Here is a 57671-nt window from a genome sequence, read left to right on the forward strand (position 1 = left end):
CGAACACAGAAGTTAAGCTTCTCTACGCCGAGAGTAGTTGGTGGGTAACTGCCTGCGAGGGTAGGAAGCCGCCGCGCAAATGGAAGACCGAGTGATCGGTCTTTTTTTATGCCGTTGAACTGAATTTTCAGCAGAATCCTCGGTTCAAAGTTAGGCTGGTCAGCGGTCGGGCAAGTCGAGTCGATCTCCGTGAGGCTATATGAGACGCCGGCGTGTCGCGGACACATGGGTGACGTGCCGATGGGTCAATGAGAAGCTACCGAAAATTGGTGGCGAGATGATGAAAATGTCGCGCTAGGCCGCGCCAAATGGGCCGCAATCTGCTAAAATCATGGCAATGGTCACAACAAATTCTGGCGCTTAATAGTGAACGGACCATCTAGGAGGAACGCATCATGCCGCAAACGGTGAACACAAGAACATGGCAGTTGACCGCGACTCAGCACAAGCGAGTCGTCTTAGATCTGTGGGCGCCTTGGTGTGGCCCATGCCGGATGATCGCCCCGATGCTTGAGACGCTGGAAGACGAATTGCCAGTCACGGTGCTGCGGCTCAATATCGATGAGGACAAGACGGCCACAGATGCCTTTCATGTGCAGAGCATTCCGACCCTGATCCTGTTCAAGGACGGCAAGGCATTTGAAAAAATCACTGGCGCCTACCCGAAGGCACAACTCGAGGCCCATTTGCGGCAGTCTTTTCAGCTGGAGGAAACGCGCGATGACGACTGAGGACCTGTTACTGGACACCTGCTTGTTGGCGGGACGAATCATGATCGAGGGCGGCTCCGAAATGTACCGGGTCGATGATACCATGTCCCGCATCGCGAAAAACGCAGGGGAACGCTCGGCGATGGTGTTCACCACGCCGACTGGGATCTTCGCAGCTGTGTCAAGCTCGCCGATGGTCCAGCTGTCGCCAGTCCTCAGACGCGGCATCGATATGGAAAAGGTGGCGCGAGTGAATAACCTGTCGCGCCAGTTTGCCGCACATGAGCTGACCCTCCCAGAGTTGCGGGAAGAATTGATCAAAGTCGATCAACACACCCCGTATTTTCCATTCTGGCTCCAGGTGCTGGCAGCGGCGCTGTGCTCGACCACATTGATGGTGATCTTCGCGCAGGCCTATGACTGGTTCGATATGCCACTGGCGGCGCTGGCCGGGGCGGTGGGCTACTGGGTCTATGCCAGCGTGAGCCGCCTGACCAATGTGCGCTTCATCGCAGAGGCAATCGGGGCGCTGTGTGTTGGCCTCGTGTCATGGGCCGGGGTGCGGCTCGGCATCGGGCATAACCTCGACAATGTGATCGTCGGGGCGGTCATGCCGCTGGTGCCTGGCGTGGCGATCACCAACTCGATTCGCGACATGTTGGCCGGCCATTTGATCTCCGGCATCGCGCGTGGGATGGAAGCCATTTTGTCCGCCTGCGCGATCGGTGTCGGCATTGCCGTGATCTTTAGATTCTTATGATGGAGGAAGCGCCATGCCATATTGGGTGCAGCTACTCGTTCAGCTCAGCTTCAGTTACCTATCCACGGTGGCGTTTGCCATCATCATCAATGTGCCGCACCGTGCGCTGAACTTAGCCGGGTGGGCTGGCGCAACCGGCTGGATGGTCTATTGGCTCTTAATGGAGGTCCATGCGGGCCGCATGATGTCCAACCTGCTGGGTGCTTTTGCGATCGGGTTGGCCGGGATGATCTTTGCGCGGGTGAAAAAACTGCCTGTGATTCTTTTCAACATTCCGGGCCTGGTCCCACTGGTGCCTGGCGCAACAGCGTATCAGGCGGTGCGGGCGCTGGTGCTAGGAAAATTCGATGACGCGATGCTGTTGACAGTGCGCGTGGCGATGGTCGCCGGTGCGATCGCGGTTGGTTATATGATGGCGCAGCTGCTGGCCGAACAGACTTACAAGGCACAGGCCAGACGCGCGTCGAAAAATGAGTGACAGTTGGCAAAAATTCGCAGCGGTTGGCGGACCGGCTGGCTCGTGGTATACTGAAGCCATGCGATGAGTCGAGTAACCGGCAATGCCGGTGAAAGCACAGCTGGCTGTTTTACCGCCGGAATGCGGGGGTCAGTGGTCTGAGGTTGTGGAGCCAAGATGGCCTTATCTTGAAAAAGGTACTGTGAGCGAGCGCCGTGTCCTTCGGGATGCGGTGCTTTTTTTCTTACGCGCAGACGCCGCGCACATGTTAATATTTGCTTAATGTCACCGCTTGCACCCAACTTTCTGATATGATACAGATGCGTGTGTAATACAATTGGACTAATACAAGCCGGTTAGGGGAGACGAGCATGGCTGACAAGCGACGAGGGGAAAAACACGATCATCAGCGCCATCTGATTGGCAAGCTGATTTTCACGGCTGTGCTGGCAGCCGCTTTTTTGGCGGCCGGCTATGCGGCGCGTTTGTGGACCCAGACAAAAACGGCGGTGGCCAAGACTTATGAAGTGGCCAAGACCAAGGAAGGCAAAACGGTCACCTATCATTCGGATATTGATGGCACGAAGCCGCTGAGTATTTTATTGCTGGGCACGGACACCGGCGCGTTCGGGCGGACGGAAACAAACGGGCGTACGGATGCGATGATCTTGGTGACGATCGATCCGAAAGCTCAGCACACCACGATGACCTCGCTGCCGCGGGACATGCTCAGCGTGATGGCCGACTCGGGCGACATGACCGGCCAGTTCGCCAAGCTCAACGCGGCTTACGCGTATGGCGGCGCCAGTGCGTCCATTCAGACGGTCCATGATTATCTGAATGTCCCAATCAACAAATACGTGGTCGTCAACATGTCCGGCCTCGCGAAGATCGTGGATGCTGTGGGCGGTATCGACATCGACGTCAAGTTCGGCTGGACAGACAAAGACGTGGGCAATCAGACCTTCGTCAAGGGCAAGCAGCACGTCAACGGCAAACGTGCCTTGGCCTATGCTCGGATGCGCCACGAGGATCCGGAAGGCGACAATGGCCGCGCCAAGCGCCAGCAGGAAGTCATCGAGGCGATCGTCAAAAAAGCCCTGTCCGCCAGCTCCCTCAGCAATTATGAAAATGTGATGGCCTCCTTGTCCGCCACAATGCGCACCGATTTATCGTTCGACGATCTGCTCGCGATCGCAGCCAAATACCGGGCGGCCGCCAGCAACATCACCAAGGATGCAATCAAGGCCACCGGGGCTTGGGTCACGGATGGCTCGGGCATGCAATCCGCCTACCAGGTCGCGACGAATGCGGAATTGCAGCGGGTGTCGGATGCAATTCGCAAGGAGTTGGGCCTGGCGAGCACGCCGCTCACCGGCAAAGTGATCGAGGAAAATAAGCTCAACGCGGCCAACGGGATGCCACTGGGGGACGGGGGTAATCCGATCTATACGTTGTACAACGTGCAGTAGTCGAGCGTGACAAAAACGGGAACCGAATTCGCACACACAGCTGGTGTGCGGATCTGGTTCCCGTTTTTGATTGGGCGAGTTGGGCGGACTGGCTCGTTAGCCGGGGCCGGCGAGCGGGTCGGTTGGCGAGCGCGCTGCCCCGCCAGGTCAGGCGCGGCGCCGCGGCCTGGCGCCGCGTCTCGTCTGCGTGTAGGGTCATTGCTGCCGGTCGCGGCCCGGGTTGCTGAGAATATTCTGTTTGATCATGTCGACGATCTGCTGGTTTTGCGGCAGTGCGCTGTGCTGGGCATCGGTGCCCGAAACGGTGAGCTGCGTGAAGCTGTGCACCGCCCCGAAAAAGATATTGCGGCCGGCTTCCACACTGGCCAGTGGCACGATGCCATCACCGCTCGCATTTTCAATGCCGGCCACCGAGATCACATCCAGCGACTTGGGCAACTTGGTGCGCGCCTTCATCATGTCCGTGTACATCTGGGTGGGATTGGCCAGGCTGCTTTCCTCGAGATTGAAGGGCGAGCCAAGCGTCATCAGTTTATTCATAGTCACGGTATCGTCATCTACATATTTTTCCAAAAATAAAGTGAGGACGAGGCCGCCGTTGCTGTGGCCGATCGCGGAAAACCGGTTGAAGTGGTAGCGGCCGGTCAGGTAGGTGAAGGCTGTCTTGAACCACTTCGCCTGGCGCTTGATGTTCGTGTAGCCATCGCTGTTGTTGGCAAAGGCGACGACGATATAGGGCTCGTTGTCCCCCGCGGCGACCTTGCCGGAAAGGGAGAGTTTGCCATTTTCGGCCACCGTTACCTTGAGCAGGCTGTGGCCGCGCGCCTGCTGGTTCAGCAGGGTGACCAGCGTGTTGAAGCGCTCCTGATTGGCGGAGCTGCCCGGCACCAGAATCACCGGATGCATGCGGGAATTATGCACCACTCGCGCCGACGAGACGTTTGTTTTCATCCACTGGACACTGCTGACGGTGAGTGCCCCGGCCACGAATAGGCCAAGCACCAGCAGCAGCCATACGCGTAAGTGTTTTCTCATGAGGCGGCACCTTCCTTCAAAGCGATGCGCACGAACGGCAGGAAGATCAGCGTCGCCACCGCCAGCATCACCACGGCAAAAATACCAGCGCGCCAATCGCCGTTCGTGCCCAGCAGCGCGATCAGCGGACCGGGCGTTGTCGGCGGGACCTCAAACACATTTGCGGCGAAAAGATGCAGCACCAGCGCACCAGCGGCTAGCAGCTGGACCACCAGTGGCGCGATGATTGCCGGAATCAGCAGGACCGGATCCAACAGCGCGGGTAGCGTCAGCAGCGCCGGCAGCGGCAGGTTGACCAGGCTGGGCAAAAAGGCGGCGGATGGCACCTTGCGCCGGGCGATCACCACCGCGCAAAGAAGTGCCAGGGTCATGCCGGCGCCGCCCATGTTGGCAAACGGCGCATATGTCGTCATCAGCGTCAGGAGGTGCGGCAGGTTCAACCCATGCGCGTGGCTCAGCGCGTAGTCCAGGTTCTCCGTGCTCCAGCCGCTACTGGAAAAACGGTTCAGCGTTGGCAACACACTCGGCAGGCCGCACCAGACCAGGAGGGTGTTCAACATAGGCAGCAAGAACAAAAAGACATGCGGGCCGGGCAGGTTGGCGACCGATGTGATCACACCGGAAGAGACGACCGCTAGCTGCCAATAATGGCGAGTCGCGCCGATCGTAATGGCAAGCACGGTGGCCCCCAACGCAAGGCAGGTGCGTGGCCGCACGCCGCGGGCCCAGTTGCGATCAAACAACCAGGCCACAAGCCCTGCAATCACCAATGAAACGAGCAGGCGGTCGCTGCCAAAATCGGAAAAGGTCGGCGGCCGCATGGTGGACAGATCCATGGAACCCAGGACCACCACGGCGATCGCGGTCACCGGGGCAAAAATGTCGCGCCGCCGCTGGACCTCATAGGTGAAAAGCCCCACGATGGCCAGCGTAAGCAGTCCCCAGACCACCGGGGTCGCGGCCGCAAACGCATGGCCGATCGGGGCCCAGCCCGGCATGCGATGCGGCAGATCATAGACTGCCGCAAAAAAGCCGTTATGGGAAAAGACGCTGGCTGTGATGGCACTGAGCACCCCGGCAAACAACAAAAAGGCGCGAAGACGGCGCAGCGTCACAACCAGCGCGGCTGGCCAAGAAAGCTGGCGCCACCACTGATGCAGGCGCGTGAGTGTGCGTTCGAGTCGCTGACCAATTTTCCCCAAGATGGACCACCTCCGTTCGTGCGTCGACTGGGCGCACTGAGTACTGTTATTATTGCGCGGCTGACCATTAATATCAATGCAGGCGCGGCGTGGCAATGGTAATATTAGGGCAGAGACGAACAAAGGAGTGCAAAAAATGACAAAGCCATTAGCAAAATACATCGACCACACCCTGCTCAAGCCGGAAGCCACGCAGGATCAGATCGACCGGGTCTTGGATGAAGCCAAGCAGTATGATTTCGCATCCGTGTGCATCAATCCGTACTGGGTCCCGCGCGCGGCGGCGGCTCTGGCTGGGACCGACGTGACGGTGTGCACCGTGATCGGCTTTCCGCTGGGGGCCAACACGACGACGATCAAGGTCGCCGAAGCCAAAGAGGCCATCGCAAATGGAGCCGGCGAGGTGGACATGGTCTTGAACATCGGCGAGCTCAAAGCCGGCCATGACGCGGCGGTGCAGGCGGATATCGCGGCTGTCGCGGATGCGGCCCATGCCGGTCACGCGCTGCTGAAAGTGATCATCGAAGCCGCCCTGCTCACGGACGACGAGAAAGTCACCGCCTGCAAGCTGGCAGAAGCGGCCAACGCCGATTTCGTCAAGACTTCGACCGGTTTTGCAAACGGCGGCGCGACGGTCCATGATGTGGCGCTGATGAAGCAGACGGTCGGCGATCGCCTGCAAGTCAAGGCGGCAGGTGGCATTCACACCTATGCCGACGCCAAGGCGCTGATCGAAGCCGGGGCGGATCGCTTGGGCGCAAGTGCCGGCGTGGCCATCATGAAGGAAGCAGGCGAAGCGTAATGGCAAAATTCAAACGCGTCATCGCGATCGTGACGGACTCCATCGGAATCGGTGAAGCGCCCGATGCGGCAAAATACAATGATGTTGGGGCCGACACGTTGGGCCACATCGGCGACTTTTTCAAGGGCGACTGGGCCTTGCCGAACTGGCAGCAGCTCGGACTTGGCAATATTCGCCGCGATGCCCCGATTCAAGGCGTTGAACCGATTGCTGACCCGCTCGGTTATTTTGGCAAAATGTATGAGATCTCGGCTGGCAAGGACAGCATGGATGGCCACTGGGAAATGATGGGCCTGCCGGTGACGGAACCGCTTGGCTTTTTCCCCAATGGCTTCCCGGCTGAGTTGATTCAAAAGATCGAGGCGTTCTCTGGGCGCAAGGTGATCGTGAACCTGCCGTATTCGGGCACCGAGGTCATCGCTAAATATGGGGAGCAGCAGCTCAAGACCGGCGACCTGATCGTCTACACATCGGGGGATTCGGTGCTGCAGATCGCGGCGAACACCGCCGTGATTCCGCTGGCGGAGTTGTATAAGATCTGCGAATATGCGCGCAGCATCACCACCGATCAGCCGTATCGCATCGGGCGGGTGATCGCGCGGCCGTATGTCGGCGACAGCGCAGACACGTTTACCCGCACGTCGGATCGCCATGACTATGCGCTGATGCCAAACGCGCCGACGGATCTCGACCGCCTGCAAGCGGCCGGCGTGCCAACGTATGGCGTGGGCAAGATCAACGACATCTTTTCTGGCCAGGGCCTGGATGATGGCGTGCACACCATTTCAAATGATGATGGTATGACACAGACCATCAAGGCGGTCACGGATGGCCGGACTGGCTTTATTTTCACCAACCTCGTGGACTTCGATGCGATGTATGGCCACCGCCGCAACGCGCAAGGGGATGGCGACGCGCTGATGGCGTTTGACGCGCGGCTTGGCGAATTGCTGGCTGAGATGGAAGACGACGACCTGCTGATGATCACGTCCGACCACGGCAACGATCCGACCTTCCGTGGCACGGACCACACGCGGGAATTTGTGCCGTTGGTTGTCTATTCGCCAGGCCTGCCGGGTAACGGTGACTTGGGCGTCCGCCCGCCTTTTGCTGACATGGGGGCCACCATCTTGGACAACTTCGGGGTGGCCAATGACGGCAGCGGCCAGTCATTTTTGAGCGAGTTAAATTAGCTTTATATAGGAAGAAATAAACTGTAAAGTGAGTTGACCAACTGCGGCATCCCATGCGGCAGTAAGGCTGAAAGGAGCTCGTGATGAGTACACATATCGAAGCCAAACAGGGCGAGATCGCGGATGTCGTCTTGCTGCCAGGCGATCCACTCCGCGCCAAATACATTGCGGAGACCTATCTGGATGATCCGGTGCGCTATAACACGGTGCGCAACGCGTTTGGCTATACCGGCACCTATCAGGGCCGACGTATTTCCGTCCAGGCGACGGGGATGGGGATTCCGTCCATTAGTATTTATATCACGGAGTTAATGGTCGATTATGGCGTGAAAACACTGATTCGCGTGGGTACGGCAGGTGGTCTCGGCCCCGATGTGCATGTGCGCGATGTCGTGCTGGCCCAGGGCGCGACCACCGATTCCTCGATCATCCTCAATACCTTTGGCGCGGGCTTGTATTTTGCCCCACTGGCCGATTTTGGCCTGCTTCACCGGGCGTACCAATGCGCCCAGCAAAAACAGATCCGCGTGCAGGTGGGTAATGTGCTCGGGGAGGATCGGTTCTACAACGACGAAATGGATCGGCAAAAGTTGATCGATTACGGCGTATTAGCCACCGAGATGGAAACGCCGGCACTTTATTTACTCGCTGCAAAATATCACCGGCGGGCGCTGGCAATCTTGACCGTGTCAAATCACCTGATCACAGGTGAGGAGACCACGGCAGAGGAGCGCCAGACGAGTTTTGATGACATGATCGTGCTTTCGTTAACCGTTGCACAAGGTCTGTAACACAATTGAAAAATTTCACCGGTCAGCGGGAGAAAATGCCCGCATGACCGGTTTTTTTTGTAACAAATGCGGCGCTTTCATCATGAACGAACAGGCATTCGGGTGCAAAGAATATTTGAACGTGTTAATGTGGTCACAGTTGCTTAAGAATCTTTAAAAATAAATGCGTTTATCTGACGCGATAAGTAGTTTGAATGGAGGATCGTTGCATGGTTAAGACAAAACAAGTCGTCGCTTTAACAGCAGGGCTCGTCGGTGCGGCTGGGGCCGCAGTGCTCTCTGCAAACACGAATACTGTCAGTGCCGCAACCGGGACTGTGACCTATAAAGACGGCGCGACTACCGTTTGGGGGACCCCTGCGTTCAACCAGGTCAAGCGTTACGTGACCTATAACGAAACGATCAACGTGATCGGCCAAAAGACAGTTAACGGGGCAACCTGGTATCAGATCGGCGCCGGCGAATGGATTCCGGATACTTATCTGCAGGTCGGTGGCACCACCAAAAAGGCGACCACCACAACCACAACGGCCGCTGCACCTAGCAGCAGCAGCAGTGCCTCCAGCCAGACCCTTTCCGTGACCTACACCACTGGTGCGGTGACGGTCTGGGCCGGCACCAGCTACACGCATCCGACTGGCCAGTACCTGACCGCCGGCAACAAGTACACCGCAGTTGCCAAAACGACTGCCGGTGGTGAGACCTGGTATCGCCTGAGCAATGGCGGTTATGTCCCGGCACGCTTTGTTGCAGCTGGGGCTGGCGCCACGGCTTCCACACCTGCCAAGACCACCACGACCACGAGTACCGCTTCGAAGACCACGACGCCGGCTCAGTCCACCGCGACCAGCACGACCAAGCTGACCATCAGCTATACCGGTGGAGCAGTGACGGTTTGGGCAAGCGCCGGCTACAGCACGCCAAATGGCTCATATTTGACAAATGGCTCGACTGTGACCGCGACGGGCAAAGTGACCGCTTCTGGTGAGACTTGGTACAAGTTGAGCAATGGCGGCTATGTCCCAGCGCGCTTTGTATCCACGGGCGCTGCGACCAGCACGTCAGCGACCTCGACGCCTGCCAAGACGACCGCCACGACGAACACCGCTTCTAAGACGACCACCACGCCTGCCAAGCCAGCGACCTCTGCGCCTGCAACGACCACGAACACGACCAACGTTTCTTCCAGTGCCAGCCGCACCGCGAAGATCAATGCCGTGATCGCGCTGGCCAAACAGCAGATCGGCAAGCCTTACCAATGGGGCGGCAAGGGCCCAACGAGCTTTGATTGCTCCGGCCTCATGCATTATGTTTTCCTGAATGCGATCGGCACCGAGATCGGTGGCTGGAGCGTCCCTCAGGAATCCGCCGGGGAGGTCATCTCCGTCAGCAACCTTCAAAAAGGTGACCTGGTCTTCTGGGGTGCCCGTGGTGCTTCCTATCACGTTGCGCTGTACCTTGGCGGCGGCCAGTATCTCAACGCCCCACAGCCTGGCGAAAACGTCCAGATCGACTCGTTCTCCGCGTACTTCGAACCTTCTTTTGGGGTTCACGTGGACCTTTAATTCAAAACTGTACTGGCGCTCGCTGCGGCGGGCGTTTTTTGTTTGTCCAGACGTGGTTGCGGCGCTGGAAAAATGGACAAAAAAAGGCCGATCCAGTTGCGTTGCAGACCGCAACTGGATCGGTCAATTTAGTTACTGTTCCCGATACAACGTCACCAGGCGGGCGTCACGCCGCTTGGGTCGATCTTTGGTGCGGGTCAGGGCGTCTGTTCAGCGGCCCTCGTTTGTCAGATTGGTCCTGGCCGTTTGACCGCACTTAATACGGCCTTGATGAAGGGATTTTTTTAGATCTCCCAAATCGTTGCTTTCCAACTCGTTAGGGGGACGTGATCGGCGTCCCAGCCCGCAGTGGTGCCGGGCTTTTCCGGAAGTACTTGTTCATTTGCCTGGTGTACCCAGGGTGACTAGGCAGGGTGGCCCTCCCAGTGACGGTCGCCGTCTCGACACGAGACCAACTAATCGTGCCGCGGTGTGTTCGCGAAAATCACCGCGCCGTTGGACTCGCTCTCGACATGGGGTGACTGCAACGAACTGCGACATTTGCCGGTCGCCTTGCAGACACCCAATCTTAAGATAGTGCCAGTATAATCTCGAAAGCGTTTTCTGGCAAGAGATCCGATTGCGGGCGACGCTTCGGTAAAAACGTTGATACAGCGCGGATGCGAGACTGTTTTAGACTAAAAAAAAGCCGAAGTACCGACTTCGACAAAATCTTTTACATAACATTTACGTGGCAAAAAAAGGGAGCCAAGACAAGATTGAGTCTTCACAAATAAAACGCCCTGAGACAGCAAGGGCGGGAGCCACAGTCGATGACATTTCATCCGAAACGCAAAAACTCAATAATCATGGCGACAGATGCCCAGTTAGGCCAGCCACCGGCCCATGATGGTCAAAAAGTGGCTCAGTTGCCACTTGCGCACGGCACCTAACCCGGGGAAGTGGCGCGCGGCTAGGGCTTCTGAAATGGCGGTCGTGCCCGGCGTGACCGCTTCCGGATGCGTTGTCAGCCATTCCTGCATGTTCGCGGCGGCCTCGAAGAATTTTTCCCCTGGAGCATCGAAGCCATCGTTGCTGTGCGAGACGAAATGATGCATCCACAGTGTGCCGTTTTTCCCCGGGTATAAGAGATGCAGCGCGATCGCCCGCTGCGGGTAGCCGTGCGGGTCGTAGGTCGCGCGGGACAGCGGGTAGTCCGCAAAGCCGATGCCGGGCAGGGCGGCGCGCTGGTATTGGTAAAATTCATCCGGCATGGACGCATAATCTTCGGTCCGCTGGCGGCCGGGAGTGTGATCTTCCAGATAGATCGCGCGGGGATGGGCCAGCGCCCGCACCCTTGCGGCATTCGGGACCACGGCGCGTTGGGTCGGGGCCAGCAGCGCGGCCTGGGTCTTGGTCTGCGCCAACACGAGCGGCGCGTCAAGGGGGTCAAACCAGCGAGCCGGTTGGACCCACTCGTTCCAGATCAGCGGGTAGCGCGGCTCTGCCAACAGGCCATAGTCCCCGACGCTGGCATTGGCGATGACAAAAAGCGGGTGCTCGGCGGCGGTCGCGGCGCGCAACACCTTGGCCAGGGCACTGCTGTCCTTGACCGGTTCGATGATCGGCACGATCCGCGGCGAGAGTTGGCCTTGTTGCAACAGGCCGCTCAGCGCAAGCAAGTCCCATTGGCGCCCGCGAATCAGGGGACAATACTGCAGTGGCGCGGTCATGACAGCGCCTCGGGGGTGGCGGGGCCGGCGCCGGTACCTGCTGTGCCTGCTGATCTCTCGTCCGCCCCGCGCTGCACTTGGTCCGCACCGGCCTGTCTCCCGCTTGCCAGTTTGGCCGCCGCAACTTCACTGGCCAGGGCGTCGACTTCTTCCTGCAGGGCGTCGATGGTGGTGTTTTGCAGCTCGGCGGCGAAGCGGTCGTACAGGTTGGCCTCTGGGTCATAGACATCGTAGTCACGGGTGCGCCGGCGCAGCTCCTTGGCCAGTTCGTCGACGGCAAAGCCAGAGAGGCCGCGCGCCTTTTGCTTGGCCTTGCGCACTTCACGGTCCAGGCTGGCGATGAAGCGGGTGGTCAGGGCCGCCTCGTCAACTGCCAGCGTCTGAAACCGGGCCGGCCGGACGATGGTCAGTTGGCCGGGCGCAAGCGGCACGTCGGCGGTCGCGGCAAGCTTGGCTGCATCAAAGGCGCGATAAGTCATGACGCCGATGCCCGCCGGAATCTCGGCAGCCAGTTTTGTGTACAATTTGGCCGGCAAAACGAAGTAATTATAATTGCCGATGAAACTGAGCTTCGCGTGGCTGTGAAAATCGCTAGCGGTGACTTTCAGCTCGAAGCATCGCCACACGCGCTGGCCGTTTTCATCTTGCATCACTAGGGTGTCGACGATGCCGAGGTCATCGGGCATGGTCACCTCGTCGACGGCGGTCCCACCGAGGTCTTCCCAGTAGGCGTAGAGCGTTTTTTCAAGGTCGAGTGTCAGTGCGGTTTTCGTCATCTGCCGTCGCCTCCCAATAGGTCTTCCGTGGCCTGCCAAAAGAGTGTGAGTTGGGTCGCCAGCTCGTCCGTGGACCGTGACACTGTGGCATGGTCCCAATGCGGTGGAAATAATTCCGCGTATCTATTTTCCGCGAAGCGGGCGTCCAAAAGGAGAATCACCCCGCGGTCATGCTTGCCGCGGATCACGCGCCCGCCGGCTTGCAGGACGTTGTTGAAGCCGGGCAGTTGGTAGGCGTAGGCGAACCCGTTGCCGTTCTTGCGGTCAAAATAATCGCGCAGGCGGTCGGTTTCGGAGTTGAGCCCGGGCAGGCCGACGGAGATGATGGCCGCGCCGATCAGCTGCTCGCCTTTGAGGTCGATGCCTTCTGAGAAGATCCCGCCGAGAATGGCAAAGCCGACGACCGGGTCGATGTTGTCCCGGAACTCGTCGAGAAACGCGCTGCGGTCTTCGGCGCTCATTTGCGCGGTCTGGCGGACGGTCTTCAAGTGCGGCGCGGCGGTCTCAAAGGCAGTCGCGACTTGATCGAGGTAGCCGTACGACGGCAAAAAAACGAGGTAGTGGCCGGCATGCGCGGTCACCATCACCAGCAGGCTCTCGATCACCTGAGGGAGGCTGGCCTGGCGCTGACGGTAGGTGGTGCGAATATTCGTCGCGACGATCACTGCCTGGCGCGCCGGCGGAAACGGCGACGGGAGGCGATAGGCGAGCGACGCGTCGACGCCCCCCAAGACGTCGCGGTAATAATCCAGTGGCGAAAGGGTCGCGGAAAATAGTACGGCACCGCGCCCAAGATTCAGCGAGCCATCGATGAAGGCGGAGGGATCCAGGCACAGCTGTTTGATGGTCACACTTTGGCTGGTCAGACTGACTTTGGTCTCAAAGGCGTCGTTGTAGAATTCGTTGATGCGCAGGTAGCCGAGCACGATGAAATAGGCCGGCAGAAGGAGGTCCACCAAGGCCTGTTGATGGGTGTCCATGTCGGTGCTGAGATAATCGTGAATCGCGCTACCGAGGCGGGTGAGCTGGCCGGCGAAACTGTCCAGGCTTTCGGGCTGAAACACTTCATCCTGGCCCTCCGGCACGCCGGCACGCACAACGTCAAAGGCGGTCAAGAGCTTGGTCAATTCGCCTTTGATAGCGGGGATGGCCTTACCTTTGAACGGGGCGATGGCGACTTTCAGCGCAGTGAAGTCGGTGTCGGTGATCTCGGCTGAATACATGTCGCGCGCTCGGGAAACGAGGTTGTGTGCCTCGTCGATCAGAAAGAAGTTGCCTTTGTCCGGGCCGCTGAAGAACCGCTGGAGAAAAACAGCGGGATCAAAGAGGTAATTGTAGTCACAAATGATGACATCGCAAAATAAGCTGGCGTCCAGGGAGAATTCGAAGGGCTCCAGCCTGTGTTTTTTCGCGTAGCGCTCGATGACCGGGCGGGTGAGTTGGTCCTCGTTGTCTAGCAGATCCTTCAACGCGGGCTTCAGCCGGTCGTAATAGCCAATCATGTACGGATTTTTCGTGGCGTCATCTGGCTCGTCGGGAAATCTGATCGTGTCTTTGGCGGTCAGGGTGATGCTTTTGGCGCGCAGCCCGCCGTTTGCCAGCAGGTTCATCGCGGTCTCGGCGACGTGGCGCGTGCTTTGCTTGGCGGTCAGGTAGAAGGCGCGATTGACGAGGCCTTCGCCCATGGCCTTGATAGTGGGAAAAAGGGTGGAGATCGTCTTGCCCGTACCGGTTGGGGCCTCCACAAACAGCCGCTGCTCGGTCATGATGGTCTTGTAAACGGCCACGGCGAGCTCGCGCTGGCCTTTGCGGTAGGCGGGGAAGGGAAAATCCAAGGTGGCAATGCTGGCATTGCGGCGAGCAACGATATCACTGCGCATTTTCAGCCAGTCGGCAAATTCGTCGATGAGGTCGTCAAAAACGGTGGCAAGTTCTTCTGCGCTGCGTTTTTCGGTGAAACGGGTCACCTTGTCGTTGCTGGTCTGATAGTAGACGAGGTCGATCTCAATGCTGTCCAGGTCGCGGTCTTCGCACAAAAAATGCGCGTACACGCGGGCCTGTGCCCAGTATCGGTCCTGCGTGTTTTTGGTGACTTGTTCCCAGGCGCGCGCGGAGGTCTTGATCTCTTCGATCACGACTTTATCGCCAGTCGTCTGCACGCCGTCTGCGCGGCCGTCGATGATGTAGTCGACGTCATTGACGGTCACGTGATGGGCGAGGTAGACTTCTTTTTCGTAGTCGTCGTCATAGGCGGACTGGAGGCGGCGGTGGATCTGGGCGCCGATCAGCGCGGTGTTGCTGGAGTTGGTAGTCACGGGGTCGAGGTCGCCGGTGCGCACGGTCAGCTCAACCAACTCGCGCACGCCGATTCGTTCACTTGTCATTGCCTCGCCCCCTTCTGTCTTTGATTAGTATAAAACACCTGTTCGCGCGTTGAAAGGGGACAGCCAGTCGTAAACGCCCGGGTGGGCTCCGGCCAGAAATTGGCTGGAACGCTCCCAAGTGACTTTATGCCCGCAGAGTGCGCGGTCATAAAGCTCACTTTCGGCGTAAGCGGCAGAGCCGCTAACGCCGACGAGGGGGCTGAGCCATTTCTGGCCGGTGCCCACCCTTATAGTCAGGTTCTATTTTACGAACGCGCATGTTTTTATGTTGGCAGACAGAAAAGGCGGGCGTAGTGGGGCGGTGCTATTTGCAAATCACAGTCGGCATGGTACGGAAGTTGGCACGCTATATCGCTCAATGTCGTCGCTGTCGACTTTTATAGGAAGAAATGACGACCCGACGCTTACGCCTCGATTATCCCCGCCATTCCGCGCGCCGCCCATTTTCCCCGCGCGCAAAACTTGCCCCCGTCGGTTAAGTTGGGCTATGATTGGCCATAGACTACAAGAAGAAGGTTGAGTATGGATATCAACGTCAAAGCTTTCCAAGACGCGATCGCAGAAGATAATTTTGAAAAGACGACGCACACGGTCACTCAGACGGCGCTGTTGGCTGACCCAGCGGCTGCGCTTGCGCCGCTTTTTGCCGATCTGGATCAGGCGCTGGCGGCGGGCAATTTGTTGCAGGCGTCCTTGGTCGCGGATGGTGAGGATGAGATCGGGGTGCGGCTTGAGACCGGTGTGATCAATCTACCGTTTGCCGACAGCAAGAAGGTCGCAAATTTCGTGGCGGCGGACAGTTTGGTGCCGCTCAAGGTGTATCTGATCATCACGTCGCCGTTTGTGAACGTGTCGCATTTGCGCATCGACGAGGTCACGACGGTCGACAACTATTTGGCTGGGAAAAATAGCCAGCAGGCGGCTGTCATTGCCGACGTCCAGGAAAAACTGGATGTGATCGAGACGAACCGCAAAACGCCAAAGCCAGCCGCCCCGGCCCCTGCCGCGCGGATCACGAGCCGGAGCACGACCACCCGCGGGAAGACGCCGCGCAAGCCGAGCGCCCGCACGACCAACACCGTCAAGGCCGGCTCGCGGAAAAAGACGACGGCCAAAACGGCGACCAAGGCAAAGGTTGCGCCAAAAACCACGGCAAAGTCGACCAGCAAAGCGCCAGCAAAGACGACCAGCAAGACCACGACTAAGGCAGCCGCAAAGAAGTCCCCGGCTACCAAGACCACCGCTGCGACAAAAAAGACCACATCTACCAAGCGGACCACCAAGACCACCTCAACTAAGGCGGCCACCAAGAAATAAACCTAAGTATCGGGGCAACCCGATCCGCTTCATCCAGGCGCACGCCTTTTTTCATTGAGGCGTGCGTTTTGCGTCTTTGTGAATCAAAAAGTCGACCCCACCACAGGGCCGACTGAAATTAATTGGAGGTCAGGCAGTCGATCACTGTTCCGACTGACTGTAATTGCGATGGATATCCGCTTCCGCATCCCAATCCTCGAAATGAGAACTGTTGGATGTCCATTTGTAAATGCGTGGATGTTTTTTCCGGTACCACATCTCGACCGACTCCTCAATGACCGCCATCAAGATCACGATGGGGCCGAAACGGATGAAGTTGATGATGACGCCGGCGAATGCGAAGACAGCGAAATAGTAATACCAGCAAAGGATATAGGCGATCCAGCGAATGATCAGATCCCGCCGCCGTCGCCGAATCCATTTGAGGTCGTCATAGGTCGGGAGAATCGTCCGCCGCGCCCGGGCAATCTCAGTCGTTTCTTCAATGGTTCTGCGTTCGATCATGGGATCAACTCCCCTCATGAAAGCATAGCGTTAATTTGAAGCGTTGCTTGAAACCGATAATCAGGAGCATGTGGTAAGGCGTCCAGTAGCGTCAGCTTCTGAAGTCGCCAATCGGTCAGCACCACCATCTCTTGTCCTTAATGAAAATGCTATCATAATTCTGCATAGTTGGACTCATTTAACGGCATCGAGTTTCAGATATGCAACTAGGAGGATAACATGAAAGAACAATCTTCTGGGGCGTTGTTTCGGGCGATTCGGCTCAGTCGGGGTTGGACGATCGACCAAGTGCGGGGCGATATCAGTCGTAGCACGGTCTCCCGGTTTGAAAATGATCAGGTAGCGCTGCTGATAGAGCGGTTTAATATGCTGTTGCAACAGAGTGGCATCTCATTCAGTGAGGTGATGTCAAACCGCGAGCAAGAAAACTATACGGAAAATTTCACCTCGTTTGATGCACCATTTCTCTGGCAACAGCTACAACTCGCGATGCGATCTGAATCCGTTGGGCCGCTCAAACCGGTGTTGGCCCAATTGGAACGGTTGAATGGACCGATGGCAGTGATTATGCTGAGTGCAGTCAAGATGGTCCGTGATTCTTTTGACCCAGCAAATGCCACAAGCAGTGAAAAAGATGGTCAGCCTGTGCAGACTTTTCTGACACATCCAGGAACCTGGTACGATTTGGAATATCGGCTATTTGCACTCTTGATCTATATTTATCCCAGGAACGCGGCAGGGCCGCTGCTTAAACGGGCACTTAGCGAGTATGCGAAATACTCGAATAGCCAATATGCCGGTAGTTTCATGCTCGGCCTGCATAATGCCACGCTAAAAGCCATCGTGGATCACGACGAAACGACCAGTCAGATGCTGTTGGCCGGACTGCGCGGATTTGATTCCGATTGGAACGGATTTTTCCTCCGCTACCGCATCACGGTGTTGGAATTCGTGCTGGATTACTCACTGACTAAGGAAATGAAAAATGTGGTCGCGCTGGATCAGATTCTGGCAACCTTGAAGTTATTGAAGGCGGACGCCATTTTGGCTGGAGAGGTCCAGTGGATCAAAGAATTGGACATTCCCATTCACGACCCGGCGTAGGCGAAATTGTTGCGCGCCTGAGCCGATTCCAAGAATGCTCCCGCAATCGCCGCTAGTCAGTTGCCCCGCCCGCCTCGGTTCCGGCGAGTTCGGCGATTGCCATCAGTGTTTCAGCGAGTTTGCCGATTGCCTCGGTGGAGACGCATTCAAATGGGCCGTGGAAATTGATGCCGCCGTTGAAGAGATTCGGTGTGGGGATACCCTGGAACGTGATCTTCGAGCCATCAGTGCCGCCGCGGAACGGGACGTATTTTGGCGTGAGCCCGACATGGCGAATGGCCGCCTCAGCTAGAGTCAGCGGCGTGCGGTCGCGGTCGATGATGGTGGCCATGTTGTAATACTGGTCGGCCATCGTGAAGGTGACGCGCGGCTCGGCGAACGGGGCGTTGAGGCCGGCCACCGCTTGGGCGAAGCTCGCTTTGCGCGCGGAAAAGTTGGCGGTGTCGAAGTCGCGAATGATGTAGGTGGCGATCGCCTCCTGAATCGTGCCGGTCAAACTGAGCTGCAGGTAAAACCCCTGCTTGCCGTCCGTCTCTTCCGGGCGCTCGAATTGGGGCAGGGCGGCGTCCAATTTTTCCGCTAGGGTGATCGCGTTGACCATCAAATTTTTCGCTTCTCCCGGATGAACACTGGTGCCGCGGAAAGTCACAACGGCTTGGGCTGCGTTGAACGTTTCGTATTCAATCTGGCCGAGGTCGCCGTTATCCAGGGTGTAGGCAAAATCGGTCGCAAACGTCGCGGCATCGAAGCGGTCCGCTCCGACGCCGATCTCCTCGTCGGGGCCAAACGCGAGCTTGATGGTCCCGTGCAGGATCGACGGGTCGGCCAGGAGCGCACGAACCGCGGCGATGGCCCCCGCGATACCGGCCTTATCATCGGCGCCAAGCAGGGTGGTGCCATCGGTCGTGATCAGTGTTTGGCCAAGGTATTGGGCGAGCGCCGGAAAATCTGTGGTGTTGAGGCTCAGGCCATTGGCAAAATTGATCGGCGCGCCATCATAATTTTCATGAAGCTGCGGGCGGGTATTAGTCGCGTTATAATCCGCGGTATCCAAATGGGCGATGAAGCCGATGCTGGGGCGGCCGTCCGTATTTGCCGGCAGGGTCGCGGTGACGAAGCTGTTGGCTGGATTCAGCTGCACGTCGCTGAGACCCATTGCCTCGAGCTGACCCACCAACAGCTTGGCCAGCTCAGTCTGGCCCGGGGTCGTGGGGATACGTGTCGGATGCGCCTCGTCCGAGCGGGTATTGATCTGAACATAGCGCAGAAAATCGGCCTGCAAAGCCGCCAAATCGATAGTTGTCATATGCGATTCCTCCGTGTGCCTCTATCGTCATGCAGCCCGGGCGGATTTGCAAGAAATTGCGCGCAAAAAACGCACGGATCAGCAGCGGCGCTTGCCGTTGAGAATCCGTGCGTTTTGCGTTGGCGATTGCCTTCAGATTTCAGTGGCTGGCCGCCTTGGCCGTTGCGTCCAGCGCTTCTGTGAGCGCGGCGCCCAAGGCCTGGGTGCCTGCTTCGATCTCGGTGAGGGTGCTGCTGGTGAAGTTCAACCTGGCCGCATTTTTCACCTGATGCGAGGCGTATAAAATTCGACTCGGCACGAAGGCGACATGCGCATCCGGCAAGCTGTGGTCGGCCATGAAGGCTTCCGCATCAAAGCCTTCCGGAAACGTCAGCCACAGGAAAAAGCCACCGGTGGGCCGGTCAAAATGCACGCAAGCTGGCAATGCACGCGCCAACCCCTCGGCCATCGCGGTCATTTTTTCCCGGTACAGGTCGCAGATCTGCGTGAGGTGCTGGTCAAAATCGTTCGTGGTCAAATAGCGGGCGACCGCATTCATGTTCAGGTGCGGGGATTCGACATCACTGGCCCCTTTGAGCGCGGTGAGGGCAGCCATCAGCGCCGGCGCCGCATGAAGCCACCCGAGGCGCAGACCCGGCGCAAGAATTTTCGAAAAACTACCCAGGAAGAGGACCCGGCCTTCAGTGTCGAAATGCTTGATCGGCGGAATCGGGGAGCCGCTGTAGCGGAGCCAGCGGTATGGGCTGTCCTCGATGATCGCGACGTCGTATTGGTTGGCCAAGGCGACCAAGGCGCGGCGCTTGGCCTCGCTCATCACAACGCCGGTGGGATTTTGAAAATCGGGCACGGTGTAGATCAACTTGACGGAATGCTGCATCAACACTTTTTGCAGCGCGCGCAGATCCATGCCATCGCCGGTCATCGGCACTTCGTAATACGTTGGCTGATACGCGTCGAAGGCGGACAGGCCACCCACATAGGTCGGCCCTTCGACGACCACGCCGTCGCCGGGTTCAAGAAACAGCCGGGCGGCCAGGTCGATGCCTTGCTGCGCGCCTTGCGTGATGAGAATGTCGTCAGGTGCGGCGGGCATGCCGTCTGCGGTCATTTGGGCGGCGAGCCACTTGCGCAGATCCGGGGCACCGCTTGAGCCGCCGTATTGCAAGCTGGCGTCCCCGCGAGCGGTCAGTTCGTCGCGCATCGCCCGGTCGATCGCCGCTTGCGGAAACGTGGCGGGATCCGGATAGCCGCCTGCAAACGAGATCGTGTTTTCCTTGGCCCCGGCAAACAGGGCACCCAGTCCTGAATCCATCACTTTGTTGACGCGCGTTGCAAATTGCATGCGATAGCCTCCTTCATCCTGGCGCCTTACGACGTTGTTCGTTGATTTAATCTTAATTCCCTCGCATAATGAAGTAAAATTCAACTTCTTCAAATATAGATGAACGGATTTCACGAAAGGAACGACTATGTCCAATTTTAGTTACGAGGTCTTTGCGGCGGTGGTGGAACAGGGTACCTTCATGCAGGCGGCGCTGGCGCTGAACGTCACGCCCAGCGCGGTGTCTCATTCGGTGTCCCAGCTGGAAGGCGACCTCGGGTTTCCACTTTTCATTCGCAATCGCACCGGCATTCAGCTCACCGAAGACGGACGCGCGATTCTGCCGACGATTCAGGCGATTCTCAACCTGGAGGATCAGCTGATTCAGGTGGCTGACAACATCAACGGACTCAACACCGGCCGCATCCGCATCGGCGCATTTTCCTCGGTGTCTACGAATTGGCTGCCGCCGATCATCCGGCGTTTCAAAAAACGGTACCCAAAAGTGGACGTGGATGTGGTCCAGGGCGGCTTTAACGAAATCGTCGAGCAGGTCCGTGTCGGGAGTATTGACATCGGTTTTTCCCTGGCGCCAGTGTCAGATCAATTGATCGTGCGGCCGCTGCTTCAGGACCCGATCTATTGCATCACGCCGCGCGATTTTCAGCCGAAAAACGGGACGTTCATGACCGACGCGGACATGAGCAAGCAGCGCTTCATCCTCCAGCAAAGCGATTACGACCGCGACACCAAGGCGGCGCTCGATCGCTACAAGGTCTCCAGTAACTCCCTGCGCTACTCGATCGATGACCAATCGATTCTCTCAATGGTCGAAGCCGGCCTCGGCTGGGGCATCCTCCCGAAGCTCGCCTTGCAAAAATTGATGGGTGACGTCAACGTCTTCCCATTCTCGGAGCCATTCGACCGCACCCTGGTCATGGTCATGAACCCAACCACTCAAAAATCCCCCTCTGTGGCCAAAATGCAGACGGTGATTCTGGATTACCTGGAAGGCGAATACGGGGAGTTATTGTTGCAGAGGGAAAAATGAGGGCAGGCGCGGGCCTGCTGTGAGCGGGACGATAGACGGAAATCGTTAGTGGGCTCAGATGGACCGGATTGGCATCGTCTTCAGTGAAAGGTGGATCACTGTAATTGAAAAACCTTTCTCATGGTTGAGCGATACGGTTTTTGAGAAAGAGGCTTCTGATTGGTATCGATCAGCTGACGTTTTGAAGCAACACCCGCAATCTTGCACAAACTAAACACACAAGGACACTCGCTCCACCACGTTTCTTCTATTAAACAACCGCCTCAAACATGCTATACTGGATTCCAATCACGCGACGGAGGACAAGCCATGCAGCGCAAATTGATCGCCTTAGATCTCGACGGGACCACCTTAAATGCCAAGGGCGCACTGACCCCACGTACGATCGCGGTGCTAGAAGCGGCCAGCGCCGCCGGGCATCAAGTGGTCATCACAACGGGCCGGCCGGATTCGATCTCCGAGCCATTTTACGATCAACTGCACCTAACCGCGCCAATGATCAATTTCAACGGCGCGCTGATTCACGTGCCGCATCAGCATTGGGCCGGCGAACATGCTGTGACCCTGCCGATCGCGACCGCGCTTGGCCTGCAGGAGTTCAAGGCCGACTATGACATCAAGGTGATGGTCGCGGAAGGCAAGCAATTGTTGGTGGCGGATCATGGCTACACCGATATTCCGTTTTTGCCGGACATGCCGACGCCGACGCGCCTATTTGATGCCGCCGGGCTGACCCAGAACCCAATCTCGGTGACCATGTTCATCGACGAGGCGACCTTAGACCCACTTTCCGCTGCGATCGCCGGGCGTTTTCCAGACTTGGCCGCGAAGACCTGGGGTGCCTGGAGCGGTGAAAATACGGCGCTGGAAGTGACCGCACCGAACACCTCAAAATCCCGGGCGCTGGCGTATGTCGCGGACGCTTGTGGCATCGCGCGCACCGATATTTGGGCCTTCGGGGATGACCTGAACGACTTGGACATGATCGAGTTTGCCGGCGTTGGGGTCGCGATGGCCAATGCCCGGCCGCAGATCTTAGCTGCGGCGGACGATGTGACCGGTGATGACAACGACCATGATGGCGTGGCGGCGTATCTCGCAAAGGCCCTGCATCTGGCCGCCTAATTGGGCGCCGAAAATCGCTGGCGAAACTCACTGACGAGGACTGCTGCGGAAACCCACCGCCGGACTCAACTACGGAAACCCACCGCCGAGCCCAATGGCGGAAAACAACTATCTCAATGACACAAGTAAACTGATAAAAGGACTGGCGACCTACTTTTGACCACTGAGCTTTGGATCGTGCGGCATGGACAAACGAAATTTAACGTCGAAGACCGCGTGCAGGGAATGGCGAACTCCGACTTGACGGATAAGGGCATCGCGGACGCCCGCGCGCTTGGCCGGGGCCTGGCGCAGGATGGCATCACCTTCGACCGCGCGTATGCCAGCGACCTCACGCGGGCCGCAGATACGGCACGACTGGCGTTGGATGCCGCTGGGCAAGAAAGGCTTGCAATCACCGAAACAGTCGGCCTGCGTGAAGAAAATTACGGCAAGTATGAGGGCCAGTTGACCAACGATTTTTCCCAAGAATTGTTCGGTCTGCCGAATTTCACCGCGGCCTTGCTTGCGCACCAGTTGACGTTGGCGCAGATCGCTGACGCCACCCGTGCGACGAATGAGGACCAGGTGCCAAACCGCGCCGAAGACAACGCGATGGTGCAGAATCGGCTGGACCAAACGCTGCGCACGATCGGCCAAGAGGCGCTTGGCGAAGGCGACCGGCGCGTGCTGGCGGTCAGTCACGGGACCGCGATCTTGATGTGGCTGAACTTTATCGGCTTTGACACCGGCGGCCAGGAAATGTTGCACAATGCCAGTGTGACGCGCGTGGTCTTTGATGGGACGCGGTTCACTGTGGTCGACTTTGATGATTTGAAGTGGACGAAGTGACGAAACGGCAAGCTGCGAGCCAATCTGTTGCGCGCGGCTTGTCGTTTTGCTATTCTGGAAAAAATTGGGCGGAGGGGGTCGCAACATGGCGGACAAAAAGTTGAGCCGGCGGGATCTATTTTTTATCGGGGCAATGCTGTTCGGGCTGTTCTTTGGCGCGGGCAATCTGATCTTTCCGGTGTTTGTTGGCCAAGAGGCAGGCACCGCCTATTGGCCCGCGCTGATCGGGTTTTTGCTGTCGGGCGTCGGCCTGCCGCTTTTGGGTGTCGCCGCGATCGGGCTGACCAAAACGGATGGCGTGTTTGAGCTGGCCGAGCGGGTCAACCGCCCGTTTGGCTACGGCTTCACCATTTTGCTTTATCTGTGTATCGGCCCGCTGTTTGCCTTGCCGCGGCTGGCGTCGATCTCGTTTGAGGTCGGCCTGGCGCCGTTTGTAGCGACCCGTATCAGCCGGCCGGCCCTGTTCGTCTATTCACTCCTATTTTTCGCCGTGGCGTGGTGGTTTGCGCGGCGCCCGAGCAAGATCATGGTCACAGTGGGCAAAGTCCTGACGCCGGCGTTTCTGGTCAGCCTCGGGGTGCTGCTCGTGATGGTGCTGGTGCGGCCGCTTGGAGGCGGCGCCGCGGCTCACGGGGTGTACGCTAGCCAGCCACTGGCGACGGGCTTCACCGCGGGCTATTCCACGATGGATGCGCTGGCCGCCTTGGCGTTTGGCATCATCGTGGTCAAGGCGATCCGCCAGCTCGGCGTGACGGCGCCAACCCAGGTCGCAACGGACACAATTCGCGCCGGGGCGATCGCGATCGTCATGATGGGCGTGCTGTATGCGTTGTTGGCGCTGCTTGGCCGCAATGCGCTGGGCGTGTTCGGCCGCGCCGCAAATGGCGGCCCGATCCTGGCCAATGTGGCGCATGCGTATTTTGGGGATTTGGGCAATGTCTTGCTGATGGTGATCGTGGTGCTCGCCTGTTTGAAAACAGCAATCGGCCTGATCACCGCGTTCGGGGACACATTCAAGGAGCTATTCCCCGCACTCCCGTATCAGGGCCTCATCGCATTTGCGGCGCTGGTGCCGCTGTTTTTCGCGAACATCGGCCTCGACCGCTTGCTCGCGGTGTCCACGCCAGTTCTGTATTTTATTTACCCGCTGGCAATTGTGCTGATTCTGCTGGGCCTGCTCAGTCCATTTTTAGGCCAGTCGCGCTGGCTACTCAATACCGCGATGCTGTTCACCGTGTTGCCTGCGCTTCTCGATGGGCTCAATGCGTTGCCGGCTGACGCCAAAATAGGGTGGATCGCGCAGTTATTGACGATTGGTGATCATCTACCCGGGTTTGCCGTGGGCCTCGGCTGGATCGTGCCCGCCGTGATCGGCGTGGCGCTGGGCTGGGTCTTGGCCAAGACAGTGGGTCGGGGAAAATAAGTTGCGCCGATGCGACAAAAAAGGCATCCTGCTTTGCGATTGTGCGAGCAGGGTGCCTTTTGACGTGTTTGTGGGTGGACTGGGGCAGTTACTCGACTGCCGTTTCCTCCTCGGCTGGCGGATCGATGCGGCCGCCGCCGAGATTTTTTACGATGGATTTGAAATTGATGACAATTTTGAAGTTGAGCTCCGCCACGTTTTGCTTGTCGCTCGCATCAAAATCGGTGATGTTGAGCAGGGCAGAATTCTCATACATTTTCTGCACGGTCCCGGTGAACGGCCGGTCCATGTCCTCTTTGACTTTGCACTTTAGGCTGTCGCCCAGATGAACTTCTTCTCTTTTCATGTGCGTTCAAATCCTTTCGCTGATCAATTTTCTTCAATTGATAGACGACATACTAATGCATACCAAGTAAGAAAGCAAGAGCCTTCAGTCGGAATTGCGCGATATTTTTATTTTTATCGTGCAAGCGCATCCACGTCAAAAACATGATAGCGCTGTCACCTATATTTGTAACGAAAAAATGGTGACAAAGTGATGATAGTCTGCGAATCAAATTTTGAGTGAGCCGTTCTCAGTTTTTCTGGTCACGTTTGGGGAGTGCTCGGCTTCACACCTCTCCATAGTCGGGCTCCGCGCGGCAGGTCTGAGACATCTAGTCAGCCTAGTCGCTCGATGGCTAAGGACGCCATCAACCGCCTAGGCCGCACTAGTTGCTCAGACCTAAACGCCGCGCTCCGCACCCTTTTTCCTCCGAGACTTGCGAATCCCGCCGCACTTGGCTATCGTATAGAGGTAGTACACTCAGGAAAGGATGGCTGAACTATGGCAAAATCAGTCACGATCAATGAACTGACACCGGATGCGCAAAACGCGGCGGTTGAAAGCTTTGCAAAATTCTACTTAGATAAATTCTCTAATGAGGGACTTGATGTGATCGCCCAGATCGATGGCACCGGCCACATCGCCGACATCAACCAGTGGCTGATCGACAATCCGGCGCTGTCCTCTGAGGCGCGCATCGCGGGGCTCCTTGTTGCCCGCCATGACAATTTCGTTGAACTGCTTTCCGTCCTCAAGACGACCTTCAACGAATCCGGCATCCCAGACGTTTCCTGGAGCGACTGGTTCAAAGAACAAGAAACAAAGATTCCACAGGGCCGCTGAGCCCGAGGCGACTGGCTGCGTTAGCTGGTCGCCTTTTTATTTTGCGCGTGCTTTGAATTCGCTTCGTGATGGTAACACCTGCTGGCGGAAATCGTCAAAGATTAGGATCGGGTCAGCCAAAACAGGCCGAACCTCAACGCTTTACACGCTTCAACAATTAGGCGAAAATAAGTTGTACGCAAAGGAGGATGGCGCTTTGGACAACTATCTGATCGTCAGCGATATCGATGGGACGCTGGCCGTTGATCATAAACACGTGACGCCGCGGGTGCGCCGCGTGCTCAACGAACTGATGGCCGCGGGCAACGATTTTTATGTGGCAAGCGGGCGCATGTACAATCTCGCCGAACAAATGGCGGCCGAAGTGGGACCCCAAGCGAAAGTCATCGCGTCAAACGGCGCCGTCTATGAAGTGGCCGGCCGGCGCGTCCATCATTTGCTGGGCGAGGCGGCCCTGACTGCGGCGGAGCGGGCGACCGCTGCCGAAGCGCTGAACGCCGTGTTTTTCAGCGATAGCCACGTCTATTACACGCGCACGCCGCCAGCCGCCTTGGAAGCCGCGCTGGCAATGTTTGTCACCGATGATGCGCCGATCGAAGTGGAGCAGCTTTTCGACGAGGCGGGCTTGTTGAAAAAAGCGGACGCGATCACCAACGGCCTGGTCCTCAGCATGAACGACGCAGGGGCCTTGCAGCGGGCGCATGACGCCTTGACCGCCAGCGCGCTACTGCACGTGTCTGCGTCGGATCCCACCAACATCGAGCTCATTCCCCACAACGTCGACAAGGCCCACGCGGTTGCGGAGCTTCAGGCCGCAACCGGCATCCCGGCCAGTCGCACGATCGCGTTTGGCGATGGCCTCAACGACATGGGGATGCTCGCCCAAGCCGGCATCAGCGTCGCAATGGGCAACGCGGTGCCGGAAGTCAAACAAGCCGCCCGCTACGAGACCCTGGCCAACACGGAAGATGGCGTCGCGGTCTTTTTGGAAAATTGGTTCGCGTGATCACCATGCGGTCTTTTTGGAAAAATGATTCGCGTGATCGCCCCAGCGGCGCAACATGAAGGCTTCTGCACACTATTTTCCCAAGAGTCGTGCTACGCTTGAGTGAGACAAAAGGAGGATTCGCCATGTATTCTGCAAAAAGTGATCGTTATGACCAGCTGCCGGTGCGTCATGCCGGCAAGTCTGGGTTGGTACTGCCTGTCGTGTCGCTCGGCCTGTGGCAACATTTCGGGTCCGCCGATCCACTGGCGGCGCGCCGGCAAGTGATTCTGTCCGCGTTTGACCACGGCGTCTTCCACTTCGATGTGGCCAATCATTATGGCGACGGGGATTTCGGCTCCAGTGAAAGCCTGCTCGGCCAAATTTTGCACAACGAACTCGCGCCTTATCGCGACGAATTGGTGATCTCAACGAAGGTCGGCTACGAGATCCATCCCGGCCCATTCGGCACTGGCACCTCGCGCAAGGCGGTGCTTCAGGGCATCGACGACTCGCTGCGCCGGCTGCAGTTGGATTACGTCGACCTGTTTTACGCCCACCGGTTCGATGACACCGTCGACCTGGCGGAAACCGTCCGCGCGCTGGATGACGTCGTGCGGCAGGGCAAGGCGCTTTACATCGGCATCTCCAACTTCCAGACGCCGCAAGCGCAGGAAGCCATCAAGCTCTTCCGCGAGCTGGGCACGCCGTTTGTCGTTGACCAGATGAGTTATAACTTATTTAATCGCGGCGTTGAGACCAGCGGCTTGCTGGACCTGTTGCGCAAGACCGGGGACGGGCTGGTCGCGTATGGGCCGCTGTCGGAGGGCCTGCTGTCGGATCGCTATCTCGGCGGCATTCCGGCGTCGTTCAAGATTCACCCGACCAACGAGGCGACTTTTGCAGGGGGCCGCGAAGCCGTCGTCAAGCAGCTCAACGCGCTCAACGAGCTGGCGAAAAATCGTGACCAGACGCTGGCCCAAATGGCGCTCGCCTGGCTCCTTCATGATCCGGTCGTCACGTCCGTCATCATTGGCACCACTTCGGTCGAGCATCTTGTCGACAACTTGGATGCGGCCAAGCACCTGACCTTTACAGCGGATGAACTGGCCGCGATCGACCAGATCATCGGGTCATGATCGCCGTTTTGCTCAAATAACGGGTTGTCCGACTGCGTGATTTTGATGCTCACGAAAATCGGACGCCGTTTTCTCCCAACGGGCGCGCGGCCCCGCCGTGACGTCAGAGTTGCCCCATATACAATAGAATAAACACGTCATGAACTGTCAGCCAACGCTGGCAGTTTTTTTGATTCGAAAAATATTTTTGTCAATAACGGGGTTTATTATTTATTTTCGGCATTCCGACCTGTTACGATTTATTTATGGCAAAAGTTATCGCTTCCATAACAAGAATGGAGGGATGATATTTGAACCGGTTGCGAGATCCTTGTGCCTGTGTGTGAGTTGATGTGTTTTTTTACAATCAAGTTAGGGGGAAGCAAATGACGAAGAAGATCGTCCATGGCGTCATGGTCCTGATCTTGCTGTTGGTGCAGCTGCAAAGCCTTGTGACTGCCCGCGTTGCGCAAGCTTCGAGCGGGTCGAGCACAGTTTCGCAGAGCATCATCGCAAATGATGATCTCTCCATGACCGTCGATGGCGTGACCTCTGGTGAGACTATCGAATGGACTGTCACGTATGAGAAAAAGGCGGCCGGTTATGACCGGGCGCTCAAACTCCGTGTCAGCGCAAACGAGAATTTCGATACCCAGTTGACGCCGATCGGCCAAACAGCTTTCCACCGCATGCAGGCTCAGGGCGATGACCCTGACCAGCAGTGGTGGATCGAAAAAGAATATGCGCAAAGTGGCAACGGGACTGTGAAATTCACCACACCACGCGCGCAAAACACGGTGTATGTTGCGGCTCAATTGAGCCAGACCACCGATGACGGGAACACCGATGTCCTCACCGGTGTCGACGCCGCCGCCCACAAAGTAACACTGGATACCAGTGTTGTGGACGTGCCGGCTGAAGAAGTTGACGTGCCAGCAACTGAAGAAGAAGCTGCTGTAACGGAAACTGCCCCGGAAGCCAATCCATCACAGACAGATACGACTGACCAGACCGCGACTACCCCCGCAGCGTCTGAAGAGGAAAGTAGTCTGAAAGTCGATGAATCACATCAGATCACCTCGTTTCTGAGCTGGAGCGGTTTGAGTCGTGTGTCGGGATCCGCCTCAACAAACGATCCGTTTACCTACACAAGTGTGGGTAATGATAGTCGGTATCCTTCCCACGGAACGTCTATCAGTGATGATTCGACCTACGTTAACTATAACTACGGTCTGAAGAATCCGGAACGGTATGCTGAAGTGTCTCCGACCACAGACGTCACCCTCAATATGGATACGGGTTATCACAAGTATACCGATGGCGATATGACCGTTGGGTATACGAAGAAAACAGTCTCTGCCACCGACGATCTGGATACATTCAAGGTTCAGCTCGATATGATCGGTGAACAGATTCAGCCCGTTCCGAAAGTTGATATCGTCATGGTTCTTGATCACTCCAACAGTATGACCTTCAAGGATGATGAGGATGACAGAGGGAACGCGATTGGTGATACTCGCTGGCAAAAGTTGGTCAAGGCTGTCGATACATTCGCAGACAGTGTACTGGGCACCAACAATAATGTCCAGATGGGTATGGTTTCTTTTGCTGAGGTAGACAGTCGCTCCTATGCCGAAATTGGGTCTTTTACCAGTCTCAATAACAATGGGAAATTTACTGGTTTTACAACGGATGCGGCCACATTTAAAAATCATCGATTGCTTGACGCCCCTGCATATGCAAATACCCCGACATTTTTAGGTGTTGACGCCGGGCTTCATCTTCTATCTAACGAAGATATGGGCGCAAGAGACGATGCACGTAAGGTGTTGATCACCGTGACAGATGGCGAGCCAAATCGACAGGCTTCATCCAGCTATTACGGTAGTTACAACAACTTGAACTCTCTGACAGCTTCTTTCTTAAATACTAATAAGGTTTCGCAAAGCATCTCGCAGAATGGATATGCTCGTAAATATACTGCTGCCACGACTCAGGTATCGACCACGAGTACGGTGACAGGAACCGTCAATTTCATTAATAGTCGTCTAGACCAATTTACCAATGTCTCCTCTTGGGCTATCGGTCTTTACACCAATACAGATGCAGACAAGGTGCTGGACGCACTTGGACCTGAAAAGCAAAATTTCAAGGCAGAACAGGTCCATGAATTGGAAGAAGCGCTGCATCTCATTTCTGCCCCGTTCATGAAGACTATTTGTGATGCGACTGTTGTTGATCCTATGAGTGATTATGTAACGCTACAGACGGGTTCAGTGCGTTCTTACCGGTTGACGGTTGGTGATACTGGAATTCCGCTCCAGCAAACGATCACTCAGTCAGATAATGATTATGCGGCGCAGATCAATGTTCAGACCTCGAGTAACCAGATCAACCTTAGCAACGTCTGGCTTGGTCGGAATAATGGCACCCTTCAAGGATACCGTATTACCTATGAAGTGAAGCTGAAGAGCGAATATCAGGATGGGCTCTTCTATCCGACCAACAAATCGACCTATCTGACGAACAACGCGGAGGATACTGCTGACCATCTACACTTTGCTGTTCCGTCTGTTCGACTTAAATCAGAACGTGATCTGGTTGTGAAGAAAGACTGGATAAATGATGACGAGAACGCCAACGGGCTTCGTCAAGACGTGAAGATGGTTCTTCAACGAAAGAACGCAAGTGGTTGGGAAAATGTCAAATCGGAGACGCTCTCTACTTCGAATAATTGGACACACACCTTCACAAACTTACCGAGGTATGAAGATGGCAAGTTGATCGAGTATCAAGTTGTTGAAAAAGTTGTGATCGATGGTGTCGAGAAAGATCGCGTGCCAGGTTATTACGCGCCAACATACTCAACGAGGACTGAAGACGGGGTTGTAACCTGGATTGTGAAAAATGAGTTGAAAACTATCGACTTTGGTTTCACCAAATATCGAGTAGACACTAATACCACGTGGAGTGGAATTCGCTTCACGCTGATCAGTCAAAGCAATCCTCAAATAGAAAAAAACGCATACTCTTTGGATAAGGGACGTGTCGATTTCTCGGGTCTTTCGGCGGGTATTTATACCTTGATCGAAGAGGCCCCAACCGGGATCAAGCCTGTGGCCCACACTGTATTCGTGACAGACACCGAAGACGGCTTGTCAGTCACTAGCACACTTGGCCCAGACAACCAATTCATCAATGAATTTAAGAACTACGAGCTGACGTTCATCAAGACGGATTCCGAAACGGGTGCAGCCCTTGAAGGCGCTAAGTTTGCCCTCAAACAAGATGGCGATACTTTGGAAGAAACTGCTACTGGTTCAGATGGTAAGATCGTTTTCACGCACGAACTTGCCCCTGGTGACTATGTGCTTGAAGAAACCGAAGTGCCAGCTGGCTATCTCCAGCTTGACGAAGACATCCACTTCACAGTTAACAATAATGGCACCGTCACGCTGACGGCATACACCGGTAGCGACAGTGCAGATGTTAAGGTAAAGCTTGGATATACAATGCAAGGTGGCGATACCTTGAATAAAGTGACCATCACGGCAAGCAACATTCCAGAACGCGAAATCTTGCCACGTACTGGCGGACCTGGTATCTGGGGCTACATCGCTTTGGCCACCTCGCTGGTATTCCTGGCAGGTGGGCTGATGGTCCACAACCGCAAATCTGTGAAGGAGGGGCAGTAACATGAAAAAGAAGTGGCTTTTATTTCTCGCCGCGGCCTTAATGGCATTGCCTTTCCTTGGAAAAGCGGCAACTGTTCAGGCAGCACCAGCTTCTAGTGATGACATCCAAGTTGTGCTTCACAAACGTGTTTTCCGTGAAGCGCGAATTGTCGATGAACAGAATCCTTGGAGTTATGAAAACGATGGGCTTGCGAAAGAAAATGACCCGCTTTCGTTTGGGTTGAACGGCGCGAACTTTGTCGTTTATGACCTAAGCGACCGCTTGGCGGAAGATCTTGAAGCCGCAAAGGGGACGGGTAAATCACAAGCCGATGTGAAAGCCGAGTTAGTGGACGAATTCCGTAAACTCGGTCGCCGCCAATCGCTGGAATACGCTGCGGACAATAATCTCCGCAATGTGACCCCGACTGGCTCCGGCAAGACTGGCTATGACTCGGAACTGGACGAAAACGGGATCGCGCGGTTTGACCTGCCGACCTATACCAGCGACGGCCAAATGGCAGCTTACTTGCTTTTGGAAACGCACGTTGATAAAGACACCTTGCTCAACGTGGATATGTACAAGCGGGCACTGCCGATCGTGGTGATCACCCCGTTTGCTAATCCAAGTGACCAGACCAAGTTGCTCGATACCATTCACGTTTATAGCAAAAACATCGGTTACGTTCGAGATCCGTACTTCTTCAAGTATGGGAAAAACGCTGATGGCACCGAAGTTCCGCTGCAAGGCGCAACCTTTGCCATCACCCGTTACGAAAATGGTCAGAAGCTCTATCTGTCCATGAGCCCCGTAACTGACTTGCGTAACGAATGGATCACCTCTTCTGACCCACTGAACGACTCTCGTGTCGATAAGTTCGTTTCTGACGAACGCGGCCTTGTCGATTCAGGACAGCGCTTCCTGCCTAGTGGGACTTTCTACTTCGAAGAATTGACGTCTGTTTCAGGTTATATCAATGACCTGACGCCGACCTCAGTGAAGATCGAGATTCCAGAAGAATGGTATGACGAAAATGGTAACTTCAACTATGTAACCATCAACGGCCAGAACCTGTTGGAAGCAGAATCCGGGATCGTTCCGGAAGAAGCAATTGCGCTGGCAATGCCGCGTATCTACAACAGTCAGGCTTCAACAACGACAGCCGCCACCCCGACAACGCCATCCAAGCCGAGTCAAAGTGGCATGCTACCAAGCATGAGCGATGCTCAGGCGTGGCTCTTGGCAATCATCGGGCTTGTTGTGATGGTTGGCTCCTGGTTCATTATTCGCCGTCGTATACAAAACAAGGCTATTAATTAAGCCGACACTCACTCTTTATGGGGAACTTAATCAATGAAATCAGCAACCTTTACCAAACTTACCCGCACCGCTTTGGCCGGAATGATGGCCTGCTCAATGGCACTGACCGCGGTTGCCGCAACGGCTTCAACTGGCGGCGTGATCGTGCGTGCAGCGGAGAACAAAACATCTACGAAAACAACTTTTGAGCTCCGTAAGAAAGCTATCTATGACAATACCACTGAACAAAACACCGGTAGTAGCATCTCCGAGTTCGAGGCGCTGGAATCGCTTGGCGGTGTGACATTCACGCCATACAATGTGACACAGTGGGTTCAAGACAATACATCCGACTTTGACTCCGCCGAGGATGCAGTCGACTACCTGATCGACCATTGGAACGAGTTGAAGAACTCTTTCGTAGCGCTACCTTCCGATATTACCGAAGAAGGTACGGGTATTGCGAGCTTCGAACTACCAACTCGGACGACGCTCACCAATGGCAAGTCCCGTTATAGCATTTATCTGTTTGAAGAAACAGCAAGTGCACATGATGGAAGCTTCATGCGGGCTGCCCCTATGGTCGTTGGGATGTCCTCAGAATTGGAAGGCCTCGACAAAGTGATTCTCTATCCAAAGAACGTTGGCCTACAAAAAGATCTCTATATTGATAACACAATCATGGATGACTTCGATGTTTACAGCTTCGAAGTAGGTCAGGAATTGACCTATAAGTCGACCATGACAGTTCCAGAGAACATCCTGCAGACATACATTGGCGAAGATGAGAAGGAACATTACACCTATCAGTATCTGAGCTTCCTCGATGTGATGACCGAATCTGGTACTGATTTCGGGGCGGTGACGTCGATTATGACTAACGACGCGACACCAATTGATCTGTTAGATGAGTTCAATGAGTTCGGCAGTGCAATCACCTCAAATGACAACGGATGGGCCTCGTCCCTTGCCACAGTCCCTGGGTTCACCGGTGAAGCCAACGCTGGGTTCTACTACAACTTTAAGTTGGGTGACAACCAGTTGGACGAAGAGACCCAAGAACTTCTCGAAAAGATGGCTGGCAAGACCTTGACCTTCACATATAAGGTTACGCTCAATGAATCGGCGTTCGAACATCTGGACATCGGGAACAACTTCTACGTGAAATACCACGATGGTCAAAGCGACTTCACGGTGAGTGACGGTGCACCGGTGGTGGAAACTTCAGGCCACGATTTCACTAAGATTAGCAGTGCTGACGCTAAGGTGACTTTGGCAGGTGCGGAATTTGTTCTGAGTCGCAATATCGACGGGACAACCGAATACGCGAAGTTTAACTACGATGTCTCGGCACCGGCAGACGGGGTATATGCGCCATCCAGCATCACTTGGTACAAGCTCGGAGTCGGTGAGACGCTTACGACTGCGCAAGGTAATGGTGATGTCTCGACATTCACGTCGAATGCTAGTGGCCTTGTCGGGTTCCGTGGCCTCGCAGCGGAAACGCTGGAAGATGATGGGAACGGGGGCACTAAGAAGAATCCTATCAATTACACACTGACCGAAACGAAAGCTCCAGAAGGGTATGAGATCAGCGCCAATCCAAACACGCCTTTCACTGTTTCTCTGAGCGCTGTTGATATTCCAGGGACTACTATTCCTGGTGTAAAAACAGACAACATCACCAACACCCCTGACAAGTCCATTCTGCCTGTCACGGGTGCCAATGGGATCATTGGCTTCCTTGTCCTTGGGGCGGCTGCCATGGGTGGCGCGACCATTTACAACAAGAAGCGCAAGGCTTAATCACCGCAAGATCCTAACTTTTGCTTCACGCCGAAACGGGCCACCGCGCCCGTTTTTGGCGTAGAAAGGAGATCGTATGGCCAAAAAGGAAACGCAACCGCCAACAAAGAAACGCAAGAAGCGCCTATTTTCTGACATTCTGGTGATCATCATCTTCTTCAGCGGACTGGCGGTGTTCGCCTATCCTTTTGTGGCAAATGCGGTCAACAATCTCGTTATGTCCTATCGGCAGAAGCAAGACGCGGCGATCATCAAGGAAAATGCCAAGAGGCAAGCCGCCGAGCGCGAGGCGCAAAACAAGAAGATCGCGGAGATCGGTCTGCGGCCAAACGCCGACATCTTCAAGGCAACAGGCAAGGTCAGTGGGACAGCTGCGTATTTGCAGAAGCACCTGATCGGGGCGGTCACCATTCCCAGCATTCGCATCAATATTCCACTCTACGATGATACGAATGAAACGACGCTTCAATCCGGCGCGGCGGTCTTGCCCGGGACCAGTTTTCCAACAGGCAAGAAAAATACGCACACGGTGATCTCGGCGCACAGCGCGCTACCCGGCAAGCAACTTTTCACCGACCTGGAGAAGGTGAAAAAAGGCGAGCAGTTTATTATCACTGTTGATAGTAAGCACATGGCCTACGAAGTCGATACCATCGAAGTCGTGGAACCGGATGACACCAGCTCGCTCAAGCTCCAGGCAGGGCGCGATATTGCGACCTTGATGACGTGCACCCCTTACATGATCAATTCCCACCGCCTCCTCGTCACCGGCCACCGTGTTCCGTACACGGAAGAACTTGCGGCTGATACGAAAAAGGCGGATCAGCACCGCAACTGGCTCAGCATTGCCATCATCGCCCTGGCGGTGGTGGGTGCTGGGCTGGCGATCTGGCTGATCGTGCGGGCGGTGCGCAAGTATAAGGCGAAGAAGGCGGCTGCGGCCGGCGCCGGCACCGAGGCGTTGGCGGCGAAAAATGTCACCGAATCGCCGGCATCTGGCGCGACGGGAGACAACGTGGACGGTCATGCTGCAGACAGTGCAGGCGACCAACCGGATTCCCATTCACCCTCATAAGTAGTCAACAAGAAGCAGTCGCAAACTCTAATGCGGCTGCTTTTTTCATGCCCAAAATGCAGCACTAATAAGGCCGCGAAACGCCGTAATACCAGCGCTTCGCGGCCCTTAAACCGCAACCCAAACGAATTTTACTTCCTATTAAATAGTAACCACAGACCCGGGCCTCAGCCTTACAGTTCCCGATGCCGAATCACCGCCGCAGACCCGACAAGCGAGAGGCGCACCAGCCCAATGCAGGTGCCGAGATAGGGCCACAGGGCGTCTGCCTTCAAACCAGTTTACGCCAGCCCAAACCGCCGCAGATGATCCGCCAGATATTTTCCGGTATGGCCGGCGCCACTGGCTGCGACCTGCGCCGGGGTGCCGGCCGCGACAATCTGGCCGCCTTCACTGCCGCCGCCCGGGCCCATGTCGAGGATGTAATCGGCGTTGGCCAGCACATCCAGGTCGTGCTCGATCGCCAGCACCGTGCCGCCTGCATCGATCAGCGATTGGAAAACACCGAGTAGCACCTGAACATCAAGGGGATGTAGCCCGACAGACGGCTCGTCGAAAACAAACAGCGTCCCATTTTGCGCCCGGCCCATGTGCGCCGTCAGCTTCAATCGCTGGGCCTCGCCGCCGGATAACGTCGGGGTGCTTTCGCCCAGATGCAGATAGCCGAGCCCCATATCATGCAGCGTCTGCAAGGTCTTCTCGATCGCCGGAAGCGCCTCGAGCACAGGCAACGCCTCGTCGACCGAGAGATCCAGCAGGTCGGCAATGCTGCGGTCGTGCCAGCGGACTTCGAGCACCTTTTGCGCATAGCGCCGGCCGCCGCATGTCGGACACACCGTTTGCATGTCCGGCAGATACTGAATGTCCAGATTGATGGTGCCGGTGCCGCCGCAAGTTGGGCACGCGCCAGCCGCGACATTATAGGAAAAATCGCTTGCGGTATAGCCGCGTTCGGCGCTTTCGGGCAGCCCCGCGAACAGCGCCCGCAGATTGTCCAAAATGTTGGTGTATGTGGCCACCGTGGAGCGCACATTTTTCCCGACCGGACTGGCGTCGATGGCAACGACCCGGCGCAACCCGCCGCGAACGAGGTCGCGCGTCCAACTCGGCGCCGGGGCGGCCTTGGTCGCGGTGAGCGCCGGGACCAGGCCGTCGAACACCAGCGTCGATTTGCCCGCCCCGGAAAAACCGGAGACAACGGACATCTGATTGAGCGGCAGGCGCACGGTCAGATCATGGAGATTGAAGCGGTCGGTAACGGTCACGCCGAACCATTTTTTCACCAGCGGCTCGCGACGCCGGGCGGTGGACCGCACGGAAAGCGGCGCCTGGCCGGTGAGAAATGGGCCGATGAGCGACGTCGGGCGCGCGGCGATGGCGGCTGGTATGCCTTGATTGAGCAGGCGGCCGCCAGCGTTGCCGGCACCTGGACCGATCTCGAGGACCTGGTCGGCAGCTTCGATGATCGCGGTGTCGTGGTCGACAACAATCACCGAATTGCCCTGATCGACCAGGCTGCGCATCACCTCCAGCAGGCCCGCGACATTGGCGGGATGCAGGCCGATCGACGGCTCATCGAGGACGTACAAGACGCCGGTGGTCTGGGTGCGCAACGTCCGGGCCAGCTGAATCCGCTGGAGTTCCCCGGTCGACAGGCTCATGCCGGCGCGGCTGAGCGTCAGATAGCCGAGGCCGAGATCACGCAACGGCGTCAGAATCTGGGTCAACTCGCGCAGGATGTCCTGGGCCAGCGGCTGCATGTCATCCGGCAGCCAGGTGAAAATAGTGGGGATGAAGGCCGTTAATTCGGAAAGCGTCATCTCGGACACTTCCGCAATATTTTTCCCCTTGAGCAACTGCGTCAACAACTCCGGCTTGAAGCGGCTGCCGTGGCAAGTCGGGCAGGTGCCGAATTCGTAGAACTTGTTCAGCCGCGCGATCGCCCGCTCGTTGGTCGTGGTCTTCATTGAATCCTCGACGGCATTGAACGCATTCTCGTACACCGCGTTGTCCATGTGGAAAATTTTGCCCGTCTTGGACGGAATGTTGATGGCAAAAGTCTGCCGTGGGCCATGCCACACCATTTCCTGTTGGGCGGCGGGCAGATCCTCAAACGGGGTGTCGATATCGACGCCGGCGTATTGCGCGACGATCTGCATGAAGTTGCGGCCGGGCAGCCGCCACGAGGCCACGGCGCCTTCGCGAATGGTTTTCGCTGGATCGGGAATCAGGCGGCTGACGGCGAGTGTTTTCGCCTGACCGGTACCGTCGCAGGTGGGGCAGGCCCCCGTCGAGTTGAAGGCAAAATCCTCGGCGCCAAACGCGCGAAATGCGACGCCGCAAGTCGGGCAGGTGATCACGCCCATGCCAGAGCCCGGCACATTCGGCAGATCCATCGCCTCGGCGATCTTCAAGGTTGGCGGCACCTGATGCCCATTGGGACAGCGCGGCGACCCCAGCCGGGAAAAGGCCAGCCGCAGCACATTCAGCGCCTCGGTCGTCGTGCCCACGGTCGAACGGATGCCAGGCACCACCGGTCGCTGCCGCAACGCGATCGCGCTGGGGATGTGCTCGACTTTTTCCACCTTGGCGTGCCCGACCTGGCCGAGCCGGCGCCGCGTGTACGTGGACAGCGCGGAGACATAGCGGCGCATGCCCTCCGAATACAGCACGCCCATTGCGAGCGACGATTTGCCCGAGCCACTGCGGCCGGTGATCGCGACAAGCTGATGGAGCGGAATGTCGACAGAGAGTTGCTTGAGATTGTGCTCATACGCGCCGATCACGCGGATGGCGTTTGGAATCGTGGTAGAATGCATGTAAACACCTCGAGAGAAGGAAAAATATGCAGCTGGATCAACGCGCATTGGCGCATCGTTCGATCAGAAAATTCACCGGCAACTTGACGGCGGAGGAACGCCTCGCCTTAACGGATGTGGCTCAGGCCACGGCGAGTTCGCGCTTTGGCCAGCAGTTCTCGCTGATTCACGTCGCGGATCCGGCCAAGCGGGCTGTGATCGCAGGCATCACCCATGGCGATTTTGTGGCCGGCCCGACCGGCGACTTATTCATCTTCGTGGTCGACCAACACCGCAACCATTTGTTGATGCAAAATAGCGGGCAGTCCCTGGCCAATTTGGAAAACTGGGACGCGTTTTTGGCTGGCGTCTTTGACGCAACGCTGGCCGCCCAAAACATGGTGGCCGCCGCGGAACGAAGCGGACTGGGCGCCTGTTTTCTAGGCAGCATCCTCAACGACCCGGCGCAAATGATCGACTTGCTCAACTTGCCCCAGCACACTTTTCCGCTGTTGGGACTGATTGTCGGGCGTCCCGCCGAAACGCCGGAAGCCAAACCCCGCTTGCCGCATGACGCGGTGGTGGGCGAGGACACGTATCCGAAGGCCGTGCCGCTTGGCGATTACGATGCGCGGGTTCAGTCTTATTATGCCACACGTTCCTGGGGCGCGCGGGATGAGCGTTTCACCTCGATGCTGCAGGCACAGCTGACCGCCGATCTGGCGCATCGCAATGAGATTGGCGCGATCTTGAAGCGGCAGGGTTTCAATTTGCCGGACCGGGCGGAATAGCGAGATTGGGATGATGCCTGTGCGACAAAAAAGACCCGAAGCAATTCGCCTCGGGTCTTGGATGACACATGTATGACACGGCACTGGGAAAAAACGTTGTTTTATCCCAGCCCCTGTATAGGTGCGCTGATTTTACAGCAGTGTCGTGGGCCAAATGTCCGGGTCCGAGCAGCTAAGGTGCCAATCACCTGGTCCAAAGTGCGGACCTGGCGCTTGGGACACTTACCTGTCGGACCCAAAACCGACATTTGTCCCACTTCCATTACATGTCGTCGTCTTCATCGTCCTCTTCCTCATCGTCGCAGTCCACATCGATCGGGCCGGCGCCGTTTGGATGGGCCTGATTGAGCAGAATGTTGGCCTTGGCCAGCAATTTGATCAACTGCTTGAAACGCTTTTTGCCCAGGCCATCGCGCACCGTTTCCATCGGCGCCTGGTACGTCGGCGTCAAGGCAATCAACTCCTCTTGCCCCTTGGCCGTCAAACTCAGCGTGAATGAACGGTTGTCCGCGGTATCCATTTCCTTGGCAAGCAGTTGGTCGGCGATCAGCGGCGTCAGCATTTTCGTCACAGCGGCCTTGCTGATGCCCATCGCCTCGGCGACTTTGCTGGGCGTCGGCGGCGTCTTTTCCGCAGCGACCCAAAACAGCAGGTTCTGTTGGCTGATCGGGCGGCTTTCGTCACCCAGCGGCGGCACGAGCCGGGCGAACTGGTTCAGCGTTTGGGTATAGCGCAAGTTTTTGGCAGTCATGGGGATCCTCCTCTTATTTTCCTTACTTTAATCATAACGTTATGAACCGTGGTAAACCAAATGAAAGGCATCAAGATGACAGAAAACACACGTCTCGGGGCATTAATAGAATACGCAAAACAGGCGGCCAGCGCGGATCACAGCGGCCACGGCTTCGACCACATTCAGCGAGTCGCGGCCACGACGCGCAAGCTGCTCGCCGAAACGCCTGAAGCAGACCCGTCGATCGCGCTGGCCGCCGCGATTCTGCACGATACCTACGACGATAAATTGGTGGCCGATCCCGCGGTTGCGCGCGCAAAAACGCAGGCGGAATTGGCGGCAGTCGGCGATACCCCCGACACGCAGGAGCTGATCTTGGCCATCATCGATCACATGAGTTTCAAAAGCAATCTGGACGCGGCCCAACCCCTGCCTTTAGAAGGTCAGCTGGTGCAAGACGCCGACCGCCTGGATGCGCTGGGCGCGATTGGCATCGCCCGCGCGTTTATGTTCGGCGGCGCACATGGCAGCGTGATGTACGACCCGGACATTGCCCCGCGTGAAACAATCACCCCGGCGAATTACCGCGAGGCCGTCCCGGTGATCAATCATTTTTATGAAAAATTGCTGCGCCTGCCGGCCACGATGAACACCGAAGCGGGAAAACGCCTCGCGATGCAGCGCGCCAAGGTGATGCAGGATTTTCTGGCGGAATTCAAAGCGGAGTGGCATGGCGAGGCGTAAGCCGGGGTCCAGCGAACCGCGCGTCTGGCTGAGCCTCTGGCCAACGACGTTTGGGGCGCGTCGGCATAGGCCTGCGGGGCGGCCCACCCAGCGGCAGCGCTCTTTTCGTTGGCGAAGGGAGAGAAATGCCCAAAAGTAGCACATTTTTGTGGTTTTGGCTTGCGTGATTCGCGGATTCATTGTATATTGATTGGGCAGGTTTTTTTACAACCATGCCGTCTTAGCTCAGTAGGTAGAGCGCATCCATGGTAAGGATGAGGTCGCTGGTTCGAATCCAGTAGACGGCAGCAGGCCCAACATCGCGGGATGTTGGGTTTTTTTTTACCTTCAGCGCAACTTTCAAGAATCGAGGTGCCTTCATGTCAGTCAAAACAATTGTCCGCCGCGTGTTCACCCTGGTCGTGATGTTTCTGGCCTATCAGATCGGCGAGGCGTTTGTGCTGGTGCCGGGACTGATCAGCCGCGGCACCACGCCGGTCGTTTACACCGCCATCCTGTTTTCCGCGATCTTCGGCGGGTTGATCGCCCTGCTTTGGCGCGTGTATGCCACCAATCATCAAGCGGACCAGGATCCGTTCATTCATCGCCAGCCGTTTGACGGCAAGCGGGCACTCTTGATGGTCGGCTTGATCGTCGCGCTTTTTGCCGTTCAGGCGCTGTCGTCGGTGTTGATCTCTCATCAAGTGGCCAGCGAATCGCAGAATCAGGATCTGCTCCTGCAATATTTGGCCGAGTCGCCGCTTGCCATGACCCTGATCGTCGTCGTTGGCGCGCCGCCCGTGGAGGAGCTGCTGTTTCGCGGTTTGTTGATGCAAGCCGTACCGCATCCGGAGAAAAAATCGTGGCGCTGGCTCGCCGCGGGGCTTTCGGCGATCGTTTTTGGCTTGGCCCATGCCGGCGTCAGTGATCCCGTCAATTTGCTCGTCTATTCGGCGATGGGCTTTGTTTTCGCCAGCGCCTACACGCTGACCGGCGACCTTCGCTACAGCATCGGGCTTCACATGTTGAATAATTTCGCAGCCCTATTTTTGCCATGAACAATGGGGCTGAGGCTTAGGTGAAAATAGAAAGTGGAGGCACGCCATGCAGATGCGGGCACTCACACCGGCGGATGCCGCGGCCTACCTGGTCTATCGGCGCGACACGCTGGCGCATGATCGGGATAATCCCTACAACCAAAATCGCATCCGCCAAATGACGGTGGAAGCGACGATCACCCCGGTGCTGGCCCGCATTGCCCAGGCGGCGCGCCCCGATGAAACCGGGATGCGGCAACGCACGCTGTATCTGTTCGATGACGCAAACACCGCGATTCTTGGCCGCGTCAGCATGCGTACCCATCTCTCCCCGGCGATGCGCGGGTATGCCGGCCACATCGGTTACGACGTTGCGCCAAGTGCCCGTGGTCGTGGGTTAGCGAAGTGGATTCTGCGAGACGCCGTGGCGCAATATGCCGGTGTCGTGCCATTCGTCATTGTGAGCGCCGCAGTCGGCAACTTGGCCAGTCAGCACGTGATCGAAAGCTGCGGCGGCCAGTCACAAGGCATCCATGAGCGCGACGGGGAGCGCTACTATCTTTACCAGATTCCCACGACGCAAGCCTGATCCGGTGATCTCAAAATTCAGAACGCAAAAGACCCGCAAGCCGCGAAAAATTTTCGTCGCTTGCGGGTCTTTGTTTTGAAAAATTGGGTGTGCCGGCTCCGAGGCAGAGGCACTGCGCCAGTCCCTTACACCCGCGACGTCTTTTCACTGCGGTCGATCGTGGTGAAACTGTCTTCCGGTAACGTCGCCAGCAGGGGACTTGGCTCGTCCAGCGCTACCAGGGTCAGGTGATGCAAGGCGCGGGTCGCCAGGGTGTACAAAATGTCGCGGTCCGCTTCGGCGGCATAGGTCTGCGCCGAGATGTCATAGCCGATCACGGCATCAAACTCCAGCCCCTTGGCCAGGTAGACTGGCATGATCAAGCAGCCCGTTTTCATCGTGTGGTCCGCTGGGGTCAAAAGGGTGCTCGGAACATCCAGCTGAAGCGTCGCAAATAACTGCTCGGCCGTTTCGCGATCACGGGTCAAAATGGCGACGGTGTTGTTGAACTTGAGCTGTTCGTTGACCAGGCGCGTGAGATCGTTGCGCACCGCGGCCGCCGTGGTCGTCACCAGCAATGGCCGGTCGCCATCGCGGTTGAAGGCCAGGATGTGGTCGTGCTCCGGCAACAGATTTTTCGCAAAATCCGTGATCGGGCGCGTCGAGCGATAGGACTTGTTCAACGTGATCAGGCGCACCGACTGACGCGCGAAGACTTGCTTGATGGTCGCGAGAAAATCGCCAGCTTGATAATCGCTCGTGAACACGTCCTGCTTTGCGTCGCCCAGCAGCGTGAGCTTGGCCTTGGGAAACGCGTGGTGGAGATAGGCGAGCTGGGCCATGCTGTAGTCCTGCATCTCGTCAACGAAGACGTACCGAATGGCGTGGTTCGTCCCGCCCCCGGTGATCGTGTCGCGCAAAAAGAGAATCGGCGCCGCATCCTCCAGCCGCAGCTCGTGATGTTCGAGGTCGCTGGCACAGGCCTCCGCCATCGCGGCCCACGCCCCGGCACTGACTGTCGGCGCGGTGATGGTCGTCAAAAAGCGGGCGTAATCCTGATAACAGTCCAGGAAATAATCGTTATAGATCGCGTCATAAACTGGCGCGAATGCCTTCGCCACCAATTTTTCCGCGATGAAGCGCTGCTCCTGATCGCCGGTCGCAAAGCGCCGGCCCGCCAGCATCGTTGTGACCTGCTCATCCGACAGGGCATCGAGGGCGTCTTGCACCCAATCGTCGCCAAGCGACATCTTGATGCGCTGACGCAGCCGCTTGATCAGCGTATTTTTCGTATCCGTGAACTTGTTTGCGGCAGTCGCCTTGGCCGGCTGGCTCGCGTAGATCTTCGTGATCGTCTCAGCCGAGAAAAAGACTTCGCCGTTGAGCATAATGTCGATGAAAAATGGTACCTGATCCGGCGTTTGCGTATACGCACGAATCAGCGTTAAGTAGGCCGCATTTTCCTTGAAGCGGCGAATGCGCTTGGCACTATCCGGCAGGCCGGCGCGGTCGCGTTCATAGCGGTCAAACAGCGTCTCGACCTGAAGCCCCGAGAACCGTTTCGCGAAAAATTCGTAAAGGGTGGCCTGCCGCATATTTTTTTCGCCCAGCGATGGCAAGACCGCCGAGATATAGTTGGCAAAGAGCTGGTTCGGGGAAAACAGCACCATTTCATCTGCGTCGAGGTCTTTGCGGCTGTGATACAGCAAGTACGCCACCCGCTGCAGGACCGCCGACGTTTTTCCGGAGCCCGCGACCCCTTGCACCACGAGCACATCGGCCTTGGTGTCGCGAATGATGTCGTTTTGTTCCTGCTGAATCGTGGCGACAATATTTTTCATATAGGCGTCGCTTTGCTGACCCAGCACCGCCTGCAAGATCTCGTCGCCGACCGTTTCGGACGTGTCGAACATATTCGTGATCGCGCCGTTTTCGATCGTGAACTGCCGCTTGTTGAGCAGTGTGACCGTCGCCGGCCCGACTGGCGTTTCGTAAGTCACCGGCCCCAGCGTGCCATTGTAATAGATTGCCGCGATCGGCGCGCGCCAATCATAGACCAGAAAGTCGTCATTTTCGTCGATGAACGTGCCCATGCCGATATAAAGCGTGTCGACCGCGCCGTCCTCTTCAATATCGATCCGGCCAAAATAGGGATTCTGTTGAAGCAAGTGCAGCCGCTGCGCCTCGTGCTGCAGAATCGTCTCGTTTTCGACCGCCCGCGCGACCATCATCTTCTGTTGCTGGACAGCGGCATTCGTCTCCATTCGGTCATCGGTCTCGGTGATATTGACCTTCGTCGCATCCCCGTAAGCCTGCTCGACGCGCGTGGTTTCCCGGTGCGCCGCGTCGATCTGGCGCGCGACCACCTCGAGCCGCGCCTCGATCGCGCCCATCACTCGCGTCACCCGCGCCTGTTCCTCATCTCTGCTTGCAAGTTCCACGTTGCCGCCTCCCTTCGCACAATGTTCTTAATAGTTTAGGCCAATTGCACGCTTGTGTAAAGTAAGAACCGGACGCGGTTGGGTCTGGGGAAAATAGGGCGGTGGGCAAGGTGATTGGGTGGGGTTACCGCTCTGTTTCTGGTCCCGCTACTGGGGAGAAAAGCCTGGACTGGCAATAGTGTGTCGCCGCTCGACTTTGACCCAAACAAGGCCACCGAGAATCTGATGTGATGCCATCACATTAGTTGCTGATTGCGCAGAAGGAAATCAGAACAGTAGACTTAATTTCCCGGGTTATGAAAGCAAAGTTGTGTGACGGCATCACACTAGTTAATGATGCTCAGGGGGGGCGTGCGGACGCATCGGGTTATGCCGTATCCAAGATGGCTTGTTTTGGCCTTGATATAAAGGCATTTCTCGAAGACACATCATTTGCTTCTACAACAAACCGCGCCAGATCGGCATTTCTGTCGATCTGGCGCGGCTGTCAGGTTGCGCTTTGGTGCATTTTGATGGGGAGTTGGTCATTTCGAGCGCGAACACGACTCAGAATCACGCCTGAGCGAACCAGCCGTGACGATTTTCCGGGAGATCGATGAACCGTGTGCTCAGAGTGGCAATTCGACCCGCGTATGGCCCGCTGTAGTCGGAACCATCAGGAGAATATATGGTCGCCCGGCACCGGCCTCGTACTGCGCGGCCGCCACGGTGAACGACAGAACAAAGTCATTGCGTTTTGCGTTGTTCAGCTGGGAAAACTGCAACGGCGAGCCGTCCAGATGGGTGATCTCCGCCACGGCCAGCGCACTATACGGGACAACGAGCCGAAGATTTTCGTTAAAGCTGCGATTTGGTCCGCGATCCCCGTAGCGACGCGGCTTTGTCTGCTGAATCGTCATTGTCGCGGTGATCCGATATGTCTCGTGCTCGCGGCGCGCGGTGAGGCGGCTGAAGGAAAAATCGAGCCCGGGAAAATGCACTTGTTGATCTCGGTCGATCTTCATCGTGCGGATTGTTTCGGTGGTCGCGGCGTTGACTTGGTGGTAGCGGACTGCTGCGCCGAAGCCGAGTAGCAAAATTGCCAGCAGGATGCCGCCGCGTTTAAGCCACTTGTTGTTCAATGAGATGGCCCTCCTTCACTTTGACGCGCCGGGTCGCAACCGCCTCGATAAACTCGCGGTCGTGGGAGGCGATCACAAACGTGGACCCGAGGTTGCGATATGTCCGGATCAGGGCGGCGAGGGTCGTTTTGCTGTCTTCGTCAAGCGCGTTGGTCGGCTCGTCGAGGACGATCAGTGGCTGGTGGCCCAGCAGCGCTTGGGCGATGCCAAGCTTTTCCCGCATTCCCAGTGAAAAATCTTTGACCCGCGTCTTGCTTCTGGGATCCAGGCTGAGCTCGCGCAAGACAGCGGCGATTTCCTCGTCGGTGACGTCGGGAATGAGCGTCGCCAATAGCTTGAGATTCTGAAAGGCCGTGAAGTCGTTGATCAGGCTCGGATTTTCGATCAAAATACCAGCCTTCAGTGGATAAGCTTGGCCCAGGTGAAAAGGGTGGCCGTTGATGGTCAGCGTGCCAGTCGAATCGGTTAAACCGAGAAGTGCCTTGAGCAACACCGTTTTGCCGGCTCCGTTCTCACCTTCGATGGTCAAGATCTCGCCTGGCTCGACGGTGAGCGTGATGCCGTCCAACAGCACGGCTCCGTGACGCAATTTTCGACTGAGATGTGTTGCGACAAGTAAACTCATTTTCTATCACTCCATTTTCCAATCAATTGCCAAAAGCCGAGGGTATAAGCGCCGCACAAAATGATCAATGTCCCAAGCGCGATGACCAGCGGCGCGGGGCCACCTTGCCAGCGGGTCAGCATCGCATCTGCCAAGAGATTCGGCCAGGCGGTGTAGACCGTGATGACCTGCCAGCTGAGTATTGCGAGGAGGCCGGCGAACCGGTTGCCCCAACTCAGCCAAGTCTCGATCAGCAGTATCAACCACATGACCCCAAATAAAGTTGCGAGATACCAGCCGTCCACAGGCGTCCTGCCGAGCAAAAGGCCGCCGGCAAGCAGAAGCCAGTATGCGCCGGCCCATTCTGCAATGAGCATGAGGTCCACCAGCGCAAATTGTCGGCGACTGAAGCCGTGGCCCCAGATCTGAATGCCTCGTCGCCGCCACAACCCCGGAATGGCATCCCCGAGTGCAAGCACCGGCAGTTGGAGTAAGACGACCCAGGTGACGGGAAAAACAATATGCGCGGGCGAGCTGTCCGGTGCATTGCCGCCAAGCAGTATTTTCGCCAGCTCAAAATGGGGATGCTGGTACGACTGCCAGGTCGCACCGCCGATCACCAGCCCGGCCAGCCCGATGAAAAACGTGAAGCGGCGCCAGTTGACCGCCCAAAAGAAGCGCGTCTGATGCTTGATCAAGCGCCACATCACAGCGCCTCCCTTGCAGTGGCCCAGCGCAGAGTCGTTACCACGAAACCGGTCAGTCCGAGCAAAATGAGCTGATCGCCTGCTGCACGCATCGGGGTCAACACGGTGGCAAACGCAAAGATCAGCGCGGGAACGCCCGCGACCGTCAGTGCAAATAGGCCCGCTACGGCCAGCCAGGTGATGAGAAATGCGGCGATCCGCGAGTGCAGCGTGGCGACGAGCAATTCCGCGCAGCTGCTCACGAGGAGTTGTGTCAGCCAAAGCGTCAATACCGTGCGGCCGGCCAAGCCCAGATCGAGGAAGCGCAGGCTGTGTGTCCAAAGCAGGCCGCCAAGAACAAACAAGCTCCACCAAATGAGCAATGCGGTCTGGGTCACCAAGAGGCGAAGGACGCGCTGGCCCCAAAGAACCGCACGTGTGCCACACGCGGCCGCGTCGAGCCCCCGGAATGTATCGGTGGTCAAGGTCGCTACAAGACACAATGGAAAATAGACGACCAGAAACTGGAATCGATCAAACACCGTATTTTGCAGGGCATATCCGGATAGGCTTGCGTGAAGGCCATGGCAGGCAAGACTAGCGCTGAGGGCCGCCGCGAGCACGAGCCAAAGTTGCCAGCGCCGGTGCCACAAAAACCAGCGCCAAGTCTGCTCAACGATTGCTTTCGTAAGCACGCACGCGCCCTCCAATCATGGTCAGCCCGGCGACCACAAGCACCACGATCACGGTCACGCCGGCGACGACCGCCCCGCTCAGCGTTGCTCCGGCGCTTTCCCGCATGAAATCAGATGGCACAAAGCTCACATGGACGGGCAGGGGCAGCAAGAGGTTCGCCGCCATTAAGCCAATCTGCAAAAGCAGTCCCGCCGCCACTGTCAGGAATCGATTTTTCAAAAACCAGGCCATTGCCGTGGCGAAACTGGCGAACAGTCCACTCCAGGTTGCCGCCAGCAAGATCGAGGCCAGCGCGTGCCACAGGGGATGCGTGTAATAGAGCCCGACCCACAAGGTATCTTGCGACATGACGGCAATATTGAGATTGAGAAAGAAGTCGGGCTTCAAATTCGGCAGAAGCAAAAAGAAGCCGAAGAAGTTGATCAGGAGGGTACCGCCCACCAGAACTGCGCCCAAGAGAAAGCTGGTCACCAGATAGCCCCAGGCGACCCGCATTCCCCCACGCCGCAAGATCAGTTGCTGGGTGAAGCGTGTCTGCCGGTCCTTGGCGATCAGCGTTGCCCCGGGAATGGCGGCGAGCAGCGGCACTAGCAGGAAAAATAGAATGGGGATGAAGCTGAATTGGTCCATCGACAGCCACATCGTGTAAGGCGAGTCGTGAAAAACACTACTGCGCTTGGCGATCTGCATGGACGATTGCCCATATTGAATGAGGCTGATCAGCATCAACAGGGAAAAACTGAGCAGAACTGGCCGCCGCTCGATACGGCGGAAAAACAGATGCGACATGGGGAGGCTCCTTTCTCAAATGATTGTGCGTGTGATGGCTTCGCGACCAGCCGCGAACCGGCCCTCATGGTAAGAGGGTCGAAACTGGCAACTCAAATGTTCCCAAAATATCGCGTTGTGTGCTTCCACTCGGCAACTCCAACCTGAACAAAACGGTCGCGTCGGCTGGTAAGTCACGTAGCGCCAACGCCTTGTCGTTGCCATCTTTTTGGTACTGTGTCGCAAAGACGGACTGAAAATTGACGGTGCGCGTCGCCCCGCGGCTTGTGTCGCCGATTCGCATGCCGCCGGTGCCCAACAACAACTGGCCCAGCGTTTTGCCATGGCGCTGAACCGTCGCCTCTGAGATCCAGGCAGCTTGGCGAAGCGCCTTGGCGTGGCTGTTTGTCGATGTGAAGCTCGTGTGATAGTGCAGCACGAAGGCTTGCGCGCCTGCATCCACCGCATCCACGCCGCCTGTGACGTCGGCTTTGGTCGCTGTCAGGGCGAATGTCCGGTGAGTGGCGGTCGGCGCGGCGATGTGCAGGGCCGGAAGCGTCACATTTTTCGCTTGGCCATTGAACCGGTCGATGCGAATGCTGATCGTTTCGCTCGGGGTTTCAGGCGCCGGGGTGTAAAACGCTAGGAACTGGCGGTAATGGCCCAGCGCGATCTGGCCATAATTCTGCGAGACATCGAGAATGCGGTCATGGCCAGTCATCGTGACGGTGATCGTCTGTTTGCGCAGCGCAGTGGGATCGAGGTGGCCGCCTTGATAATCAATCACCAGCGCGCGCATCCCGGGGGCGGCCATGACGCCGCGAACCGACAGCGTGACAGCGCCGACCACGACATGATTTCCCTGAACGGGCTGATACACGCTCAGGTCTGCCATATCCCCGAATACTTGGTTCATGGTCGGGTCAAAATGGTGCGTCTTTTTCCCTTCCTGATCGAGCAGTTGACGAATGGCAGGCGCGACCCCACCGGCTTGCAGCGTCAGCGGGTTGATGACCACTGCGACCAACATAAGCGCGGTTGCAATCAGCACGCCGATGTGGCGGTGCCGCCTGCGCAAATTGGCGCGCGCTTGGCCGCGGCGCAGCGCCTGGTGCACCAAGTTCGTGGGGACGTCGAGCTGATCGCTCATTTTTTGCCAGTCAGGCTTCATGTTGCATGCCTCCTTTCTCGCGCAACCACTTGCGGCCGCGGTTTAGCCGACTTTTCACTGTTCCCGTTGGCACCCGCAACACCGCCGCGATCTCGTTTGCCTCAAGCTCGTTGAAATAAAACAGAATCAGCACGACGCGATATTTCGCCGGGACCTTCGCCAGTGCCTGCATGAGATCTTCGTGCAAGTCGACTTGCCGGTGTGCATCGAGCATCTGCTCAGGTGCGGGAAGGGGCGGCAGGGGCCGGCGATAATAATGACGGGAGACGTTGATCAAAATCCTGATCAGCCAAGTGTCAAAATATTGCGGCTGACGGAGGCGATGAATGCTCAAAAATGCCTGCAGGGAGGTATCCTGCACTATATCCAACGCATCTTGTGGGTCGTGGACACACAGAAAGGCGGTCTTATACAATTTTTCCTGCCGCGCGTCCAGCAGTTGCATCAATGCCTCCTGATCGCCGGCCTTGGCCGCCAAGATCAGTCCCGTTTCTTCCGCCATTTTTCCACCCCCTGACCCCACACCTATTAGTGCGAGACTCGCCCTGCGAGGTTCCATTTATTTTTGCTTTTTGCGAATTCGCGACAAGGTCGGGGTTTTCCAAAAAAACCATGAGCCCCGCCCATCATTGGCATCATCTCACCAAACCCGCACCGCGTCTTTGGACGATCATGGCAGGCCAGCTATATTTATAAAAGAAATCTGTTCGTTGCGTGTCCCGACTTTTCCCCCGAGCAAAACACCGTCGTCATGACGGTGCGTCCGCCAGCAGCTTGGGCATGCCACCGTCGCAATGCTGGGGCGCGCCACACCAGCCGCCCCTTATAATGGAAGAGAGCGAGTCGCGCGTGAGGGCAAACAGACAATAAACGCCGCCGAACCGCTTGGCGATATTAGGGGCGTCGCGTTGACAGCTATGATATATTTGACTGTGTAAAAGTAAGCGGAGGCGGACACGTGAAAGACGTTTGGCAGACATTTTTGGATCAGCGCGGGGCGCTTGTGCAGCAGCTCGGCCAACATATTGAACTCTCGCTGTTGGCGCTGTTGGTCGCGGTGGTCATCGCCGTGCCCCTGGCGATCTGGGCGCAGCCACACAAGCGCGCGGCGAATTTTCTCCTGCAACTGACGGGCATCCTTCAGACGATTCCATCGCTGGCGGTGCTCGGGCTTCTGATTCCATTGGTGGGCATCGGCAACCCGCCGACCTTGATTGCGCTGGTGATCTACGCGCTCCTGCCGATTTTTCAAAATACTTATGTCGGCCTCGACGAGATCGATCCGGCGTACAAGGAGGCGGCCGAGGCGTTTGGCATGTCGCGCTGGCGCAAGCTCGTCAAAGTCGAACTGCCGCTTGCGATGCCTGTGATCATCGGCGGCATTCGGACCGCGATGGTGCTGATCATCGGCACCGCCACCTTGGGCGCGTTCATCGGCGCAGGCGGGCTGGGCACGATGATCATGACCGGCATCAACGCGAACATCCCCGCGATGACATTCATCGGAGCGCTGGCCGCAGCCTTGTTGGCACTGGCTTTTTCGGCAGGCCTGAGTGTCTTGCAAAAATTGCGGTGGCGGCAAGTCCTTCTTGTGCTCGGCGTGGTGGTCGTCGGGTTTGGCGGCTATGGCGTGTACCAGGCGGTGGCCGCGCCCAAGGATGAGATCGTCATCGCAGGTAAAATGGGCAGCGAGCCCAGCGTTTTGATCAATATGTACAAACTCCTGATTCAGCAGGCGGACCCGAGTGTTCAGGTGACGCTCAAGCCGAATTTTGGCCAGACAAGTTTCCTTTATAGCGCGGTGCAAAACGACAAGATCGACCTGTATCCGGAATTCACCGGGACGGTCGTGACCAGCCTCGTCAAGCCCAGAAAGGCGCAAAACGCGGCGATTGCGGCGGGCAACGATTCCTATCCGATTGCCAAAAGCCTTCTGAATAAAGAGGGACTGACGCTGCTAACGCCGATGAAATACAACAATACTTATGCGGTGGTGGTCACGCAGGCGTTCGCCAAGGCGCACAACATCAAGACGATCTCCGACCTCGCGCGTGAACGCGGGCTGATCGCGGGCTTTGATGTTGAGTTCAACAATCGCCAAGATGGGTACAAGGGATTACAAAAGTTATACGGGCTTTCGCTCAACGTGAAGACCATGTCCCCGGACCTGCGCTATTCGGTCATTCACAGTGGCAAGATTCAGGTCACGGATGGGTATTCGACCGATTCGCAGATTCGCCAATACAAGCTGCTCGCCCTGCAAGATGACAAGAAGCTGTTTCCAATCTACCAAGGGGCGCCCTTGATGAAGGCGAGTTTTGCGGCGAAACACCCGGCGCTGGTCAAGGCGCTGAACAAGCTGGGCGGCCAGATCACGGAGACCCAGATGCAGGAAATGAATTATGAAGTGAACGTGCAGAAACGCTCGGCGGCCTCGGTCGCGAAAGCATTTTTGCTGAAGCAAGGCTTGTTGAAGGAGGCCAAGTGATGGGTGAGATGATCGAATTTTCCCATGTGACCAAGCAATTCGCCGACAACACCGCGGTGGCGGACCTCAACTTGGCCATTCGCGCGGGCGAATTGTTCGTGCTGGTCGGCACCTCTGGCTCGGGCAAAACAACGACGCTGAAGATGATCAACCGCCTCGTTGCCCCGACCAGCGGGACCATCACCTTCGACGGCAAGGGGCTCAACGCGTTCAACTTACGCCGGCTGCGCTGGGACATCGGCTATGTCCTCCAGCAGATCGCGCTTTTTCCCACCATGACTGTCGGGCAGAACATCGCGCTGATTCCCGAGATGAAAAAATGGCCGCGGACAAAAGTTAAACAGGCCGTCGATGAGGGTCTGCGTTCGGTGGGCCTCGATCCAAAAACCTACCGCGACCGGCTGCCAAGCGAATTGTCAGGCGGCGAACAACAGCGCATCGGTATTTTGCGCGCGTTGGTCGCACGGCCGCCGGTGATCTTGATGGACGAGCCATTTTCCGCGCTGGATCCGCTGTCGCGCACCCAGCTGCAAGATCTGGTGCTCGAGCTTCACGCCCGGCTGGGGATGACGATCGTGTTCGTCACCCACGATATGAACGAAGCCATGCGCCTGGGCGATCGCATCGCCGTCATGAAGGAGGGCCATCTCCTGCAAGTCGGGACGCCGACGGAAATTGCCGAGGCACCCGCGAATACGTTTGTCGCCGACTTTTTCGCCTCGGCGCAACGCTCCCCGCTCAGCGTGGCCGTCGCGAGCTTGGCGCCGTATGGAACGGCGGTGGGGCGCGGGGAAGAAGCGGGGGCCGCATCAGGCGAAAGCGACCTACAAAGCGCACCCGGCCTCTCGACCGGTGCGCCTGTCGTTTCCGGCCAAACGACGCTTAGCGAGCTGCTGCCCGAGCTCGCCGAGTCAAATCACGTGACAGTGAAGGCCCAAGAAGGTAATTTTGACTTGAGCGCAAGTGCGGTCCTGCGATATCTTGCGGACAACGAGAAGGAGCAATCAAAATGAAACAATACGACGTGATCGTGATCGGCGCCGGCCCTGGTGGCCTGGCCGCCGCGTACCAGTTGGCCGACAGCAAAAAGGTGCTGGTGGTCGAGCGTGATCTGTGGGGCGGGACGTGTCCCAATGTCGGCTGCGACCCCAAGAAGATGCTGTATTCCGCCGTTCAGGCCAAGGATCAAGCCGGCCGCATGACGCGCGCGGGGCTGGAAGGCATTCCGGACATCAACTGGCCAAACCTGATGGCCTTTAAGCGTGGCTATACCGACACCGTGCCGAGCGGGACGTTGGCCGGTTTGAAAAGTGCGGGGATCGACGCCGTTCACGGGGCGGCCCGCTTCCTGGACCCGCGCACCGTGGCCGTCGCCGGTGAGACCTACCGCGCGACCAATTTTGTCATCGCCACGGGCCAAGCACCAGCGCTGCCGAAAATTCCGGGTGCCTCGCTTCTGAAAACTAGCAGTGATTTTCTCAACCTCGATCAGCTGCCCATGACCCTCGCATTTATCGGCGCTGGGTACGTCGCACTTGAGCTTGCGAACATCGCCGCGGCGGCTGGCGCGACCGTTCATCTCATCAATCACAGTGCCCGCGCGCTTCGTAGTTTTCCCGAGGACGCCGTGGCGCAGCTGCTGGCCGCGATGAAGGACCGGCGCATTATTTTCCATGACAACGTGGCCCTGACCGGCGTCATCTCAAGCCCCCGCGGCGTGATTCTGCAGGCAGCCGATTTTTCCCTCGAAGTCCAAGCCGCCTTTTCCGCCGTGGGCCGCGTGCCCGCTGTGGCGCTGGGTCTCGGCGACGCTGGCATCCAAGTCGGCGCCCGCGGCATCCATGTGGACGACCACCTGCGCACCACCAACCCGCACATTTTTGCCCTAGGGGACGTGATCGCGAAAACACAGCCGAAACTCACCCCAGTGGCGAGCTTTGAAGGCCGCTACGTCGGTGCCACCATTCTGGCCGACCGCGGCCCCATTGCGTACCCGGCCCAGCCCGTGGTCGTCTATGGCACCACCGAGCTTGCCCAGGTTGGCATCTCGCTGACCGACGCCGAAGCCGCCCCGGACCGCTACACCATCAACACCCAAGACGTCTCCCGCTGGTACACTTACAACCGCCTGAAAGACGACAGCGCCACCGTGACCGTCATCACCGACAAAGCAAGCGGCGAGATCGCAGGCGCCATTGTCGTCTCAACCATCGCAGAAGAACTCATCAACTACCTGACCCTCCTAATGGACACCCACGTCCCAGGAAAAGTAGCCGCCAAACTCATCTACGCCTACCCAACCCCGGCAAGCTATCTGCAGTATTTGGTGTAATTAGTTGCAGGCAGAATCGGGTTGGTAAGATCGTGGAAGCGGGCGACGCGGTTAGCCCCCAAATAAACGCCCGCGGACAGTGCAGGGCAGAATGGGCAATCTAGCTGCATAATGATACGCTCAGGCGGCAACCGTGACGTGCAAGTGCGAAGCGCAAGTGCGGAGTGCAAGTGCGGAGTGCAAGTGCGAAGTGCAAGTGCGAAGTACGAAGGAGATTCAAACCAATAACGGCAGTGCTGGATATGAGGACGGGCGCCGGGCAGAAATGGCTCGCTTCGCATGTCTGGGCGTAAGGCATAAATGCCTAACGCCCAGAGCAAGCCCCCTCGTCGTTGTTAGCGGCAAAGCCGCTTACAACGAAAGCAAGCTTTGAGACCACGATTTCTGCGGGCTCAAAGTTGCTTGGGAGCGTTCCAGCCAATTTCTGCCCGGCACCCGCCCGGGGGGAGACCATGTGCGACCCGCCAACCGTTTTTTCCTTATTTGCAGATACTCGCCTGAGCGCTGATACGACACTTGCAATCGCACCCACAGTTGATTAGACTTTCAGTAGAAGCGATGCGCGTGATGAGTAACCGCCCCTGTGGCGTTCAGGAAGCTGCCTGCACTGAAACGGCAGCCGCCTGGTGCGGTGAATTGGCTCACGCAAGCGGATAAGGTGGGTGCGCCGTAAGCCAAAAGTGGCCGCGATCGTGGCAAATTAGGTGGTACCGCGCATGAGCCGTCCTATGTCTTTGACATGGGGCGGCCTTTTTTGCGAGGGCGACCCTTCCGCACCGAGACCAGCCACGTAGCATTGCCACCTTATCTTAACCGCAGTCGACAATTTAGGAGGAACTATTGAGATGAGTAAAAAAGTGATTCTGACCGGCGACCGTCCAACTGGCCGCCTGCACATCGGCCATTACGTTGGCAGTCTGCAAAATCGTGTCAAGCTACAAAATTCCGGAGATTATGAAACATATATCATGATTGCCGACACCCAGGCGCTCACGGACAATGCCCGCAATCCGGAAAAGATCCGCAACTCCCTGCTTGAAGTCGCGCTGGATTATCTGGCGGTCGGCATCGACCCGGCGAAGTCGACAATCTTGGTGCAGTCCGGCGTGCCGGCTTTGGCCGAATTGACGATGTATTATCTGGACCTGGTCACCGTGGCGCGGCTCAACCGCAACCCAACGGTCAAGACCGAGATCAATCAAAAGGCGTTTGGTGAATCTGTGCCGGCCGGCTTTTTGATCTATCCCGTCAGCCAGGCCGCCGACATCACCGCTTTCAAAGCGGACACCGTGCCGGTCGGCGATGACCAGGAACCAATGCTCGAACAGACCCGTGAGATCGTGCGCACCTTCAACAGGACCTACAACACGGATGCGCTGGTTGAGCCTGAAGGGTATTTTCCACCAAAAGGGGATGGCCGCCTGCCGGGCATCGATGGCAACGCGAAGATGAGCAAATCGCTGGGCAATGGCATCTACCTCGCCGACGACGCCGACATCGTGCGCAAGAAGATCATGTCGATGTACACCGACCCCAATCACATTCACGTCGAAGATCCGGGCCAGATCGAAGGCAACGTGGTCTTCACCTATCTCGACGTGTTCGATCCGGACAAGGAAAAAGTTGCCGAATTGAAGGCCCAATATCAACACGGCGGGCTCGGCGATGTGAAGATCAAGCGCTACCTGGTCGACGTGATGGAAAATCTGCTTGCGCCGATTCGTTCGCGGCGTGAAGAATACGCTAAGGACATGGGCGCGGTCGAGGATATTCTGAAGGCTGGTACGGCGCGGGCCAATGAGGTTGCCAACCAGACGCTGGAAGAAGTCCGCGATGCCATCGGATTTAATTATTTTAAATAAATCATTTAGCTAAAATTATCATTCGTAAGACTGAGGTCGCAGCCGGGGCTCATGGTAAAATATACGTATTCAGAATGGAGTGAATACGTTATATGAATACCATGAAAAAGTTGAGCCCGACTGCGATCACGGCCATCATCATCGGCGTTGTCGCCGTGATCGTCGCAATCTTCAGCATCTCCACTTATAACGACTTGGCCAAACAGGACCAGGCCGTCAAAGCTAAGTGGAGTCAGGTCGAGAACGTGATGCAGCGACGCGCCGATTTGATTCCTAATCTCACCGCGGCCGTAAAGGGCTCCATGAGCCATGAGACAAAGATCTTTGATGATATTGCGAAAGCTCGCCAAAATTATTACAATGCTGATTCCACAACGGCCAAGGCCAGCGCGGACAACGAAGTCAACAAATCCGTCGGCACCTTGCTCAATGTGATCTCTGAGAGCTATCCGACTCTCGCCTCCAATGACAACGTGAAGACCTTGATGACCCAACTTGAAGGTAGCGAAAATCGGATTTCCGTTGAACGAAAACGTTATATCGAGGCGGTTCAGGATTATAATTCAAGCTTGGTCACTTTCCCGCGGAATTTGTTTGCTAATCTGATGGGGCTCAAAGAGAAACCGGAATTCAAGGCCGACCCAGAGGCATATAACGTGCCGAAAGTGGACCTATCTGAGTGATGAAAGTAGGGATGGGGATGCACAAACGCAGATGGGGCTGGCTGGTCGCATTGATCGGCGTGATCGCGCTTTTGTTTGCGGCGACACCGGTCCATGCCGCCAGCAACCTCCCCGCTGACCCGCAAGATCACGCCTATTACGACGGCATCAACTTGCTTGACAGCCAAACGCGCCAGCTGATCGACCAGAAAAACAGTTTTTA

The 57671-nt window shown here is 57.0% G+C and carries 49 protein-coding genes, 1 tRNA gene and 1 pseudogene (1 of these 51 running past the window's edge); 32 read left to right on the forward strand and 19 right to left on the reverse strand.

The genetic code is table 11. From position 1 onward, the window contains the following. Positions 1-395 precede the first annotated feature (395 nt). The 4 genes from trxA to EKM95_RS05185 all read left to right on the forward strand — a co-directional run bounded on the left by trxA (position 396) and on the right by EKM95_RS05185 (position 3399). Positions 396-731 (forward strand): thioredoxin, encoded by a 336-nt coding sequence (trxA, locus tag EKM95_RS05170; protein WP_125696784.1) that lies wholly within the window; start codon positions 396-398, stop codon positions 729-731. Then, positions 721-1470 (forward strand): threonine/serine exporter family protein, encoded by a 750-nt coding sequence (locus tag EKM95_RS05175; RefSeq protein WP_125696785.1) that lies wholly within the window; start codon positions 721-723, stop codon positions 1468-1470. Before trxA ends, EKM95_RS05175 begins: the two co-directional genes overlap by 11 nt. A gap of 13 nt (positions 1471-1483) precedes the next feature. After that, on the forward strand, positions 1484-1948 hold the full coding sequence (locus EKM95_RS05180; RefSeq protein WP_125696786.1) for a threonine/serine exporter family protein: 465 nt from the start codon (positions 1484-1486) through the stop codon (positions 1946-1948). Positions 1949-2298: 350 nt separating this feature from the next. Then, positions 2299-3399 carry an LCP family protein gene (locus EKM95_RS05185; protein ID WP_125696787.1) on the forward strand — a complete coding sequence of 367 codons (1101 nt, stop codon included), beginning with the start codon at positions 2299-2301 and terminating at the stop codon, positions 3397-3399. A 195-nt stretch (positions 3400-3594) separates the two neighbouring features. Here EKM95_RS05185 and EKM95_RS05190 read toward each other — a convergent pair whose 3' ends face one another. Together EKM95_RS05190 and EKM95_RS05195 are read right to left on the reverse strand one after the other, a co-directional pair. Continuing rightward, on the reverse strand, positions 3595-4434 hold the full coding sequence (locus EKM95_RS05190; protein ID WP_125696788.1) for an alpha/beta hydrolase: 840 nt from the start codon (positions 4432-4434) through the stop codon (positions 3595-3597). Next, positions 4431-5636 (reverse strand): PTS sugar transporter subunit IIC, encoded by a 1206-nt coding sequence (locus tag EKM95_RS05195; RefSeq protein ID WP_125696789.1) that lies wholly within the window; start codon positions 5634-5636, stop codon positions 4431-4433. Before EKM95_RS05195 ends, EKM95_RS05190 begins: the two co-directional genes overlap by 4 nt. 136 nt (positions 5637-5772) lie before the next feature. On the opposite strand from EKM95_RS05195, the gene deoC reads away from it, so the two are divergent. The 4 genes from deoC (at position 5773) to EKM95_RS05215 (ending at position 9987) form a co-directional block, all read left to right on the forward strand. Further along, entirely contained in the window at positions 5773-6438 is a 666-nt protein-coding gene (gene deoC, locus EKM95_RS05200; protein ID WP_125696790.1) for a deoxyribose-phosphate aldolase, read from the forward strand. Continuing rightward, on the forward strand, positions 6438-7631 hold the full coding sequence (locus tag EKM95_RS05205) for a phosphopentomutase (RefSeq protein WP_125696791.1): 1194 nt from the start codon (positions 6438-6440) through the stop codon (positions 7629-7631). The genes deoC and EKM95_RS05205 overlap by 1 nt, the downstream gene beginning before the upstream one ends. 83 nt (positions 7632-7714) lie before the next feature. Further along, a complete protein-coding gene (gene deoD, locus EKM95_RS05210) occupies positions 7715-8422 on the forward strand; it encodes a purine-nucleoside phosphorylase (RefSeq protein ID WP_125696792.1) in 708 nt (235 codons plus the stop codon). 209 nt (positions 8423-8631) lie between these two features. Next, positions 8632-9987 (forward strand): C40 family peptidase, encoded by a 1356-nt coding sequence (locus EKM95_RS05215; protein ID WP_125696793.1) that lies wholly within the window; start codon positions 8632-8634, stop codon positions 9985-9987. A gap of 866 nt (positions 9988-10853) precedes the next feature. On the opposite strand, the gene EKM95_RS05220 is transcribed toward EKM95_RS05215, so the two are convergent. From EKM95_RS05220 to EKM95_RS05230, 3 genes and pseudogenes are all read right to left on the reverse strand, one after another. Then, positions 10854-11687 carry a sce7725 family protein gene (locus EKM95_RS05220; protein ID WP_125696834.1) on the reverse strand — a complete coding sequence of 278 codons (834 nt, stop codon included), beginning with the start codon at positions 11685-11687 and terminating at the stop codon, positions 10854-10856. A gap of 107 nt (positions 11688-11794) precedes the next feature. Further along, a pseudogene (locus EKM95_RS05225) lies at positions 11795-12475 on the reverse strand (hypothetical protein); the annotation flags it as partial. Beyond that, complete coding sequence (locus EKM95_RS05230) at positions 12472-14859, reverse strand: ATP-dependent DNA helicase (RefSeq protein WP_125696794.1); 2388 nt, start codon at positions 14857-14859, stop codon at positions 12472-12474. The pseudogene EKM95_RS05225 and the gene EKM95_RS05230, both read right to left, overlap by 4 nt. A 522-nt stretch (positions 14860-15381) precedes the next feature. Between EKM95_RS05230 and EKM95_RS05235 the strand changes: the two genes are divergently transcribed. Next, the gene (locus EKM95_RS05235; RefSeq protein ID WP_125696795.1) at positions 15382-16176 is read left to right on the forward strand and encodes a hypothetical protein; all 795 of its coding nucleotides are present in this window, start codon (positions 15382-15384) and stop codon (positions 16174-16176) included. A gap of 141 nt (positions 16177-16317) precedes the next feature. On the opposite strand, the gene EKM95_RS05240 is transcribed toward EKM95_RS05235, so the two are convergent. Then, entirely contained in the window at positions 16318-16680 is a 363-nt protein-coding gene (locus EKM95_RS05240) for a hypothetical protein (RefSeq protein WP_125696796.1), read from the reverse strand. A 219-nt stretch (positions 16681-16899) separates the two neighbouring features. Between EKM95_RS05240 and EKM95_RS05245 the strand changes: the two genes are divergently transcribed. Then, a complete protein-coding gene (locus tag EKM95_RS05245; protein ID WP_125696797.1) occupies positions 16900-17784 on the forward strand; it encodes a helix-turn-helix domain-containing protein in 885 nt (294 codons plus the stop codon). Positions 17785-17836: 52 nt separating this feature from the next. Here the strand turns inward: EKM95_RS05245 and pepT are convergent, their stop codons facing one another. Together pepT and EKM95_RS05255 are read right to left on the reverse strand one after the other, a co-directional pair. Further along, positions 17837-19090 carry a peptidase T gene (pepT, locus tag EKM95_RS05250; RefSeq protein WP_125696798.1) on the reverse strand — a complete coding sequence of 418 codons (1254 nt, stop codon included), beginning with the start codon at positions 19088-19090 and terminating at the stop codon, positions 17837-17839. Positions 19091-19229: 139 nt separating this feature from the next. Continuing rightward, entirely contained in the window at positions 19230-20432 is a 1203-nt protein-coding gene (locus EKM95_RS05255) for an aminotransferase-like domain-containing protein (RefSeq protein ID WP_125696799.1), read from the reverse strand. 127 nt (positions 20433-20559) lie between these two features. On the opposite strand from EKM95_RS05255, the gene EKM95_RS05260 reads away from it, so the two are divergent. From EKM95_RS05260 to brnQ, 4 genes are all read left to right on the forward strand, one after another. Next, positions 20560-21462: a LysR family transcriptional regulator gene (locus EKM95_RS05260; protein WP_125696800.1), complete on the forward strand. Its 903-nt coding sequence runs from the start codon at positions 20560-20562 to the stop codon at positions 21460-21462. Positions 21463-21771: 309 nt separating this feature from the next. Continuing rightward, positions 21772-22587, forward strand: coding sequence for a Cof-type HAD-IIB family hydrolase (locus EKM95_RS05265; protein WP_125696801.1), 816 nt, complete (start codon positions 21772-21774; stop codon positions 22585-22587). A 156-nt stretch (positions 22588-22743) separates the two neighbouring features. Then, the gene (locus tag EKM95_RS05270) at positions 22744-23418 is read left to right on the forward strand and encodes a histidine phosphatase family protein (RefSeq protein ID WP_125696802.1); all 675 of its coding nucleotides are present in this window, start codon (positions 22744-22746) and stop codon (positions 23416-23418) included. Between the two features lie 85 nt (positions 23419-23503). Next, positions 23504-24841, forward strand: a complete 1338-nt coding sequence (brnQ, locus tag EKM95_RS05275; protein WP_125696803.1) for a branched-chain amino acid transport system II carrier protein — start codon at positions 23504-23506, stop codon at positions 24839-24841. Positions 24842-24929: 88 nt separating this feature from the next. Here brnQ and EKM95_RS05280 read toward each other — a convergent pair whose 3' ends face one another. Continuing rightward, positions 24930-25187: a DUF2187 domain-containing protein gene (locus EKM95_RS05280; protein ID WP_125696804.1), complete on the reverse strand. Its 258-nt coding sequence runs from the start codon at positions 25185-25187 to the stop codon at positions 24930-24932. A 480-nt stretch (positions 25188-25667) separates the two neighbouring features. Between EKM95_RS05280 and EKM95_RS05285 the strand changes: the two genes are divergently transcribed. From EKM95_RS05285 to EKM95_RS05315, 7 genes are all read left to right on the forward strand, one after another. Further along, positions 25668-26009 (forward strand): hypothetical protein, encoded by a 342-nt coding sequence (locus EKM95_RS05285; protein ID WP_125696805.1) that lies wholly within the window; start codon positions 25668-25670, stop codon positions 26007-26009. A gap of 196 nt (positions 26010-26205) precedes the next feature. Beyond that, positions 26206-27015 (forward strand): HAD family hydrolase, encoded by an 810-nt coding sequence (locus EKM95_RS05290; RefSeq protein WP_125696806.1) that lies wholly within the window; start codon positions 26206-26208, stop codon positions 27013-27015. Between the two features lie 125 nt (positions 27016-27140). Further along, complete coding sequence (locus tag EKM95_RS05295; protein WP_125696807.1) at positions 27141-28133, forward strand: aldo/keto reductase; 993 nt, start codon at positions 27141-27143, stop codon at positions 28131-28133. Between the two features lie 365 nt (positions 28134-28498). Next, on the forward strand, positions 28499-31807 hold the full coding sequence (locus tag EKM95_RS05300) for a vWA domain-containing protein (protein WP_125696808.1): 3309 nt from the start codon (positions 28499-28501) through the stop codon (positions 31805-31807). A gap of 1 nt (position 31808) precedes the next feature. After that, the gene (locus EKM95_RS05305) at positions 31809-33107 is read left to right on the forward strand and encodes a pilin N-terminal domain-containing protein (protein WP_125696809.1); all 1299 of its coding nucleotides are present in this window, start codon (positions 31809-31811) and stop codon (positions 33105-33107) included. 33 nt (positions 33108-33140) lie between these two features. Further along, the gene (locus tag EKM95_RS05310) at positions 33141-34892 is read left to right on the forward strand and encodes a SpaH/EbpB family LPXTG-anchored major pilin (protein ID WP_125696810.1); all 1752 of its coding nucleotides are present in this window, start codon (positions 33141-33143) and stop codon (positions 34890-34892) included. Positions 34893-34968: 76 nt separating this feature from the next. Beyond that, entirely contained in the window at positions 34969-35967 is a 999-nt protein-coding gene (locus EKM95_RS05315; RefSeq protein ID WP_125696811.1) for a class C sortase, read from the forward strand. A gap of 281 nt (positions 35968-36248) precedes the next feature. On the opposite strand, the gene EKM95_RS05320 is transcribed toward EKM95_RS05315, so the two are convergent. Continuing rightward, positions 36249-38786 carry an excinuclease ABC subunit UvrA gene (locus EKM95_RS05320; RefSeq protein WP_125696812.1) on the reverse strand — a complete coding sequence of 846 codons (2538 nt, stop codon included), beginning with the start codon at positions 38784-38786 and terminating at the stop codon, positions 36249-36251. Between the two features lie 26 nt (positions 38787-38812). Here EKM95_RS05320 and EKM95_RS05325 point away from each other — a divergent pair, with 26 nt between their 5' ends. Continuing rightward, a complete protein-coding gene (locus EKM95_RS05325; RefSeq protein WP_125696813.1) occupies positions 38813-39556 on the forward strand; it encodes a nitroreductase family protein in 744 nt (247 codons plus the stop codon). Between the two features lie 262 nt (positions 39557-39818). Here EKM95_RS05325 and EKM95_RS05330 read toward each other — a convergent pair whose 3' ends face one another. Continuing rightward, positions 39819-40307, reverse strand: a complete 489-nt coding sequence (locus EKM95_RS05330; protein WP_125696814.1) for a MarR family winged helix-turn-helix transcriptional regulator — start codon at positions 40305-40307, stop codon at positions 39819-39821. Positions 40308-40382: 75 nt separating this feature from the next. Here EKM95_RS05330 and EKM95_RS05335 point away from each other — a divergent pair, with 75 nt between their 5' ends. From EKM95_RS05335 to EKM95_RS05350, 4 genes are all read left to right on the forward strand, one after another. Next, positions 40383-41033, forward strand: a complete 651-nt coding sequence (locus EKM95_RS05335) for an HD domain-containing protein (RefSeq protein ID WP_125696815.1) — start codon at positions 40383-40385, stop codon at positions 41031-41033. 214 nt (positions 41034-41247) lie between these two features. After that, positions 41248-41320: transfer RNA gene (locus EKM95_RS05340), tRNA-Thr, on the forward strand. A 72-nt stretch (positions 41321-41392) separates the two neighbouring features. Then, complete coding sequence (locus EKM95_RS05345) at positions 41393-42070, forward strand: CPBP family intramembrane glutamic endopeptidase (protein WP_125696816.1); 678 nt, start codon at positions 41393-41395, stop codon at positions 42068-42070. Between the two features lie 46 nt (positions 42071-42116). Then, the gene (locus EKM95_RS05350) at positions 42117-42638 is read left to right on the forward strand and encodes a GNAT family N-acetyltransferase (RefSeq protein ID WP_125696817.1); all 522 of its coding nucleotides are present in this window, start codon (positions 42117-42119) and stop codon (positions 42636-42638) included. A 125-nt stretch (positions 42639-42763) separates the two neighbouring features. Here EKM95_RS05350 and helD read toward each other — a convergent pair whose 3' ends face one another. The 8 genes from helD to EKM95_RS05390 form a co-directional block, all read right to left on the reverse strand. Beyond that, positions 42764-45058 (reverse strand): RNA polymerase recycling motor HelD, encoded by a 2295-nt coding sequence (gene helD, locus EKM95_RS05355; protein ID WP_125696818.1) that lies wholly within the window; start codon positions 45056-45058, stop codon positions 42764-42766. Positions 45059-45666: 608 nt separating this feature from the next. Further along, on the reverse strand, positions 45667-46179 hold the full coding sequence (locus tag EKM95_RS05360) for a hypothetical protein (protein ID WP_125696819.1): 513 nt from the start codon (positions 46177-46179) through the stop codon (positions 45667-45669). Continuing rightward, positions 46160-46804 (reverse strand): ATP-binding cassette domain-containing protein, encoded by a 645-nt coding sequence (locus EKM95_RS05365; protein ID WP_125696820.1) that lies wholly within the window; start codon positions 46802-46804, stop codon positions 46160-46162. The genes EKM95_RS05360 and EKM95_RS05365 overlap by 20 nt, the downstream gene beginning before the upstream one ends. Next, positions 46801-47490 carry a hypothetical protein gene (locus EKM95_RS05370; protein ID WP_125696821.1) on the reverse strand — a complete coding sequence of 230 codons (690 nt, stop codon included), beginning with the start codon at positions 47488-47490 and terminating at the stop codon, positions 46801-46803. The genes EKM95_RS05365 and EKM95_RS05370 overlap by 4 nt, the downstream gene beginning before the upstream one ends. After that, the gene (locus tag EKM95_RS05375; protein ID WP_125696822.1) at positions 47490-48164 is read right to left on the reverse strand and encodes a hypothetical protein; all 675 of its coding nucleotides are present in this window, start codon (positions 48162-48164) and stop codon (positions 47490-47492) included. Before EKM95_RS05375 ends, EKM95_RS05370 begins: the two co-directional genes overlap by 1 nt. Next, positions 48142-48954, reverse strand: coding sequence for a hypothetical protein (locus EKM95_RS05380; RefSeq protein WP_125696823.1), 813 nt, complete (start codon positions 48952-48954; stop codon positions 48142-48144). Before EKM95_RS05380 ends, EKM95_RS05375 begins: the two co-directional genes overlap by 23 nt. Before the next feature lie 64 nt (positions 48955-49018). Further along, positions 49019-50104 carry a hypothetical protein gene (locus EKM95_RS05385; RefSeq protein ID WP_125696824.1) on the reverse strand — a complete coding sequence of 362 codons (1086 nt, stop codon included), beginning with the start codon at positions 50102-50104 and terminating at the stop codon, positions 49019-49021. Then, positions 50094-50606: a sigma-70 family RNA polymerase sigma factor gene (locus tag EKM95_RS05390; RefSeq protein WP_164510098.1), complete on the reverse strand. Its 513-nt coding sequence runs from the start codon at positions 50604-50606 to the stop codon at positions 50094-50096. The genes EKM95_RS05385 and EKM95_RS05390 overlap by 11 nt, the downstream gene beginning before the upstream one ends. Before the next feature lie 456 nt (positions 50607-51062). Between EKM95_RS05390 and EKM95_RS05395 the strand changes: the two genes are divergently transcribed. From EKM95_RS05395 to EKM95_RS05420, 6 genes are all read left to right on the forward strand, one after another. After that, a complete protein-coding gene (locus EKM95_RS05395) occupies positions 51063-52592 on the forward strand; it encodes an ABC transporter permease/substrate-binding protein (RefSeq protein ID WP_125696826.1) in 1530 nt (509 codons plus the stop codon). Then, on the forward strand, positions 52592-53605 hold the full coding sequence (locus EKM95_RS05400; RefSeq protein WP_191988587.1) for an ABC transporter ATP-binding protein: 1014 nt from the start codon (positions 52592-52594) through the stop codon (positions 53603-53605). Before EKM95_RS05395 ends, EKM95_RS05400 begins: the two co-directional genes overlap by 1 nt. Beyond that, a complete protein-coding gene (locus EKM95_RS05405) occupies positions 53602-54924 on the forward strand; it encodes a dihydrolipoyl dehydrogenase family protein (protein ID WP_125696827.1) in 1323 nt (440 codons plus the stop codon). Before EKM95_RS05400 ends, EKM95_RS05405 begins: the two co-directional genes overlap by 4 nt. 845 nt (positions 54925-55769) lie before the next feature. Next, positions 55770-56786: a tryptophan--tRNA ligase gene (trpS, locus tag EKM95_RS05410; protein WP_125696828.1), complete on the forward strand. Its 1017-nt coding sequence runs from the start codon at positions 55770-55772 to the stop codon at positions 56784-56786. Positions 56787-56878: 92 nt separating this feature from the next. Beyond that, positions 56879-57469, forward strand: coding sequence for a LemA family protein (locus EKM95_RS05415; protein ID WP_164510099.1), 591 nt, complete (start codon positions 56879-56881; stop codon positions 57467-57469). Positions 57470-57486: 17 nt separating this feature from the next. Continuing rightward, positions 57487-57671: the start of a TPM domain-containing protein gene (locus EKM95_RS05420; RefSeq protein WP_125696829.1), read on the forward strand. Its footprint extends 751 nt past the window's final position; the window shows 185 of its 936 coding nt (coding positions 1-185); its start codon is at positions 57487-57489; its stop codon lies off the right edge, out of view.

Origin of the sequence: Lacticaseibacillus yichunensis, from assembly GCF_003946405.1 — a bacterium.
Taxonomy (GTDB): domain Bacteria; phylum Bacillota; class Bacilli; order Lactobacillales; family Lactobacillaceae; genus Lacticaseibacillus; species Lacticaseibacillus yichunensis.

Bases quoted from the DNA above. Each gene is read 5' to 3' on its own strand.
- trxA (WP_125696784.1), top strand. From the start codon at position 396: ATGCCGCAAACGGTGAACACAAGAACATGGCAGTTGACCGCGACTCAG.
- EKM95_RS05175 (WP_125696785.1), top strand. From the start codon at position 721: ATGACGACTGAGGACCTGTTACTGGACACCTGCTTGTTGGCGGGACGA.
- EKM95_RS05180 (WP_125696786.1), top strand. From the start codon at position 1,484: ATGCCATATTGGGTGCAGCTACTCGTTCAGCTCAGCTTCAGTTACCTA.
- EKM95_RS05185 (WP_125696787.1), top strand. From the start codon at position 2,299: ATGGCTGACAAGCGACGAGGGGAAAAACACGATCATCAGCGCCATCTG.
- EKM95_RS05190 (WP_125696788.1), bottom strand. From the start codon at position 4,434: ATGAGAAAACACTTACGCGTATGGCTGCTGCTGGTGCTTGGCCTATTC.
- deoC (WP_125696790.1), top strand. From the start codon at position 5,773: ATGACAAAGCCATTAGCAAAATACATCGACCACACCCTGCTCAAGCCG.
- EKM95_RS05205 (WP_125696791.1), top strand. From the start codon at position 6,438: ATGGCAAAATTCAAACGCGTCATCGCGATCGTGACGGACTCCATCGGA.
- deoD (WP_125696792.1), top strand. From the start codon at position 7,715: ATGAGTACACATATCGAAGCCAAACAGGGCGAGATCGCGGATGTCGTC.
- EKM95_RS05215 (WP_125696793.1), top strand. From the start codon at position 8,632: ATGGTTAAGACAAAACAAGTCGTCGCTTTAACAGCAGGGCTCGTCGGT.
- EKM95_RS05230 (WP_125696794.1), bottom strand. From the start codon at position 14,859: ATGACAAGTGAACGAATCGGCGTGCGCGAGTTGGTTGAGCTGACCGTG.
- EKM95_RS05235 (WP_125696795.1), top strand. From the start codon at position 15,382: ATGGATATCAACGTCAAAGCTTTCCAAGACGCGATCGCAGAAGATAAT.
- EKM95_RS05240 (WP_125696796.1), bottom strand. From the start codon at position 16,680: ATGATCGAACGCAGAACCATTGAAGAAACGACTGAGATTGCCCGGGCG.
- EKM95_RS05245 (WP_125696797.1), top strand. From the start codon at position 16,900: ATGAAAGAACAATCTTCTGGGGCGTTGTTTCGGGCGATTCGGCTCAGT.
- pepT (WP_125696798.1), bottom strand. From the start codon at position 19,090: ATGACAACTATCGATTTGGCGGCTTTGCAGGCCGATTTTCTGCGCTAT.
- EKM95_RS05255 (WP_125696799.1), bottom strand. From the start codon at position 20,432: ATGCAATTTGCAACGCGCGTCAACAAAGTGATGGATTCAGGACTGGGT.
- EKM95_RS05260 (WP_125696800.1), top strand. From the start codon at position 20,560: ATGTCCAATTTTAGTTACGAGGTCTTTGCGGCGGTGGTGGAACAGGGT.
- EKM95_RS05265 (WP_125696801.1), top strand. From the start codon at position 21,772: ATGCAGCGCAAATTGATCGCCTTAGATCTCGACGGGACCACCTTAAAT.
- brnQ (WP_125696803.1), top strand. From the start codon at position 23,504: ATGGCGGACAAAAAGTTGAGCCGGCGGGATCTATTTTTTATCGGGGCA.
- EKM95_RS05280 (WP_125696804.1), bottom strand. From the start codon at position 25,187: ATGAAAAGAGAAGAAGTTCATCTGGGCGACAGCCTAAAGTGCAAAGTC.
- EKM95_RS05285 (WP_125696805.1), top strand. From the start codon at position 25,668: ATGGCAAAATCAGTCACGATCAATGAACTGACACCGGATGCGCAAAAC.
- EKM95_RS05295 (WP_125696807.1), top strand. From the start codon at position 27,141: ATGTATTCTGCAAAAAGTGATCGTTATGACCAGCTGCCGGTGCGTCAT.
- EKM95_RS05300 (WP_125696808.1), top strand. From the start codon at position 28,499: ATGACGAAGAAGATCGTCCATGGCGTCATGGTCCTGATCTTGCTGTTG.
- EKM95_RS05305 (WP_125696809.1), top strand. From the start codon at position 31,809: ATGAAAAAGAAGTGGCTTTTATTTCTCGCCGCGGCCTTAATGGCATTG.
- EKM95_RS05310 (WP_125696810.1), top strand. From the start codon at position 33,141: ATGAAATCAGCAACCTTTACCAAACTTACCCGCACCGCTTTGGCCGGA.
- EKM95_RS05315 (WP_125696811.1), top strand. From the start codon at position 34,969: ATGGCCAAAAAGGAAACGCAACCGCCAACAAAGAAACGCAAGAAGCGC.
- EKM95_RS05320 (WP_125696812.1), bottom strand. From the start codon at position 38,786: ATGCATTCTACCACGATTCCAAACGCCATCCGCGTGATCGGCGCGTAT.
- EKM95_RS05325 (WP_125696813.1), top strand. From the start codon at position 38,813: ATGCAGCTGGATCAACGCGCATTGGCGCATCGTTCGATCAGAAAATTC.
- EKM95_RS05330 (WP_125696814.1), bottom strand. From the start codon at position 40,307: ATGACTGCCAAAAACTTGCGCTATACCCAAACGCTGAACCAGTTCGCC.
- EKM95_RS05335 (WP_125696815.1), top strand. From the start codon at position 40,383: ATGACAGAAAACACACGTCTCGGGGCATTAATAGAATACGCAAAACAG.
- EKM95_RS05345 (WP_125696816.1), top strand. From the start codon at position 41,393: ATGTCAGTCAAAACAATTGTCCGCCGCGTGTTCACCCTGGTCGTGATG.
- EKM95_RS05350 (WP_125696817.1), top strand. From the start codon at position 42,117: ATGCAGATGCGGGCACTCACACCGGCGGATGCCGCGGCCTACCTGGTC.
- EKM95_RS05365 (WP_125696820.1), bottom strand. From the start codon at position 46,804: ATGAGTTTACTTGTCGCAACACATCTCAGTCGAAAATTGCGTCACGGA.
- EKM95_RS05370 (WP_125696821.1), bottom strand. From the start codon at position 47,490: ATGTGGCGCTTGATCAAGCATCAGACGCGCTTCTTTTGGGCGGTCAAC.
- EKM95_RS05380 (WP_125696823.1), bottom strand. From the start codon at position 48,954: ATGTCGCATCTGTTTTTCCGCCGTATCGAGCGGCGGCCAGTTCTGCTC.
- EKM95_RS05385 (WP_125696824.1), bottom strand. From the start codon at position 50,104: ATGAAGCCTGACTGGCAAAAAATGAGCGATCAGCTCGACGTCCCCACG.
- EKM95_RS05390 (WP_164510098.1), bottom strand. From the start codon at position 50,606: ATGGCGGAAGAAACGGGACTGATCTTGGCGGCCAAGGCCGGCGATCAG.
- EKM95_RS05400 (WP_191988587.1), top strand. From the start codon at position 52,592: ATGGGTGAGATGATCGAATTTTCCCATGTGACCAAGCAATTCGCCGAC.
- EKM95_RS05405 (WP_125696827.1), top strand. From the start codon at position 53,602: ATGAAACAATACGACGTGATCGTGATCGGCGCCGGCCCTGGTGGCCTG.
- trpS (WP_125696828.1), top strand. From the start codon at position 55,770: ATGAGTAAAAAAGTGATTCTGACCGGCGACCGTCCAACTGGCCGCCTG.
- EKM95_RS05415 (WP_164510099.1), top strand. From the start codon at position 56,879: ATGAATACCATGAAAAAGTTGAGCCCGACTGCGATCACGGCCATCATC.